The 57671-nt window shown below is 42.6% G+C and carries 48 protein-coding genes (1 of these 48 only partly in view); 20 read left to right on the top strand and 28 right to left on the bottom strand.

Annotated elements, in window-relative coordinates; genetic code table 11:
• The 3 genes in view from K429_RS0125505 to K429_RS0125495 are tightly spaced (at most 11 nt apart) and all read right to left on the bottom strand, a layout consistent with a single transcriptional unit that may run on beyond the window.
• On the bottom strand, positions 1–1434 hold the 5' portion of the coding sequence (locus K429_RS0125505) for an AbgT family transporter (RefSeq protein WP_029328582.1). It extends 21 nt beyond the left edge of the window; the window shows 1434 of its 1455 coding nt (coding positions 1–1434); it begins with the start codon at positions 1432–1434; the stop codon falls past the left edge of the window.
• The gene (locus tag K429_RS0125500) at positions 1427–2155 is read right to left on the bottom strand and encodes a DUF5932 domain-containing protein (protein WP_007214038.1); all 729 of its coding nucleotides are present in this window, start codon (positions 2153–2155) and stop codon (positions 1427–1429) included. Before K429_RS0125500 ends, K429_RS0125505 begins: the two co-directional genes overlap by 8 nt.
• Before the next feature lie 11 nt (positions 2156–2166).
• Positions 2167–6513: a DUF5113 domain-containing protein gene (locus tag K429_RS0125495; RefSeq protein WP_081679843.1), complete on the bottom strand. Its 4347-nt coding sequence runs from the start codon at positions 6511–6513 to the stop codon at positions 2167–2169.
• 178 nt (positions 6514–6691) lie between these two features.
• On the opposite strand from K429_RS0125495, the gene K429_RS0125490 reads away from it, so the two are divergent.
• Positions 6692–7630, top strand: coding sequence for a ribose-phosphate pyrophosphokinase (locus K429_RS0125490; RefSeq protein WP_007214035.1), 939 nt, complete (start codon positions 6692–6694; stop codon positions 7628–7630).
• Positions 7631–7731: 101 nt separating this feature from the next.
• On the opposite strand, the gene K429_RS0125485 is transcribed toward K429_RS0125490, so the two are convergent.
• The 5 genes from K429_RS0125485 to K429_RS0125465 form a co-directional block, all read right to left on the bottom strand.
• On the bottom strand, positions 7732–8895 hold the full coding sequence (locus K429_RS0125485; RefSeq protein WP_007218382.1) for a phosphatidylinositol-4-phosphate 5-kinase: 1164 nt from the start codon (positions 8893–8895) through the stop codon (positions 7732–7734).
• A gap of 125 nt (positions 8896–9020) precedes the next feature.
• The gene (locus tag K429_RS0125480) at positions 9021–10310 is read right to left on the bottom strand and encodes a pitrilysin family protein (protein ID WP_029328580.1); all 1290 of its coding nucleotides are present in this window, start codon (positions 10308–10310) and stop codon (positions 9021–9023) included.
• Positions 10304–11053 carry a 3-deoxy-manno-octulosonate cytidylyltransferase gene (gene kdsB, locus K429_RS0125475; RefSeq protein ID WP_029328578.1) on the bottom strand — a complete coding sequence of 250 codons (750 nt, stop codon included), beginning with the start codon at positions 11051–11053 and terminating at the stop codon, positions 10304–10306. Before kdsB ends, K429_RS0125480 begins: the two co-directional genes overlap by 7 nt.
• 73 nt (positions 11054–11126) lie before the next feature.
• A complete protein-coding gene (locus K429_RS0125470; protein WP_007214029.1) occupies positions 11127–11492 on the bottom strand; it encodes a 2-amino-4-hydroxy-6-hydroxymethyldihydropteridine diphosphokinase in 366 nt (121 codons plus the stop codon).
• Positions 11493–11527: 35 nt separating this feature from the next.
• Entirely contained in the window at positions 11528–13849 is a 2322-nt protein-coding gene (locus tag K429_RS0125465) for a transglycosylase domain-containing protein (protein WP_029328577.1), read from the bottom strand.
• Between the two features lie 714 nt (positions 13850–14563).
• On the opposite strand from K429_RS0125465, the gene pyrB reads away from it, so the two are divergent.
• From pyrB to K429_RS0125430, 7 genes are all read left to right on the top strand, one after another.
• Positions 14564–15493, top strand: a complete 930-nt coding sequence (pyrB, locus tag K429_RS0125460; protein ID WP_007214026.1) for an aspartate carbamoyltransferase — start codon at positions 14564–14566, stop codon at positions 15491–15493.
• Between the two features lie 37 nt (positions 15494–15530).
• The gene (gene pyrI / locus K429_RS0125455; protein ID WP_007214025.1) at positions 15531–15992 is read left to right on the top strand and encodes an aspartate carbamoyltransferase regulatory subunit; all 462 of its coding nucleotides are present in this window, start codon (positions 15531–15533) and stop codon (positions 15990–15992) included.
• 20 nt (positions 15993–16012) lie between these two features.
• Positions 16013–16579, top strand: coding sequence for a flavin reductase family protein (locus tag K429_RS0125450; RefSeq protein WP_007214024.1), 567 nt, complete (start codon positions 16013–16015; stop codon positions 16577–16579).
• A 23-nt stretch (positions 16580–16602) separates the two neighbouring features.
• Complete coding sequence (locus K429_RS0125445; protein ID WP_029328576.1) at positions 16603–17355, top strand: porin family protein; 753 nt, start codon at positions 16603–16605, stop codon at positions 17353–17355.
• 104 nt (positions 17356–17459) lie between these two features.
• Positions 17460–18740 (top strand): serine hydroxymethyltransferase, encoded by a 1281-nt coding sequence (glyA, locus tag K429_RS0125440; RefSeq protein ID WP_007218378.1) that lies wholly within the window; start codon positions 17460–17462, stop codon positions 18738–18740.
• A gap of 258 nt (positions 18741–18998) precedes the next feature.
• Positions 18999–19187 (top strand): hypothetical protein, encoded by a 189-nt coding sequence (locus tag K429_RS0125435; protein ID WP_029328575.1) that lies wholly within the window; start codon positions 18999–19001, stop codon positions 19185–19187.
• 12 nt (positions 19188–19199) lie between these two features.
• Positions 19200–20228, top strand: a complete 1029-nt coding sequence (locus tag K429_RS0125430) for a hypothetical protein (RefSeq protein WP_155923479.1) — start codon at positions 19200–19202, stop codon at positions 20226–20228.
• Between the two features lie 59 nt (positions 20229–20287).
• Here the strand turns inward: K429_RS0125430 and K429_RS0125425 are convergent, their stop codons facing one another.
• The 5 genes from K429_RS0125425 to K429_RS0125405 form a co-directional block, all read right to left on the bottom strand.
• Positions 20288–21958 (bottom strand): formate--tetrahydrofolate ligase, encoded by a 1671-nt coding sequence (locus K429_RS0125425; protein WP_029328573.1) that lies wholly within the window; start codon positions 21956–21958, stop codon positions 20288–20290.
• Between the two features lie 100 nt (positions 21959–22058).
• Positions 22059–23618, bottom strand: coding sequence for a TlpA disulfide reductase family protein (locus tag K429_RS0125420; protein ID WP_029328572.1), 1560 nt, complete (start codon positions 23616–23618; stop codon positions 22059–22061).
• Positions 23619–23740: 122 nt separating this feature from the next.
• On the bottom strand, positions 23741–24421 hold the full coding sequence (locus K429_RS0125415) for an ABC transporter ATP-binding protein (protein WP_007218374.1): 681 nt from the start codon (positions 24419–24421) through the stop codon (positions 23741–23743).
• Positions 24422–24458: 37 nt separating this feature from the next.
• The gene (locus K429_RS0125410; protein WP_029328571.1) at positions 24459–26867 is read right to left on the bottom strand and encodes an FtsX-like permease family protein; all 2409 of its coding nucleotides are present in this window, start codon (positions 26865–26867) and stop codon (positions 24459–24461) included.
• Between the two features lie 20 nt (positions 26868–26887).
• Positions 26888–28183, bottom strand: coding sequence for a DUF4933 domain-containing protein (locus K429_RS0125405; protein WP_229125722.1), 1296 nt, complete (start codon positions 28181–28183; stop codon positions 26888–26890).
• A gap of 294 nt (positions 28184–28477) precedes the next feature.
• Between K429_RS0125405 and K429_RS0125400 the strand changes: the two genes are divergently transcribed.
• On the top strand, positions 28478–29869 hold the full coding sequence (locus tag K429_RS0125400) for a sigma-54 dependent transcriptional regulator (RefSeq protein ID WP_029328569.1): 1392 nt from the start codon (positions 28478–28480) through the stop codon (positions 29867–29869).
• A complete protein-coding gene (locus K429_RS0125395) occupies positions 29866–31185 on the top strand; it encodes a PAS domain-containing sensor histidine kinase (RefSeq protein ID WP_029328568.1) in 1320 nt (439 codons plus the stop codon). Before K429_RS0125400 ends, K429_RS0125395 begins: the two co-directional genes overlap by 4 nt.
• A 166-nt stretch (positions 31186–31351) precedes the next feature.
• On the opposite strand, the gene fucO is transcribed toward K429_RS0125395, so the two are convergent.
• A complete protein-coding gene (gene fucO / locus K429_RS0125390; protein WP_029328567.1) occupies positions 31352–32506 on the bottom strand; it encodes a lactaldehyde reductase in 1155 nt (384 codons plus the stop codon).
• Between the two features lie 488 nt (positions 32507–32994).
• Between fucO and K429_RS0125385 the strand changes: the two genes are divergently transcribed.
• Positions 32995–33435 (top strand): VOC family protein, encoded by a 441-nt coding sequence (locus K429_RS0125385; RefSeq protein WP_022210114.1) that lies wholly within the window; start codon positions 32995–32997, stop codon positions 33433–33435.
• 216 nt (positions 33436–33651) lie between these two features.
• On the opposite strand, the gene K429_RS0125380 is transcribed toward K429_RS0125385, so the two are convergent.
• Positions 33652–35805 carry an outer membrane beta-barrel family protein gene (locus K429_RS0125380; protein ID WP_029328566.1) on the bottom strand — a complete coding sequence of 718 codons (2154 nt, stop codon included), beginning with the start codon at positions 35803–35805 and terminating at the stop codon, positions 33652–33654.
• A gap of 377 nt (positions 35806–36182) precedes the next feature.
• Here K429_RS0125380 and K429_RS0125375 point away from each other — a divergent pair, with 377 nt between their 5' ends.
• The 5 genes from K429_RS0125375 (at position 36183) to K429_RS0125355 (ending at position 41067) form a co-directional block, all read left to right on the top strand.
• On the top strand, positions 36183–37820 hold the full coding sequence (locus K429_RS0125375; protein WP_029328565.1) for a cell wall metabolism sensor histidine kinase WalK: 1638 nt from the start codon (positions 36183–36185) through the stop codon (positions 37818–37820).
• Between the two features lie 33 nt (positions 37821–37853).
• Positions 37854–38549, top strand: a complete 696-nt coding sequence (locus K429_RS0125370) for a response regulator transcription factor (RefSeq protein ID WP_029328564.1) — start codon at positions 37854–37856, stop codon at positions 38547–38549.
• 25 nt (positions 38550–38574) lie between these two features.
• Positions 38575–39354, top strand: coding sequence for a hypothetical protein (locus K429_RS0125365; protein WP_029328563.1), 780 nt, complete (start codon positions 38575–38577; stop codon positions 39352–39354).
• Positions 39355–39578: 224 nt separating this feature from the next.
• Complete coding sequence (locus tag K429_RS0125360) at positions 39579–40124, top strand: hypothetical protein (protein ID WP_007213994.1); 546 nt, start codon at positions 39579–39581, stop codon at positions 40122–40124.
• Between the two features lie 43 nt (positions 40125–40167).
• A complete protein-coding gene (locus K429_RS0125355; protein ID WP_022209280.1) occupies positions 40168–41067 on the top strand; it encodes an SDR family oxidoreductase in 900 nt (299 codons plus the stop codon).
• Positions 41068–41091: 24 nt separating this feature from the next.
• Here K429_RS0125355 and K429_RS0125350 read toward each other — a convergent pair whose 3' ends face one another.
• The 10 genes from K429_RS0125350 to atpD form a co-directional block, all read right to left on the bottom strand.
• The gene (locus tag K429_RS0125350) at positions 41092–43311 is read right to left on the bottom strand and encodes an HRDC domain-containing protein (protein ID WP_029328562.1); all 2220 of its coding nucleotides are present in this window, start codon (positions 43309–43311) and stop codon (positions 41092–41094) included.
• 189 nt (positions 43312–43500) lie between these two features.
• Positions 43501–44388, bottom strand: a complete 888-nt coding sequence (locus K429_RS0125345; protein ID WP_029328561.1) for a F0F1 ATP synthase subunit gamma — start codon at positions 44386–44388, stop codon at positions 43501–43503.
• Between the two features lie 90 nt (positions 44389–44478).
• Positions 44479–46065 carry a F0F1 ATP synthase subunit alpha gene (gene atpA, locus K429_RS0125340; RefSeq protein ID WP_029328560.1) on the bottom strand — a complete coding sequence of 529 codons (1587 nt, stop codon included), beginning with the start codon at positions 46063–46065 and terminating at the stop codon, positions 44479–44481.
• Positions 46066–46185: 120 nt separating this feature from the next.
• On the bottom strand, positions 46186–46746 hold the full coding sequence (locus K429_RS0125335) for a F0F1 ATP synthase subunit delta (protein WP_022209282.1): 561 nt from the start codon (positions 46744–46746) through the stop codon (positions 46186–46188).
• Between the two features lie 76 nt (positions 46747–46822).
• Positions 46823–47329, bottom strand: coding sequence for a F0F1 ATP synthase subunit B (atpF, locus tag K429_RS0125330; RefSeq protein ID WP_007213987.1), 507 nt, complete (start codon positions 47327–47329; stop codon positions 46823–46825).
• 50 nt (positions 47330–47379) lie between these two features.
• Entirely contained in the window at positions 47380–47637 is a 258-nt protein-coding gene (gene atpE, locus K429_RS0125325; RefSeq protein WP_007213986.1) for an ATP synthase F0 subunit C, read from the bottom strand.
• A gap of 27 nt (positions 47638–47664) precedes the next feature.
• The gene (gene atpB, locus K429_RS0125320; RefSeq protein ID WP_007218359.1) at positions 47665–48816 is read right to left on the bottom strand and encodes a F0F1 ATP synthase subunit A; all 1152 of its coding nucleotides are present in this window, start codon (positions 48814–48816) and stop codon (positions 47665–47667) included.
• A complete protein-coding gene (locus K429_RS0125315) occupies positions 48800–49225 on the bottom strand; it encodes a hypothetical protein (RefSeq protein ID WP_007218358.1) in 426 nt (141 codons plus the stop codon). Before K429_RS0125315 ends, atpB begins: the two co-directional genes overlap by 17 nt.
• A 50-nt stretch (positions 49226–49275) precedes the next feature.
• A complete protein-coding gene (gene atpC, locus K429_RS0125310) occupies positions 49276–49521 on the bottom strand; it encodes an ATP synthase F1 subunit epsilon (RefSeq protein ID WP_007213983.1) in 246 nt (81 codons plus the stop codon).
• A gap of 23 nt (positions 49522–49544) precedes the next feature.
• Positions 49545–51065 carry a F0F1 ATP synthase subunit beta gene (gene atpD / locus K429_RS0125305; protein WP_007213982.1) on the bottom strand — a complete coding sequence of 507 codons (1521 nt, stop codon included), beginning with the start codon at positions 51063–51065 and terminating at the stop codon, positions 49545–49547.
• Between the two features lie 379 nt (positions 51066–51444).
• Between atpD and K429_RS0125300 the strand changes: the two genes are divergently transcribed.
• The gene (locus K429_RS0125300; RefSeq protein ID WP_022209284.1) at positions 51445–52389 is read left to right on the top strand and encodes a Dyp-type peroxidase; all 945 of its coding nucleotides are present in this window, start codon (positions 51445–51447) and stop codon (positions 52387–52389) included.
• Positions 52390–52659: 270 nt separating this feature from the next.
• Here K429_RS0125300 and rimI read toward each other — a convergent pair whose 3' ends face one another.
• Both rimI and K429_RS0125290 read right to left on the bottom strand, forming a co-directional pair.
• Positions 52660–53121: a ribosomal protein S18-alanine N-acetyltransferase gene (gene rimI, locus K429_RS0125295; RefSeq protein WP_029328559.1), complete on the bottom strand. Its 462-nt coding sequence runs from the start codon at positions 53119–53121 to the stop codon at positions 52660–52662.
• Positions 53122–53126: 5 nt separating this feature from the next.
• Positions 53127–54593 (bottom strand): RimK family alpha-L-glutamate ligase, encoded by a 1467-nt coding sequence (locus tag K429_RS0125290; RefSeq protein ID WP_007213979.1) that lies wholly within the window; start codon positions 54591–54593, stop codon positions 53127–53129.
• A gap of 169 nt (positions 54594–54762) precedes the next feature.
• Between K429_RS0125290 and K429_RS0125285 the strand changes: the two genes are divergently transcribed.
• The 3 genes from K429_RS0125285 to rpiA all read left to right on the top strand — a co-directional run bounded on the left by K429_RS0125285 (position 54763) and on the right by rpiA (position 56213).
• Complete coding sequence (locus K429_RS0125285) at positions 54763–55248, top strand: PepSY-like domain-containing protein (protein WP_029328558.1); 486 nt, start codon at positions 54763–54765, stop codon at positions 55246–55248.
• 80 nt (positions 55249–55328) lie between these two features.
• Positions 55329–55499 (top strand): hypothetical protein, encoded by a 171-nt coding sequence (locus K429_RS30740; protein WP_167555821.1) that lies wholly within the window; start codon positions 55329–55331, stop codon positions 55497–55499.
• 12 nt (positions 55500–55511) lie between these two features.
• Complete coding sequence (rpiA, locus tag K429_RS0125275; RefSeq protein ID WP_007213976.1) at positions 55512–56213, top strand: ribose 5-phosphate isomerase A; 702 nt, start codon at positions 55512–55514, stop codon at positions 56211–56213.
• Positions 56214–56271: 58 nt separating this feature from the next.
• On the opposite strand, the gene purT is transcribed toward rpiA, so the two are convergent.
• Positions 56272–57438: a formate-dependent phosphoribosylglycinamide formyltransferase gene (gene purT / locus K429_RS0125270; protein ID WP_007218351.1), complete on the bottom strand. Its 1167-nt coding sequence runs from the start codon at positions 57436–57438 to the stop codon at positions 56272–56274.
• Between the last annotated feature and the right edge of the window lie 233 nt (positions 57439–57671).

Here is a 57671-nt window from a genome sequence, read left to right as displayed (position 1 = left end):
AGTTACATACCATAAAATAAATAACAAGGTCCAGGCTAATAATATATATAGAGAGTATCTCCATGTATATTTCAGTAATGAACCATAGGTCGCTTGCTTATCATATTGCTGCATGTAAGTAAGGATAAGAGGCATGTAGAACATGAAAGGAGTGATGGCATTGGTGGCACTGTCGCCAATACGAAAAGCGCATTGCACCATATCCGGAGAAATCCCCATATTGGCAAAGAACGGAACAAAGATGAAGGACATGAAAGTCCACTTGGCAGTGGCAGAAACCATAATAAGGTTCACAAGTGCTGTAAAGAGAATTAATAGAATGAGTATCCATAAACTCCCAAGATGGATGGACGAAAGCATGTCCGCTCCCATAATGGCTATACATTTATCCAAATGAGAATACTCGAAACACGCAAACATCTGAGCAGCAAAGAAAGCGATAACAAAGTAAACACCCAACAATTTCATAGGTTGAGTAAGCCCTTCAATCACATCTCCATCTGTACGATAACGACCGGAAGCAAAGCCATAAACCATCCCCATAAGCCCGATACCAAAAGAAAGCAGAAACAGAATGCCCTCTATAAAAGGAGAACGGATCAGCCCACCATTCACGCTACGCAAAATACCCCATGAAGAGAAAGTAGCCCAAAGAATCACGGTTGTATAAATCACCCCAATAGATACTGCACCTATCATAGCACGACGCTCTTTGCGGGATAATTGCTTATAACCATTGAAACGAATATGACCGGCATATTCTCCCAAAGCCGGAAGAAGATTACGGCGGGTTACCTGATAAATAATAAAAGCCAGCAAAAAAGTAGATGCAAACAAGAAATAGTAATTGCATAAAGGCCCTGTATTTCCAGGTGATACATTTGCCATATCCGCAGCTTCCTGGGTAGTGGCAGCAAGCATAGGATCCAAAGTACTCAGCATCAAGTTAGCGCTATACCCACACGAAACAGAAACGTATGCCGTAATAATACCTGCAACCGGATGCAACCCGACCGAATGGAATAAAGTTGCTGCAATCGGTAAAAGAATTATGTATCCAGCATCACCTACTACATTGGAAAGCAATCCCAAGAAAATAACCAGTATCACCATGCGCCATGGATTATGCTTACGACGTGCCCCACCGCGGATACAAGCATCTATAAAACCTGAATGTTGTGCTACCCCAATACCAAACATAGCCACAATTACTAAGCCCAGCGGAGCAAACCCCGTGAAATTAGTAACCACATGCCGCAACAGCCAACGAACACCTTCCGGACTAAGCAAACTTTGTACCCGTATCTCCTCCCCTGTTTGCGGTTGAAACACGCTCAGGCCGTAAATGTCAAATATCCATGATAGGACAATGACAGCCAGCGTCAACAAAAGAAACATTGTTGCCGGATGCGGTAAACGCCATTTGTTATTCATCATCTGCTTCCAGATTATCTATATCAAGAATACGGAGTTCCAAAGCACGCACAACCAGACGGGTTGCATTCACTCCTACCCGCTCTCCTTGTGGAAACAGACGGTTTACCAAATCATTCTGACGCTTTTCCAGAGATTTAACTCCAAAAGGCATGCCTTTCAGGTTAGCAATCATATCTTTGGTATACCCCAATGCCAGATGGCGTAGGAAACGTTCGTCATACTCATCAATATCATAACTAATAACCGCTTCCTGACGTTTGGCATCATTCGCAACAGATTGCTTGAAACGGTCTACAATTTTTTCCAGAATAGGATAATTAAAAACCAGCTTCTTTCCATCCATTACTGCCTGTACATCTGTTTTCGTAAGCAGCTCACCTGTTTTCAAAATAATACCGTCAGCACCCGCATTCAGAACATCCACCCAAAGCTTTTCATTCAGAATTTCTCCGGTAAATATGAGTACGTGTACTCCCGGATAGCGCTTAAATATATTCCGGCAGATATCCACACCAATAGTAGTAGAACCACCCAAACCTAAATCCAGCAATACCAAGTCAGGAACTCCGGCTTCTATCAATGTCCAGAATTCACTTTCGGTCATGGCCGTACCGATAACTTCTGCGTTGGGTATTTCATGGCGGAAGATTTCTTCCGTTCCTTTCAGTTCAAGTTTGACGTCTTCTACAATAATTACTTTGAATTTCTTGTCTTCCATATTCTTTAATTTTATTTTCTTCTCGGTATCGTGAAATAAACTGTAAATCCACTATTCTCAGCCGGTTCAGCATTGATGCGACAGCCACGTTTTCCGGCAAACTCGTCATGGTCGCGAATAATCTGCTTGCAGACGAGATACTCCGTACCTCGCAACTCTCCTTTTTCTCCTGTTGCCGTCATACGTTCCAGGTTTGGATAGAAAAGTTGATTTAATTCCTCACGGGTTTTCGTCCTTCGCATATCAGTGAAAAGGAAACGAATATATTCTCCGTCTACTGCTGCTGCCAAATGTATTTCTCCACCCAGAGGAACAGACAAAGCTTCATCTATCAGATTCTCCAATAAGAAGCGGAGTTGGATAAAATCTCCGACCACTCTTTCATCAATAGCTCTTGTAGAGAAAGATACAGCAACCCCTTTTCCCTTATTTGCTTTACGGAAATACTTTTCTGCCAGAGCAAACAACTCCGGTACAGAAATTATCCCGCGACGGAACGTAACTTCTTCCAACTGTCGCGATGCGCACGAACTCAATATGGTAAATATACCTTTATAATATTCTATCAATTCGCTGATAGCTGAAACCGTCTCTTTTTCTTCCGTTTCTGAGAGAATACCTGAACGGAGTTTACCAATGAGTTGCTTGATCTTATTCGGATAATAAATTGTCTCGTGCTTGATGGTGGAAAGACAATTATCAAGTACCATATTCTGCACATGCAACATACCGTCCTCCCATGACGCCCGGTGTGCTTCTTCATGTGCAGCTTCGATGTCGCGGTATTTTGTTGCCAGTTTCACAACTGCATTGAAGACCACAATCGCTATATACCGCGCAATCAATTCCAGCAATAGATGAGCCGTCTCCTGATCGACATTCTCTTGCCGTTCAAGATATAACACACCCACACAGCGCGAATCACCCGCAGCATCCACTACTAAAGGCAAAGCTTCAAATCCCGGTGCGGACAGTTGAGTATGCTGTTCAAAACAGCGTTGAACTACTTCCTTCCAAAGTTCATCTTCTGCCGTAGATGTTCCATTATCTCCCGCAGAGGACAACTCATTTTCTATAGAATTTGACGCATATTCCAGTTGATGTGTCGTTTCATTATAAACGGCGATTCCCAACCGATCAATACTTAGCAACTCATTTACGGCATCGAAGCCTTCGTCAACGATACGTTGAGGAATAGCTTTCAGGGTATCTTCTTCCCGTTGCAATGCCTCTTCTGTTTCGGGAACTTGTATCAGGGAGGCAGCAAATATCTGTCTATTGATTTCCAAAACCTGTTCCAGATTCCAACGGTTTACAAGACGTTTGCGAATATACAGGATGTAATATCCCAAAAGCAACATAGCTATAAGTCCGATAAACAGGATAACACCCACCATCTTATTATTGGTGGAACGTTCCAGTTGACGACAATATTCCTCCAAAGACTGATCTTCACCCAGCAATTTGTACAAAGTCGTATAAGCGGCATTATTATAACTGTATGCATCCCATTGTTTCAACGCAAGAAAAGCGACAGCCGCCTCATTCCGGATATCCAGAATGACATGAAAGTCCGAATTGAAAAGATCATTCCACCAGGATAACTCCCCCGGCTCCCCTTCTCCTCTCAATGACATATAGCGCTGCGGCTCCTGGGCATACCTTTTATAATGCGCATTCAGGCAAGACATGGCAGAGTCTACATATTCCAAAGCCTGTTCAAAATTTCCTTCCACATTACTATAATAGGCATCATTAGCATAGTCTGACGCCTCATTCAACAGAGCTTCAAACTCATTTTCCGCAGCTAATGACAAAGAATCCTGAGCCGTTTGCGCATAGATTTCATCCGGTTGCATCACCGCTTCCTCCACTGCTTTATTGCACGAACTCATGCCTATAGAAAAGAATATGCACAAAAATACCATCAAAGTTTTACGCACTCCTGTAGGCAAACGGAAATAAAAACGACTGCCCTTCCCTAAAGTACTTTCTACATTGAACAAACAGACTCTGAATACTTCGTTCGTCTTCCGGTATTTCTCAATGATACCTTTACAATTCATCAGACCGAAGCCGCTCCCTTTATTTTTCAGCAGTTCTTCCCGGTCGGCAGCATCTAGTATGCCTATTTCCTGCGAATTATACAATTTCTCACCGACAATACGCGTCACATCTTCTTCAGAAAGACCATAACCGGTATCTTCTACTGAGATTTCCACATATTCTTCTGTCGGATTTGCATAGACCTTTACCTTACCTCCCTTTGGAGTATATTTACGGGCATTTTCGGCAAGCGTATTTATCATAAACAGCGTCAACGCCTTGTCAGCTTTCACATAGGTATCCGTTGGCGTCACTTCCAGCTGTTGCTGTTTCATTTCGAAGGCACGGCTTCCTTTCCGTATCAGATCGAAAAGCTCGTTCAACCCGAATGTTTCTATATTCAAGCTCAGGCTACCCTGCTTCATTTTAATCCATAAAGCAAGGATATCATTGTATTCATTGATGGTTGTCACCAATTCGTCCATATATTGATACTTCTCGGCTTTGATGTGTTCGTCATGGATAAAACCCTTTTCCGTCAGTTTATGCACTTCATTAATAATACGGTCTATGTACGGATGAATACCGTTCACAATGGCCATACACGCTTTCTTTATAAGATTCTGACGTTTATTCCCGGCTATATGCTGTTCGTACACATACCGTTCTTTCTCCAACCGGCGTCGTTCGTCACCCAGCGAAATGGAAGTCATGCCATTATCAAGCGCCCATGTAATATAAGGAGCAATCACATGTAGTATTGCTTTCTCATCCTTCGTAAGACGTTTGGGTAATACCAACTGCCCATCTTCTATCCGGATGTCTTTTACATTGAAAAGTTCCTCTATATCTGTCTGCACAGCAGACAGAATGGCATCTACAATCTCTTCTTCCGTCTGCGCGTCCGTGGGAATAGAAGCGGTTATTTTCTGACAAATGTCCAACATCTGCCTTAAACGGTGCAAATGGACATGATTACGTTCTTTAGACCGCTTATTGAATATCCAAAAGAATAAAACCACCAGTATAAAACCGACAATCACGAAGAAGAGTAAAATATTGAGTTGCCGGGCTTCACTTTCCAAAGCCTGATAACGGCTTTCCAACTCCTTATCCTGCCGGGTATCTTCCAGAATATCCAGATAAATATTGCGATTATAATCAGAGTGTTGCTTCATTTCCAGTCCGGCATACGTAACACTCAGTTGTTCGCGAATACGTGAAATCCATTCCGGAACGGTTCGTAACTTACGCTCTATCCATGCTTTTTCTGAAGAAATGGTATCCCGTATATCATAGGTTTTCAACCAGTCCAGGCTATCGTGGCAATCATAAAAACGGCGATGATGACTGTTCACGCACTCCAAGGCAAGCGTCAATGTATCCAATGCTTCGGCGTAGTTATCATGCGCATTCAAATATTTACCAATAGAAACATAGGCACCGGCAATCTGATACACATCATTATATTGCTTGAATTTCTTCAAAGCCAATTGTCCTAAACGCATGGGCAACAAAGAATCCACGGGAACATCAAACTGTTTCAATGCATGAGAACGCCTGACCTGGAAAAAGTCATAATTATCGGGAGATGCCATCAGGTTAGCAAGCCCCTGTACTCCATTACCTTCAAAATACAAGTATCCTCCGCGGGATGCCATTTTCCAAGTTGTATACAGTTCGTCGAATTCACGCAAACGACGTTCATCCGCCGTTTCACCATCACAAAGTGCTGCCGATCCTTTTATATAATGATAATACAGTAACTGGTTCGTATCCGCTACAAGTTCTTCCTGCGGATATATTTCGTTGATGGAAGCCACCGCTTCCGGACGTTGTTGCAGATAGTAGTAATAAACTGCGGAAACGATATAAAATTCGGAGCGTGCATAGTTCAGTCTCAACCGTTCGTGCTTATCTACGAAAAGCTTGTTATCTTCATCTATTCGTTTCATGCGGCGGAGGGCACTGTTCCGATAGTCATAAAATTCTTTGTTCATGGCCGTCCGCTGATAGATTTTCATCAATCCGATATCGGCAACCAGCAATTCCAGTTCATTTTTCGTGAGACTATACACATCTTTATGAAACTTCTCCGCTTTCTCAAAATCCATGCGCATAAAAGCACAAAAACCCAGATTATTGGATGCTTCCGCTTTCCCCTGACTATACAGATTTACTTTTCCATAAGCTTGTGTGGCAGCATGACAAGAAGAGTCCAGGTCTTTATACCGATAAGAATAAGCCACTTGGTTGAGCGAATCGATAAGATGTACTTCCTTGGTGGGAGCAGTACCCACACAAGAAATCATTACTATGCAAAAACACAGTAAGCCCACCAATCGTATATGAGGAAACCGTTTCACTTAGCAAAGCTACAAATAAATCCGGGAAAGAAAAAAGATTTTTCTACAATAAGTCTTGTAGAATGTAGCGGGAAATTCATAACTTTGCAGCCGTATTAAACAAATAGGTAACATCTATTACAAAATGAGCGAAAAAGCACCCGTAATGGTATTCTCCGGAACTAACTCGAGATACCTTGCAGAGAAAATCTGCGCAAGCCTTGATTGCCCTCTGGGAAAGATGAACATCACCCACTTTGCTGATGGTGAGTTTGCTGTTTCCTATGAAGAGTCAATTCGTGGCGCACATGTATTCCTGGTTCAATCCACCTTCCCTAATTCCGACAATTTAATGGAACTTCTGCTGATGATCGACGCTGCTAAAAGAGCGTCTGCTAAAAGCGTTGTTGCAGTCATTCCATATTTCGGTTGGGCACGACAGGACAGAAAAGACAAACCTCGCGTTTCTATCGGCGCAAAGTTAGTAGCCGATTTACTTTCAGTAGCAGGTATCGATCGTTTGATTACGATGGATCTCCATGCTGATCAAATCCAAGGTTTCTTCAACATTCCGGTAGATCACTTGTATGCTTCGGCAGTGTTCCTCCCCTATATTGAGTCCTTGAAATTGAAAGATCTTGTAATCGCTACGCCGGATGTGGGTGGTTCCAAACGTGCCAGCACATTCTCAAAGTATTTGGGAGTTCCCCTGGTATTGTGCAACAAATCACGTGAGAAAGCAAACGAAGTTGCATCCATGCAGATTATCGGTGATGTAACCGATAAGAATGTAGTATTGGTAGATGACATCGTAGATACAGCCGGTACTATCACCAAAGCAGCTAACATTATGTTGGATGCTGGTGCTAAATCAGTACGCGCTATTGCAAGCCACTGTGTAATGTCCGACCCGGCGTCTTTCCGTGTACAGGAATCCAGTCTGACCGAAATCGTATTTACCGATAGTATCCCCTACTCTAAGAAATGCGCGAAAGTAAAACAACTCAGTATTGCTGATATGTTTGCAGAAACCATCAAGAGAGTGGTGAATAATGAGTCTATCAGTTCACAATACATTATCTAAATTGCCTTTGGCAATTTAGAAATTAAAAATTAATAATTAAAAATTAAAGGCTGCGCAGTTAATGTAACATCGCGCAGCCTTTAATTTTTAATTATTAATTTTTAATTTAATTCCAGTCTTCCCATTTTATACGTGCCCTTTTTTATTACTTTTCCGTTTTTATCCGTTTCAACAAAAGGACCGTGTTTTTTGCCTTGCTTGAAGAAGCCTTCGTAACGATTACCGTTTTTATCCTCCTGTATACCGTTACCTTCTTCCATACCATTCACAAAACCACCTTTATACTTAGTTCCGTCTGTCATAATCAGGGTTCCCTGACCATTGAACTGGTTGTTTTTCCATTCGCCTTCGTAGGAATCACCTACATTCCATTTATACGTTCCGCGGCCGTCACGTTGGTTGTCTTTCCAGTCGCCGTCATAGACTGCACCATTTGCCCAGGTGAATACACCTTTTCCATGTTGCATGCCGTCTTTGAAGTTTCCTACATATTTATTGCCGTTGGCGTGATAATAAATACCGGCACCGGTACGTTCACCCTGCACATACGCACCTTCATAGCGGTCGCCGGTGTGGAAGAAGTAAATACCTTTGCCATGTTGCATATCATCTTTCCAGTCGCCTACATATTTATCTCCATTGGCATATTCGAAAGTTCCTTTTCCATCACGCACATCGTTCTTCCAGTCACCTTCGTATTTACAGCCGTCATTCCAGACAAAAGTACCTTTACCCTCTTTCTTATCATTCTTCCAGGAACCTTCATATTTGGAACCGTTTTTCCAGGTGTATGTACCTTGACCTTCACGTTTATCATTTACCCAGTCTCCTTCGTAAATGTCACCGGTATAGTAGTACATTGTACCTTTGCCTTGCTGATAATCCTGAAACCACATGCCGTCATAACGGTTGTTGTTCATGAAATAGTAGATACCCTTACCGTGTTGCTGATCCTGAAACCATTGTCCTTCGTACTTTTCGCCGTCAGGAAATGTATAAGTACCATATCCTTCACGCTTTCCTTTCACATATTCACCTTCGTAGACATTGCCATTCTTGAACACCGTCTTACCCTTTCCGTTGGGTTTACGTCCTTTCATTTCACCCGTATATACGGAACCGTCTTTAAAGGTATGAGTTCCTATCTTTATTTCAGAAGAGAAAGTTGTTTTTACTTTGTCGAAGAAACCAGATTTCTTTTCCTGGGCCGTCGCCCCGCCTTGGGACATGAATACCAGAATGAGTGCAGTATATAGATATTTCATTGAAAATTATAAATTAGCGATTTTAATAAAAAGACGTGTAAACGCAGCAACTTGTTACACGCCTTATATAGTATTTGCACAAAGATACAATTAATCTGCTAAAAGGAAGGGGTATCACACCTTTTTTATGACATTTTTTTGCCGGATACAATTTCTTTTAATGTCTCTTTGCACAAATAGCGTGAGGCAAGTTCGCGTATCTCGACAGGAGTAATTGTCTTCACTGCTTCTACGGCATCCCTCACATACGAATCGGGAAGGCCGGAAGTATGAATAAAGATCCAAGCGTCCGCCAGTGAGAAGGCAGACTCATAGCTGCGACACATATCGCCCAGCATATAGTTTTTCACCATAGCAAGTTCTTCGACAGGTACGAGGTCATTTTGCAGGCGGTCTATTTCATGGTAAACTTCTTTGATAAGCGGCTCTACAAATTCATTAGCAGTCTCTGCATTGACAACCAACAATCCACTATCGGGATAAGGCATGATACCGGCAGATATACCATACGTATATCCTTTATCTTCACGAATATTAGACATCAAACGGCTACCGAAATACCCTCCGAACAAGGTAACCAGAACGCGAACTTTTAAATAATCAGGATGGCGTCGATCCAAAGAAAGCATTCCCATGCGAACAGCACTTTGCATTGCATCGGCACGCTCGGTAAAAATACGTTTCTCAGAAGAAGTTACCGGAACATAAGACAGTTTTTCCGGTTTGCGGAAATCTTTACCGAAAGGTTCACTTCCAAAAAGAGTTTCAATACGACGGATAGCGTCTTCGCTGACCTTCCCCGCAAGATAGATACTGCAATTTCCGGAATGATAATATCGGTCGTAAAACGATTGCAAGACAGAAGGGTTGATCAAATGATAATCTTCCTTCTGCACTAATTGCCCGCACGGATGCGTATCGCCATATACGGCATTTATCAAAGTGCGATGGGCCAGAAAGTCCACCTTGGAGCCGTTCACAAGAAATTGCTGGATATTGCTGTCGATAATCACTCCCAACTCTTTTTCAGGGAAGAGAGGTTCTTTTACGATAGATTCAAAAATATCTAAAGTTTCCGGCAGATATTTATTCAAAGAATAAAGGGTGATATAAGCATACTCGGACGAGCTGGAAAGCTCCAACCAAGCACCATAGTAATCCAATTTTTCGGCAATGGCCGCGGCCGAATAACGCCGGGTACCTTCGCGCAGCATCCGGTTGGTAAACAAAGCCTGCAAGCGTTGGCTCTGTTGCCAGCGTCCACCCTCTATCAACAGATCAATTCGGACTACTTCATTATCCCCGGCATTGAGTATATATAAAGGTATGCCATTTTTCATCACCCGACATTCAGGAGATGGCACTGCCAGTTGTTCCGGCTCACAAATACGGGGCTGGATAGTTCTGTCTAACATATTTTCAAGAATTCTTCAGCCTTTTCCAAATCCTGGGGAGTATCAATGCCGATGGTCTCTACTTCGGTTATACCGGCTTTAATGGTATAGCCATTCTCCAGCCAACGAAGTTGTTCCAGCGATTCTGCCAGTTCCAGCGAAGATTGCGGCAACGAAGTAATCTCTTTTAAAACTTCAGCACGATAGGCGTATAATCCTATATGCTTATAATAAGTGTGATTTTTCAGCCAATCTTGTTTTTCCGCATTTCGCTGATAAGGAATAATGGAGCGGCTGAAATAGAATGCATTCATATTCTTATTCAGCACTACTTTCGGAGAATTGATATTCTCCAAAGCTTCAAATCCATTCTCAGGAGTGAAAGGTTTCACCAGTGTAGCAATCTGGGTCGTAATATCGTCGAAGCAAGCTTTTACAGTTTCCAGTTGGGAGGGTTGAATAAAAGGTTCGTCACCCTGAATATTGACTACGACATCAAAGCCTCCCCCTATTTTAGTATATGCTTCATAGCAACGATCCGTACCGCTTTTATGATTAACGGAAGTCATCACTACTTTACCTCCGAAAGCTTTTACAGCTTCTTCGATCCGTTCATCATCTGTGGCCACATAAGCATCGTCCAGAATACCTGCCACTTGTTCATATACTCGCTGTATTACAGTTTTACCTCCCAGCATGGCCAACGGTTTTGCAGGAAAACGCGTGGATGCGTAACGGGCGGGAATGATTCCTAAAAACTTCAACATATTTATATTTACTATTTTATAGATCCGCGTTCGTCCGCTTTATCCGCGTCGTCCGCGTACCCATTTTAAATTACTCTATTTCTTTCAATCCCCGGCAAATATAGTCCCTTTTTAAATCGTCGGGTTTATAGACTGTATCATCACATGATAATAAGTCCAGATCCAACCGGACTATTTCTTGCTTTTTCTCTTCAGGCATCCGCCCCGCTTCCCGTTCAATAGCTTTCAAACAAGAAGTTATTTCCGCCGCATCGCTACTGGAAATAAAACGTGCCACCTGATTGGAAAATAAGGATGAACGCCGGAAATAAAGCGGTTTAGTCTCTTCTTCCGTAGAAAAACGAATACCAGGAAACAGTTCTTTCAACCGCTTCCGCGCCAACGAAAGATTCTCTTTCTGTTGCTCGTTACTACCGATGCTGATTGTATAAACCACTTTCGAAATCAAGAATTTAGACCGACACTTGAACTTTAATCAAAGAAGTCATCCAAACCAGTTTCTGATGCCGATTCAAAATTAACGTCCCCATTATCCTTACAAGGATCGAAACCTTCCGGAAGTTGGAATGTCTCATTTTCATCATATCCCAGTGTCTTGTCTCCAAGCACTTTTACCATATATTTAGACCAGATAGGCAATGCCATAGAAGCACCTTGCCCATGCAGCATAGTATCGAAATGAATATCGCGTTCTTCTCCACCAACCCAGCATCCGGATACCAGTGAAGGAGTAAAGCCCATAAACCAACCATCTGCATTATAGTTAGTTGTTCCGGTCTTACCACCCATATCAGCTTTCACACCTAAGCGACGAACACGTCCACCTGTTCCCTCATTAATAACGGCACGAAGCATAACCAACATCTTATAAGCGCTGGAAACACTGATAACCTCTTCCATTTCCGGAGAGAACGTAGCTAATACATTTCCGTCATTATCTTCAATGCGAGTTACAAACAGTGGAGCTACACGGATACCTTTATTGGGGAATGCAGTATAAGCACTGACCATTTCTCCTACCGAAATTTCGCAAGGACCAAGACATAAAGAAACTGACGGCACAATTTCACGATTACGTACACCAAAACTTTCAATCAAGCGTTTCAGAGAATATGGGTTGAGCTTACTCATCAGATACGCTGTGATCCAGTTGTCAGAGTTAGCCAATCCCCACTTCACAGTTACCATTTCTCCATAACGTTTAGTATTGGCATTACGGGGCGTCCACGGTTTGCCGTTTTCATCAATTAAAGTATATTCCACATGACGCGCTTCATCACAAGGAGAATAACCACTCTCCATAGCTAATGTGTAGACATAAGGCTTAATGGTGGACCCCACCTGACGGCGACCTACCATTGCCATATCATATTTAAAATAATGATGATTAGGCCCTCCGACATATGCTTTCACATGCCCATTATGCGGGTTCATAGACATAAAACCTGCACGGAGGAAGTGTTTGTAATAGCGGATAGAATCCATAGGTGTCATGATTGTATCCTTTTCACCATTCCAGGTAAATACCGACATTTCTTCAGGTGTATTGAAAGCTTTTTCAATTTGGGCATCCGATGCCCCGGCTTTCTTCATGATACGATAACGGTCGGACTGTTTCATAGTGCGGGTAAGAATTTCATCTACCTGCTCCTGCGTAATTCTGTTACTGTAAGGCGCTTTTTTACGTCCTTTCTTTTCTTTGAAGAAATAGCCTTGCAATTCTTTCAGGTGCTCTTCTACCGCCTCTTCTGCATATTGCTGCATACGAGAGTCAATAGTGGTATAAATTTTCAGACCGTCTGTATAAAGATTATATTTAGAGCCATCTTTCTTAGTATTCTTTTCACACCAACCAAATAAAGGATTATTTTCCCAGTCAAGAGAATCTTCATAGAATTTTTGCATCTGCCAACCACGATAATCTCCCTTTACAGGTTTCTTTGCATTCAATACACCACGCAGATATTCGCGGAAGTAAGTTGCCATTCCTTCATTATGATCAACGCGAGTATATTTCAGAACAAGCGGAAGGGCCTGCAAAGAATCACATTCTTCCGCTGTGATATATCCGGCTTTACGCATCTGATCAAGCACCACGTTACGACGCCCGCGTGAACGTTCATTATATCGTACAGGATTAAAATAAGATGGATTCTTGCACATTCCTACAAGCATAGCGGCTTCTTCTATCTTTAAATCATTTGGATCGCAACCGAAATAAGTATTGGCAGCAGTTTTAATACCTACTGCATTGTTCAAGAAATCAAATTTATTAAGATACATGGTAAGTATCTCTTCTTTAGTGTAATAACGTTCCAATTTCACGGCAATCACCCACTCGATGGGTTTCTGAAACAAACGTTCCATTACATTATCCGCACTGGGCGAATAAAGCTGCTTGGATAATTGTTGTGTAATCGTACTACCTCCACCTGCATTCGTCTGAAATAACAAACCACGCTTCACGATAGCGCGGAACAATGCGATGGCATCAATTCCGGAGTGTTTGGCAAAACGCACATCTTCCGTTGCAATCAAAGCATTGATAATATTAGGAGACAGATCATTATAGCCTACATACACACGATTCTCTTTACTAAAAGAATAAGTTCCGAGCACCTTCCCGTCTTCTGAGAAAATTTGTGTAGCAAACTTATAATTTGGGTTTTCCAGATCTTCGACAGGAGGCATATAGCCTATCCAACCTTTTGCAATGGAGAAGAAAACAGTGACGCAAGCCAATACTATGACGGCTAAGAATATCCAAAGGATTTTTATGATGTTCTTTATCATGTTTATTACTGTAAATTCACTAAATCAATAAAATAGATTACCTGTAAAAATAACAAGGCAAAGGTACGGAATTATATTGGAACACCCTTATAAATTCTATAGAAAACTCTTAAAACGCCACACTTTATCATCGGAAATGCCACATCTTAATGGGTAAAATGCCACACTTCAGCAAGCACAAAGTGTGGCATTTCGGAGAATGAAATGTAGCATTTCCGATGATAAAGTGTGGCGTTTGGGGTGATGAAACCTGGCATTTTGGAGGCGTTTTTTGCTTAGGAAACGGCCGATTCCAAGCTGTTTTTTGCAAAAAAACGCATTTTTTTGCTTAGGAACAAAGTGTGATCAAGAAGGGCAAAATGCTATTATTCAACACTTTCACTAAAACAGACAATGCATTTTTCTTTCTTATATATTCTTTAATATAACAACAACAGCAGAAAAGAAAAAGAAAAGCTACTGCTGATGCTGGTAATGATCCAAACAAATTCCGGCATTCATCTCACCGCATAAGAAACCTCATCCCGTAAGATTGTTTTTTCGCCCCACGAGATATTTTTTTCAGCTCATAGGGCAAAACTCTTTGTCCCATAAACTGAAGATCACCGGCTATGGAGACGAAAAAAACTTCTAAATTTTCTCCCGTCTTTCTTCCGTACTCCGCATCTTTTCCGTACCTTTGAACTCTCGAAAAGAAATAAAATAACGAACGATATGGAAAACAGAAGTTTAGTCACCATTGCCGAGCATAGCAAGGAAAAAATCCTCTACATGATCGAGATGGCGAAGCAGTTTGAAGCCCGTCCCAACCGTAGGCTGCTGGAAGGGAAAGTGGTTGCCACCCTCTTTTTCGAGCCGTCTACCCGCACAAGACTCAGTTTTGAAACAGCAGCCAACCGCTTGGGAGCCCGTGTAATCGGGTTTAGTGACCCCAAAGCAACGAGTTCTTCGAAAGGCGAAACCCTGAAAGATACCATCAAAATGGTGAGCAACTACGCCGATATCATCGTGATGCGGCATCATCTGGAAGGAGCCGCCCGCTATGCCAGCGAAGTAACCACAGTGCCTATCGTCAATGCCGGAGACGGAGCCAACCAGCATCCTTCACAAACGATGCTCGACCTCTACTCCATCTACAAAACCCAGGGTACACTGGAGAACCTGAATATTTTCCTCGTTGGCGACCTCAAATATGGCCGCACCGTACACTCACTGCTGATGGCAATGCGCCACTTCAACCCGACTTTCCACTTCATAGCTCCTGATGAATTGAGAATGCCCGAAGAATACAAAATTTACTGCCGTGATCATGGCATCAAATACGTGGAACATACGGACTTTACGGAAGAAACCATAGCAGATGCCGACATCCTCTACATGACTCGTGTGCAGCGTGAACGCTTCACTGACCTCATGGAGTACGAACGGGTGAAGAACGTTTACATCCTGCGCAACAAGATGCTGGAACATACTCGTCCCAATTTATGCATTCTGCATCCCCTGCCCCGCGTCAATGAAATCGCTTATGACGTAGACGATAATCCGAAAGCTTACTACTTCCAGCAAGCTCAAAACGGTCTGTATGCTCGTGAGGCTATCCTCTGCGATGTATTAGGCATTACACTGGATGAGGTAAAAGCCTAAATTGTACTTTGTAAATTGCTAAATTGTAAATTGAAAGATGAGCGAAAAAAAACAAGAATTACAGGTTGCCGCATTAGAAAACGGTACAGTTATCGACCATATCCCCTCTGAAAATCTGTTCACAGTAGTCTCTTTGCTGGGACTTGAACACATGAATAACAATATCACCATTGGCTTTAATCTCAAAAGCGGAAAGCTGGGTACTAAAGGCATTATTAAAATTGCGGATAAATTTTTCTGCGATGACGAAATTAATCGTATCGCCGTGGTAGCACCTAATGTGAAGCTGAATATTATTCGGGATTATGAAGTGGTGGAAAAACGTGAAGTTAGCCTTCCTGAAGAACTTCGCGGCATTGTAAAGTGTGCTAATCCCAAATGTATTACGAACAACGAGCCCATGGCGACGTTATTCCATGTAGTGGATAAGGAGAATTGTGTGATCCGATGCCATTATTGCGAGAAAGAACAAAACAGGAACGAAATTGAAATAATATAAGAGCTCGTAACTCTTTAGTCATGAAACAAGACTGGAAGCCCGGAACAATGATTTACCCGCTTCCTGCCGTATTGGTAAGCTGCGGAAGCATTCCGGAAGAATATAACATATTAACAATTGCATGGACGGGAACGATTTGTACGAACCCGCCCATGTGCTATATTTCAGTACGTCCCGAACGCCACTCCTACGAAATCCTGAAACGGAATATGGAGTTTGTCATCAATCTCACTACCAAAGATATGGCGCGTGCAACGGATTGGTGTGGCGTACGTTCCGGGAAAGACTACAATAAGTTTGAAGAAATGCATCTGACACCGGGAAAAAGCACTGTGGTCAATGCCCCTCTTATTGAAGAATCCCCTTTGTGTATAGAATGTCGTGTAAAGGAAATCATGTCACTCGGCTCGCATGATATGTTTATTGCCGATGTGGTAAACGTGCGTGCCGACGACCGGAACCTGAACCCGGAAACCGGGAAACTGGAGCTGGCGGAAGCTAATCCACTGGTTTATGTACATGGAGGATACTATGAATTGGGTGAAAAGATCGGTAAATTTGGCTGGTCTGTTGAGAAGAAAAGATAGTGATTAACGGTTAGTGGTAAGTGATGAACAAAGTTTTGAAAATATTTATCCTGTGCCTTTTGTTTTTCCCCGCTACAACGTGGGGGCAATCTCATCTTGTGCCCGGTACAGCGGTTGAAGAACCACTGAAGAAACATCACCATGATCGTCCGGTGAACTTCGGTATTAAAGGTGGTTTCACCTCTTCCCTCTTCCTTGTATCTAATCTTACATTAAACGGAATCACCATAGACGAGATGCAGAATAACTACAAGATAGGCTATTTCGGCTCTGTCTTTATGCGTATCAACTTTGAACGTCATTTCCTGCAACCGGAAATATCCTACAATATCAACCGCTGCAATATTACTTTCGAAAAACCTGCCGCAGAAGATGCTCCTTTGGAAATGGCATCTATAACTTCTGAAATCCACAGTGTAGACATTCCTGTGATCTACGGATATAATGTTATTAAGGAGGGGCCCTATAGTCTGGCTGTATTCGGCGGTCCTAAATTTCGTTATATCTGGAATAAAAAGAGCGAAGTTACTTTTGAGAATTTCGACCAGCAGGGAATCAAAGAAAGGCTGCGTCCGCTGAACCTTAGCTTCACCCTTGGAGTAGCCGTCACTATCTCCCGCATTTTCTTCGATTTCCGCTATGACATAGGAGTACATAATATATCCCGCAAAGTGACTTATGATGACGGCGTCGTCGAAGGTGATCCACCCGCTGACGAAATACGTTTCCACCGACGAGACAATGTTCTCAGCTTTTCCTTTGGAGTATTCTTTTAGAAAGTAAATTTCTGTCTTTTCTGACAGTTTATTCATTTTTTTACCGTAAATTTGTGCGCTTAATAAGAGAACACAGATTTATCAAACTTATCTAAGTAAGCAAAATGAAAAGAGACGATTTAATTTTCGATATCATCGAAAAAGAACATCAACGTCAGCTCAAAGGTATTGAACTGATTGCATCAGAGAATTTTGTAAGTGACCAAGTAATGGAGGCAATGGGCTCCTGTCTCACTAACAAGTATGCAGAAGGTTATCCCGGCAAACGTTACTACGGAGGTTGCGAAGTAGTAGACCAGAGCGAACAAATTGCTATCGACCGCATAAAGGAAATCTTTGGTGCAGAATGGGCTAACGTGCAACCCCACTCAGGCGCACAAGCTAATGCAGCTGTATTCCTCGCTGTATTGAATCCGGGTGACAAATTCATGGGACTGAATCTGGCTCACGGCGGTCACCTCTCACACGGTTCTTTAGTAAATACTTCCGGTATCATCTATACTCCCTGTGAATATAATCTGAATAAGGAAACCGGTCGCGTAGACTATGACCAGATGGAAGAAGTTGCTTTGCGCGAAAAACCCAAAATGATCATCGGTGGTGGTTCAGCATATTCCCGCGAATGGGACTACAAGCGTATGCGCGAAATCGCAGACAAAGTAGGTGCTATCCTGATGATCGATATGGCTCACCCTGCCGGACTGATTGCAGCCGGATTGCTGGAAAACCCTGTGAAGTATGCTCATATCGTTACTTCTACCACACATAAGACTTTGCGTGGTCCTCGCGGAGGTATCATCCTGATTGGCAAAGACTTCCCTAATCCTTGGGGCAAAACGACACCGAAGGGTGAAATCAAGATGATGTCTCAGTTGATCGACTCAGCTGTATTCCCGGGTATCCAAGGTGGTCCGTTGGAACACGTCATTGCATCAAAAGCTGTTGCATTCGGTGAAATCCTGCAACCCGAATTCAAAGAATATGCTGCCCAAGTGAAGAAAAATGCGGCCGTACTGGCACAAGCATTAATCGACCGTGGCTTTACAATCGTTTCCGGTGGTACGGATAATCACTCTATGCTGGTTGACCTGCGTAGCAAATATCCTGATCTCACAGGTAAAGTTGCTGAAAAAGCATTGGTATCTGCCGATATCACTGTAAACAAGAATATGGTTCCGTTCGATAGCCGTTCTGCATTCCAGACTTCCGGTATCCGTTTGGGTACTCCTGCCATCACTACTCGTGGCGCCAAAGAAGATCTGATGCTGGAAATTGCAGAAATGATTGAAACGGTTTTGTCCAATGTAGAAAACGAAGCGGTTATTGCCGAAGTTCGCGCACGCGTAAATAAGACAATGGAGAAATATCCGCTGTTCGCATATTAAGAAATTTGTTTTTACGAGTCAGCCGGTTTTGTTTTTTCCGGCCGACAGGTATATACATTTTTGAGAAAAAATGTATGTATATAAATGATTAAATATATAGTTAAATTGTAAAATGGTCCGTAGCCTTTGTGATAAAGGCTACGGACCTCTTTTTTTTACGCATTGACACTATTTTTGTTGTATTGAAAGGATACTCCTGCTTGCATTTCCCTATTTTTGGAAACTACATTTATTATTCACTTTAAAACTTTAATTACTATGTCAGAAAACATTGGAGTAGCTACAGGTAAGATTATGCTGAAAATTGTTATCGCTCTTTTTAAAGGTGTATGGAATGTACTGACCTTCGGGTTTAAAGCTTACAAAGGTCACCGGGACAAAAAAGACGCCGAAATGCGTGAACAGTTAAGACAGGTACAAGCAAACAACAATTCCCAAACTATTTAATTCTGCAATACTATGAGCTCAGCAAACAAGAAACACATGCAGGGTGGTATGAACACCACATACAGCAATGTAAATACTGAAGACGAAAGAAACAAAAAAGCGGAAGAACTATTGTTCCAGGCATGGGAAACAGCCGGATATCATGGACAGCCGGATGAAGATTATTATCCTCGAACAGCCCAGGAAACAAGGGATATGGAAGATCTGCTGACACAAGCGGAAGCAGCCATTGATGACCCGTCGGATACCGAACTAATGGAGGTAATGGCTGACACACGCGAAGTGCTGGAATGGTCCAAACAGCGGCATTGGACATTCGCATGGTGGATCATCATCTGTGTAGCCATTATGGGATGTTATTATTTCTATCAGGCCGGAAGCGAACAGGATTATGTAGCAAAGAGACAGGCGCTGACTGATGAGCAAGTGCAGACTGAACTTAGCGAAGCCATCACCCGGCAACAAAGTTACATTGATACTTATAGCCAAAAGTTGGCAGTAGATACCATTTCTGAAGAAACACGCAGTCTTTATGAAAAATATATGGAAAATGCCACTGAAGAAATAAAAGAACTGAAAGCATATAATGTGGAAACTTATAAAAAGCACCTAGTAGATCGTGCCGATGCCGGAGTATGGCGTGAAAGATGGGAAGCGATCTGGTGTTTTATCTGGATCGTGCTTTATATTTTCGCCTGCCGTCCACGTGGATATATGATTACTAAACGTCGCCATGAAGACAAAATGGCTACCGGTCTCAAAAAGATATTATTCGGCATTGCAGGAGCTTTAGTGGGTGCTGCCGGCGCTTTATATGTGACCACCACCATAACTAAATGGAGCGATGGAAGTAAAACCCGTGATGATGATAGCATGATTATCTATGCCATGAAGTTCGGTCTTATTACACTGGCTGTTATCATCGTTCTTTGGGCAGCACGTATTGTTATCGTGATTGCTACACTTCTAGGACTATTGAGAAACTACGACTGGAAACAGTTAGCCAAAGACCCGAAAGCCATGTTGAATGATTTGAAATAAATGGAAAGGGGATGCAAGTATATACCGGCATCCCCTATTTCTATATTTATTTCCGATAGTTAGCTCAATCCTTCTATATTTCCATCTACAATGTCGATGTGCATAGCTTGTGGCTCTTTGGGAAGCCCCGGCATGCGCAGAATTTCTCCGGCGATAGCAACAATCATTTCCGCACCGTTATTGATTACAATATCCTTGATATGAAATTCAAAGTTGTTCACCGCACCGTATATTTTCGGATCGGCAGAGAAAGAATATTGTGTTTTGGCAATGCAAACGGGATAATGACCAATGCCCATCTTCTCTATCAATTTGATGATTTTACGTGAATGGATACTGTAAGTCACCACACTGGCACCGTAAAGATTGCAAGCTATCTTCTCTATCTTTTGTTCTACACTGTCATTTTCACTATAACTGAAGTTCAAGGGTTCAGAAGGTTTCTTCTCAATAGTATCCACTACCAGATTAGCGAGCTCCACAGCCCCCTCTCCTCCTTCTGCAAAGGCATTATTGACAGCGAACCCTACACCTAACTTCTCTTCGCAATGCCGGCGGATTGCTTCTACCTCCTCGTCCGTATCACTGGCAAAACGATTGAAGGCAACCAGCACCGTCTGACCGAATGAATGTAGATTGCGTATATGTTTATCGAGATTGCCGAAGCCTTGTTGCAATCCTTCCATATTGGGTTCTTTAATACGATCCAGACTGACACCTCCATGCATCTTCAAGCCTTGTGCAGTAGCCACAATCACTGTCAGTTTAGGTTGCAACCCGCTTTTGCGACATTTGATATTATAAAATTTCTCCGCACCAAGATCGGCACCGAAACCAGCTTCCGTTACAACATAATCTCCAAAAGTCATTGCCATTTTCGTTGCAAGAATAGAGTTACAACCATGCGCAATATTTGCGAAGGGACCGCCATGAACAAAAGCTGCCGATCCTTCGGTTGTCTGAACCAAGTTCGGATTGATAGCATCTTTCAGCAAGACAGTGATGGCTCCTGCTACTCCTAACTCCTTCACTGTGAACGGGCAACCATCAAAACGGAAACCAAGGATGATATTCTCGATCCGTCGTTTCAGGTCGTCTATGTCCTTTGCCAGACAGAGAATAGCCATAATTTCGGATGCAGGGGTAATATCGAAGCCGGATTCTTCGGTAATACCGTTCGTACTGGGACCTAAACCGGTGACAATGCTACGTAAAGAGCGGTCGTTCACATCGAGCACGCGCTGCCAGATGATTTCTTTCAGCCCGAATCCGTCCGCCTGATGCTGATAAAGATAATTATCGAGCAATGCGGATATCATATTGTGCGCCGAAGTGATGGCATGAAAATCTCCTGTAAAGTGCAGATTTATCTTTTCCATAGGAAGCACCTGGGCATAACCGCCACCTGCCGCTCCACCCTTCATGCCGAAACAAGGTCCTAACGAAGGTTCACGCAAAGCAACGATGGCTTTCTTGCCGATCTTATTCAACCCCAATGCCAGACCGATGGAAACCGTAGTCTTACCAATACCTGCTTTGGTAGCAGTAATGGCAGTTATCAAAATCAGGTTACTTTTCTTCACTTTTTCTTCATCAATCAGATGTGTAGGGATCTTAGCAATATACCGTCCGTAGTTTTCTACTTCTTCGCGTGGAATACCTACATTCTCGGCTACCTGCTTAATCTTCTTCAGCTCTATGCTGCGGGCTATTTCAATGTCTGATTTCATACAGAGAACTTCTTTAAATAAAACTTTCTTTTTGAAAGCTACAAAAGTACGAAAAAGAGTGCAGATAGCAAGATTTTAGGGAAAGAAAGCCTCTGTTATCTTATTCAAGTGTCAAAGCGATACCTTCTACACGATCCGAGTTTGAACCTTCCGGCTCAACCATATCGAAAGAACGTGTTCCGGCAGGCAGTGGAGCGAAATAAAGAGTATAATCGGCCTCTCCACTTTCCGGCATATAGAATTTCTCCCCTAAAGGAATACCTTCCGAACGAAGAACCGGACATACAGTTCCATTGTCTGCTACTAACTGGATATTCTTCATAACTTGTATCCAATATTTGGGTATATAATAGGCACGAATCCGCAAGACCGTAGCAGTATCCGTCAATACTACCTGGCGGATTTCAGGAATATCGTTATTGCTTTTCTTCACCGTCGGGAAATTCACCACTTTATGTCCATTCTCTTCCCCTAAGCTCATCACATATTCGTCTGCATTCAGTAGGCGGCGAAGTTTTCGTTTCAAGCTGTGTGCACTATATCCGAACCATTTTTCTACAATGCGTCCTTCAGGTGAAATAAGGACATAATTTGGAATTCCACGTACTCCATACTTGGCAAATAATCCATTACTTCCTTTCAATTCATTCAGATTCTGCCAAGTCATTTCATGCGTTTTAGAGGCAGTTTCCCAACCTTTCTTGGTATCGATGCTCAGACTTACTATTGTCAGGCGATCTTTGTACATCTCAGCCACTTCCTTCATTTCGGGTAGAGCCATAAGACACGGACCGCAACCACGACTCCAGAAATCCAACATGATATATTTACCTTTAAAATCAGCCAAGCGGTGTACATTTCCCTCCAAGTCGTACAAATCAGCATCTGCCATTTCATCACCCACTTCCACTACTTGGGGAGGAAAGAGATATGTATATGTATTCATTGCCAAATCGGTCTGTTTTTCTTCATCGGTCAGTCCTTCATAAAGAGCAATCACTTCTTCTTTATAAGGATAATTTTCAGTATACTTTGCTGACATTGCCAACTTCTCCAATTGCTCCAGCCAAATATCGTCAACAGGAATCTGCTTCATACGTTTTATAGTGTTGGCATCAATACGGATCGTAATTTCATCTTCCAGCTTCCGTAAACTATCAGCTTGTGCACGTATCGCCTGTCTTTCTTCGTCCACCGCACTTCCTGCATACTTCCGGCGATATGCACGCTGCAACAAAGAATTGCGCTGATATTCATTCCACAATTCGCGTGAGTCGTTTATAAAAGCCTGATTAGCCACTTGTTCCGGAACAGTGCTTTTCACGTCCCAAGTTCGTATCAGTGTATTTTCACCGCTTATCCGTATATTATCTCCCGGACGCACCCAAAGCCTTAAACTCATGGAAGGAAACTTGTCACTTCTTCCCATCATATCCACTATTTCTGTTTCGTTCCCCAATGTTTCTGCCTGAAAACGAAAATGTCCGTTACGAATCGTATCAACACCGATACTGCTACCCACATTTCCATCTAAACGAAACAAAGTGATTAAAGCTCCGTCTTCTACATTCTTTACTTGCCCTTCTATTGTAAAAGTCCCTTGAGCTTGTGCCGCCCAAACACTTGTCATTAAGAACAGCGTTACAATCTCTTTTTTCATATACGTGCTGTTTAGTTATAAAATTATATATCTACGCACAAAACTATATGATTTCTCCGAGATCAGCAAATAAAATTACGATTATTTCGTAATTACCTGTTTCCTTTAATATTAAGCATCTATCACCGAGTATTTTTACTTTCAGTCAATATATATCCGTCCATCATCCGTATGATTCTTTCTGCTTCACGGGCGTTCTCTTCGGAGTGCGTTACCATAACAACAGTAGCTCCATCATGATTCAGCTCTTTCAGGAGATTCATCACTTCATTACCATTCGTAGAATCCAGATTTCCCGTAGGTTCATCGGCAAGGATAATGCGGGGGTTGGTAACAATGGCACGCGCTATAGCCACACGTTGCTGCTGTCCACCGGAAAGTTGTTGCGGGTAATGCTCGGTGCGGTGAGCTATCTGCATGCGCTCCAAAGCCTCATTGACACGCTTCACACGTTCACGGGTAGAAACTCCGGCATAGAGCAAAGGAAGTTCCACGTTTTCAAAGACTGTAAGTTCGTCTATCAGGTTGAAACTCTGAAATACAAAACCAAGATTTCCGTTACGCAGGTCTGTACGGTCGTTTTCAGAATAGCGGGAAACTTCCTGATCCATAAACCAAAGCTCGCCGGAAGTGGGGTTATCAAGCAAACCTATCATATTCAGCAAAGTAGATTTACCGCAACCGGAAGGTCCCATAATGGCAACAAACTCTCCCTGACTGATTTCTAAACTTACTTCATTCAATGCAGTGGTCTGTACGCTTTCCGTACGGAATATTTTGGTGAGGTTAATTATCTTAATCATAATCGTATATTGTATTGTTATTATCTTAAACATTTATTTATTCATATCTCAAGGACACTACCGGATTTTGCGAAGCCTTCCGCCAGGTTTGCCCAATGACCGTAAGCAAAGTAACCCCTGTAATGACTGCTCCTGCCAATATGAACAACCACCAACTTATGGCAGTCTGATAAGCAAATTCGCTCAGCCAACGGTACATAAGGTAATATCCAATGGGAGATGCCACAACAAAAGCAATTCCCACCCATTTCAGATATTCCATACAGAACATCTTTACAATCCGGTTGGAATGGGCACCGTTCACTTTACGCACACCGATTTCTTTTGTCCGCTGTTCCGTGGAGAGGGCAACCAGTCCAAATACACCCAGCATAGCTATAACGATGGCCAATACAGTGAAGAATAGCAACATCCGGCTTTGTTGATGTTCCTTGGTATAGTTCTTATTCAATGCATCGGAAAAGAACTGATAACTGAAATCCTTTACGAACAAATCATCCTGTACAGCCATCTCTTCGTATTTTCTCTGAATGAATTTCAGAGTCTCCTGCCGATGTTCGGGAGCTATCTTTATATGCATATACGATAATGCTTCCGGAGAATAATAAAGAATAGCAGGCTTTATCTTTTCGCGCAGAGACTGGAAATTGAAATCTTTCACCACTCCTACAATATGCATCTTGCCCCAAGTATTCATTTGTAACTCCATACCGATAGGATCAGCTACCTTCATACCCTTCCAGGCAGCCTCATTAATTACAATACCGGGATTCCTGTCTCCCCAGTATTTTCCAAAATCAGATTCCAGCAATTTCCCTTTTATCAACTCCAAACCAAATGTCTTACTAAAATCCCCATCGGCAAATACTATTACCATTTTTAGTGAATCTTCCTGCCCGTCTATATTTGTCCAACGGAATAGGCTACCGTCTCCATGGGCTTCACCTTCTCCAAGGCTCTCGATAGGTGCTCCCATAGATATACTTTTCACATTTGGATTTCTCAGTAATTCTTGCTTGAATCCAGCCACATTATACCACAAACTGGTATAGACGGATACCACATTTTCCTTGTCAAGTCCCAAATCTTTGTTTTGCATATAGTGGAGCTGTTTAAAGACGATAGCAGTCAGCAACATCAGCGTAAGAGCTATAAAAAACTGTATGCACACCAATCCTTTGATAAGTCCTCCTTTCTTTCCTGTTTTCTGTCCACCTTTAAAAGCAAGTAATGGATTGATGGAAGAAAGATAAAAAGCCGGATAACTTCCTGCCAGACAGCCTATTCCCACTATGCCGAACAATATATAAAAGAAGACAGCCCAACTCAGCCGCAGTGAGATTTCCGTATCCATGAACTTATTGAATAACGGCAACATCAATTCTGTCAAAGCTAAAGCCAATATCAGAGATATAAATGCCTGTACCAGACTTTCCGAAAGAAACTGTGAGATCAGAGTCTTTCGCTTGGCGCCTGTTATTTTGCGTACCCCTATTTCTTTATAACGCATGGAAGCCCGTGCCGTAGAAAGTGTTGTAAAGTTGAAGGCTCCCATAAAGATAACTAATATAGCCAGAGCTGTAAACAGATAAATAGTGGCCATGTTACCATGATTCTTTACGCAAGGATCGGGAAAAGTAGTATTCAGATGAATATCTTTGACTGATTGAAAACGCAACAAAGTTCGCTTTTCCCCAAACTTACTAAGCGCCCGACTCATGCTTTTCAATTCCTGCTGATACATTTTTCCTTCGTCACCAGCCTTCATCTTTACATATACATGGATACTCTCACGAAAATGATCCCAATTATGGCCCATCATCCCCATGCCATAAGCCTCCATCGGATAAACAATATCAAACTGGATATGGCTCTTTGAAGGTATCTTCACCACTGCAACTACATTATAGATTCTTTCTCTTCCATATCCGCTATAAGTTAATTTCTGTCCTACTGCCGGTTTCTTACCAAACATTTTCTGTGCCGTCAATTCCGACAAAACGACATTATCAGGATTATTACTTATATACTCCGGATTTCCTTCCAACACCGGAAAAGGAAATATTCGAAAGAATGCAGAATCAACATATAGCCCATGTCCGCTGATTTTTTTATGACTTTCCGTCTCAAATGTATGCAACTCTCCATACTTAATAGCTGTAGCTTCCTCTACTTGTGGAAAGTCTTCACGAAAGACTTTAGTAAGCGAACGTACCGTCGAAGGAGACTCCTTTATTTCCCCACTCGGCTCCCGTTTCACCTCGATAGTCCGGTAAACGCGATTCACCTCGGGAAAGCAGTCATCATACGTCAGTTCGTCTACTACCCAAAGGTAGATGAGGAACGCCGCCGCCATGCCGAATACAAAACCCAGCATATTGATGGAAGAAAACAAGAAACTCCGCTTTATAAGCCGAAGCGCAACTTTCACATAATGCTTTATCATCTGTTATTCTCCTATTTTAATTATTCTATGGTTAACACTATTAATTCATCATCCGGCACGTCCTGCCCTTTCAGAGCATCCGGATATTTGTCTTTCATATTCATTGCATCGAGACAGGTGAAAAGTATATTTCCTACTGCTCCTTTGGGATAGAACGACACATTCTGCTCGCCATCGGCTGGGAAACACGGAAAATCGAGTTCTACCTTATCAGCTTCATGAGGCAGGGAAAAGAAGTTTCCGGATGTTTTATCATATATCAACGAATAAAGAGAAACCGATTTCGCTTTTCGTGCGTTAGGCGAATCGTATCCTTTCGTAAGCCTGATAAACAGGTAGCGATCCGTCTCCAACCACTGATCTACAAAATAAAAATCATCCACATTACTGCCACCTATAACCTTCTGTCCAACGGCACGCTGCAAAGAGCCAAAATCCAATCGATAAATAGCCTTCAGCGTGGAAGCGTTTTCCAATTGGTAAAGCGTATTATCATAAGCCAGGCGTATCCGCGTTTTGCCTTGATAATCATAAATATTCCATGGTTCTCCGCTCCGTACCGAACCGGATCTTCCCGAAGGGGCATAGTCAGGCAAATGGGTAGGATCAAAATAGCACAAGGTATCTCCTTTTAGTTCATTGGTGTAAAAACGACTGGAGTAAGGTATGCCACGCATGAAACCCTCCGTCGTAAACTTAAACAAAACCCTATGGCCCAGATTCCCCTGTAGAGGGACACTGTTTGTTATATCTTTCTCTATCAAAGGCTCTGTGGCAGCTGTTAAAACATCCCAGGGAAGAAAGGCCAGAAAAGTCCGGGAACTATTCCTCTCATGCTTATATGCTGTATACGCCCCCTGAACTTGCTTGTGAGTTGCATTATAATAGACACTCTGCAACAGGGCGTTCAATTGAAAAAAGAATCTTTTCCCATTGCGTTGAAATTCAACATCATTTTTGAACAACTGCTTGATAAGCTTAAAGTCCTTATCCAACAAGTAAATTCCTTGATAACTATTCAATAAGTAACCCTCGTCCACTGATATCAAACTACCGCCCATTGGTACCAATGCTCCTGTACGGTGGATACGAAGTGTACCGAGCTCACTAACTTTCATAGAACGTACATTCTTCAACGCAGCCTGTACATCAAGGGTTTTCACTCCGGCAGTTTCTATTTTAGCCCGATATTTTATTCCGGCAGGAGGTGTATAATCTTCCGTAACTTCCGGCATTGCAGCAGAAGCCGCCTTCACGGCGGTTTCATGTTGCATGGCTTGCTCGTCCAAAGTCCGGATAATTTCATCCTTATTCATACCCGGATTCTTAGAGCTACAAGCTATAAAAGAAACAATTAATACAATATAAATCAGTTTTTTGTGTAGCATATGTTTTTCGTATTCGTTTACTTTAAATATAGATGGCAACAACCATACCAAATGGTTAGATAGTTAATATACAAAGATTTATCTAAATACTTTCTACGCAAAATTGCACGATATCGTACACCGAATGCACGCTTTCGTACACTACTATCTCGAAAACTTTCTATATCTTTGCAATGGGTACGCGTACCAATCTTCACCAACAAGTCAAACCAATCCTTTCGAATTATGATGAAACGAGGTAAAATCTTAATCGTAGATGATAATGAAGACATCCTCTTCACCCTGAAAATGCTGCTGCGCCCTATTGCAGAAAGCATAACCACTCTAAATGACCCAAGAGAACTGTTACCTATCATTTCACGAACCCGTTTCGATGTTATCTTGCTCGACATGAATTTCCGTCAGGATGCTGTCAGTGGCAAAGAAGGATTTCATTGGTTGGAAGAGATACTGAAGCTGGATGCAAAAGCAGTCGTTATCTTTATCACAGCCTATGCAGATACAGAGAAGGCTGTACAAGCTATAAAACAAGGTGCCACAGATTTTATTCCCAAGCCCTGGCAAAACGAGAAACTGATAGCCACCGTCTCCTCCGCACTGCAACTCAGTTTCAGCCGGACGGAAGTAGAAACCCTGAAACAACAGAAGGAGACTTTGAAAAAACAAACAGAAGCTTTGACTCTTCCCCCTGAGCCAACGCGCGTCATCGGTGAATCTGCCGCCATGCAAACTATTTTTCAAACGATAAGAAAGTTCTCCGAAACAGATGCGAACCTTTTGCTCCTGGGAGAAAACGGAACGGGAAAAGACTTGATTGCCCGCTACGTGTACGAACAGTCCCCCCGCAAGAATGAGATATACGTACCTATCGATTTAGGAAGTATTCCGGACACATTGTTCGAAAGCGAATTGTTCGGATATGAAAAGGGTGCATTTACCGACGCCCGCAAGAATAAGCCGGGACGTGTGGAAGTGGCTTCAGGCGGAACGTTGTTCTTGAATGAAATCGGTAACCTGAGTCTTCCACTCCAAGCGAAGTTGCTTTCAGTCATTGAACAGAGAAAGAGTTCACGGCTCGGCTCTACAACTTCATATCCTGTAGATGTAAGGTTGATTTGCGCCACGAATACGGATTTATATACCGCTATCGACAACGGACAATTCCGTCAGGATTTATTGTATCGCATCAATACGATTGAAATCCGTATTCCGTCTCTGCGGGAACGTGGAAATGACTTGTTCCTCTTGGCTGATTTCTTCCTGCAACGCTATCGGAAGAAGTATAAGAAAGAACTTCGGGGAATTTCCAGAGAAGCACGAAAGATGCTGCAACTTTACCGCTGGCCGGGCAATGTGCGCGAACTGGAACATGCCATCGAACGTGCCGTCATCCTCTCCACCGGAACCATGCTGACTCCGGATGATTTCATGTTACGCAGCCCCCGATCTTCCAATACTGTTTCTGAGAAAGATAAGTATAATCTGGAACGAATGGAAAAGGATGCAATCAATGAGGTAATGAGAATGTGTGGTGGTAATATTACATTGGCGGCAGAAATGCTGGGAATCACAAGAACTTCACTTTATAGAAGGATTGAAAAGTTCAGATTATGAAAAGACAAACTTGGGTAAGAACGCCACTTTGGCTCACTGTCGCATTACTGATATGCTGCCTCATTACGGCCTGGCTGGCTGTGCATGGGTTTTATTATAGCCTGTTCGTGGCGCTCTGCCTCACAGCATTCGTTGCTTATGCCATATATAGGTATATCTTACGCTCAGCCCGCGCCATGGCTCAGTTTATCTGGTCTGTGCGCTATTCTGAGTTCCTGTCTTCTCCTACTTCCAATCCGAATGCCACACCACCCCTTCCCGAAGAATTGCTGACCGAGATGCAGGATGCTCTTGAATATTATCGGAGCAATCTACAAAAGAAGGAAAGCGAATTGCAGTATTTCCAGGCTCTTGCCAATCATATAGATATGGCCATCCTTGTTTATACGCCCGACGGTCAAATAGAGTGGATCAATGATGCGACCAAACGCCTGATACATATCAATCGTCCGCATACGGTAAATGATCTTATAGATTTTCATCCGGAGCTCCCGGCAAAGTTGCGTACACTGAAAGCTGGCGATTTGTCTGTATGGCAAATCAAACAGGAAGAAGAGACCGTACAATTCGCCCTTTCCAGTATGGAATTTATCATCCAGGGCAGGAAGCTTTTGATTGCGGGAATGAAAAATATCCATTCCGCCTTGGATAACCGTGAAACGGAAGCCTGGCAAAAGCTAATCCGTGTGCTGACACATGAAATTATGAATTCCATCACTCCCATTATTTCGCTGACAGAGCTTCTTACCAAATATGCCGACAACCTGGAAGGTGACGAAGATACCAAAACGGAAATCAGGCAGATGCTGCAAACCATTGGTCGCAGAGGGAACGGGCTGGTACGCTTTATGAATAGCTACCGGGAAGTATCGCATCTGCCCCACCCTTTATTGAAACTTTATAATGCCGGAGAATTACTGAAAGAAGTTGTTCAGTTAATGCAAAATGATACAAATGATCTACACCTCTCTCTTCCCAACATTCCGTTGCGCTTGATTGCAGATAAAGAGCAAGTAGAACAAGTACTTATCAACCTGATACGGAATGCCCGCGAAAACGAAGCGACACAAATCACTCTTTCCGCGGGCATCACCCCAGGAGATCACCTTTTCCTGCGTGTTATTGATAATGGAACCGGTATTGATCCGGAAGTTCAGGAACGTATTTTCATTCCATTCTTCACCACAAAACCTACCGGTTCAGGTATCGGGTTAACCATCTCCCGCCAAATCATGCACCAGCATCATGGCAGCATTACGGTGCAATCAAAAGTGGGAGAAGGAAGTATGTTCACACTTCTGTTCCCGATAGTTTAATAAATGATGCGAATCAGGAGTTACCCTTTATAAGGAAAAGTAATAAATAAAATGATGAAATACTATCTCAATTTACTTAATATTGGAATTAGCATTTAATTCATAACCCGTCCTAAAGACGTTAATTCAACTACTGATTCGCATAAATAATTAATTCCTAATCACTCTACAACGCTTTTTTATATAAATCCAGAATAATCTCCTTCGTCACCTCGCGAGGATTACCCGGTGTACAAACATCGGCAATAGCAGCCGTAGCCAATTTATCGAGATCGCTTTCCTTGATACCCAATTCAGAAAGGTGTTGCGGAATACCTACTCTTACTGACAGTGCTCTCACCGCATCCACGGCAGCACGTGCAGCCTCTTCCTGGCTCATTCCTTCTTTATATACTGTCATCGCCTTAGCAATTTCCACATACTTATCAAGCGCAGCAGGAGCATTGAATTCCATAATGATAGGCAGCAACAACGCATTAGCCACACCATGAGGTATATCAAAAATAGCACCCAACGGATGTGCCATGCCGTGAACAACGCCCAAACCTACATTAGAGAATGCCATACCTGCAATATATTGCGCTACCGCCATACCATTACGCGCCTCTGCATTCGTCGGCTCAAACACAGCCGTTTCCAGATAACGGGTAATCATTTCGATAGCTTTAATTTCAAACATATCGCTCATTTCCCAAGCTCCCTTAGTAATCAGACCTTCAATAGCATGTGTCAATGCATCCAGTCCCGTAGAAGCAGTCAGCCCTTTAGGCAAAGTGTACATCAATTCGGCATCTACAATAGCGATGGCAGGAATATCATTCGGATCTACACATACCATCTTCTTTTCATTCACTTCGTCGGTAATCACGTAGTTGATAGTCACTTCGGCAGCCGTTCCTGCTGTAGTAGGCAGAGCAATGATAGGCACGGATTTCTTCTGAGTCGGCGCCACTCCTTCCAGAGAAACCACATCACTGAATTCCGGGTTATTAGTGATAATACCGATAGCTTTTGATGTATCGATGGAAGAACCACCACCAATAGCCAGAATAAAATCGGCACCGGATTCTGCAAACGCTTTCACACCTGCATTTACATTACTGACCGTAGGATTTGGTTTAATATCGCTGAATACAACATAGGGTATGCCTGCCTTATTCAGTACGGAAAGCACCTTGTCAGCTACACCAAATTTAATCAGATCTTTGTCGGTAGATACAAAGGCTTTTTTCAAGCCGAGACGTTTAATTTCCTGTGGGAGCACTTCGCGGGCACCCGGTCCGAAGTAGGATACTTCGTTCAAGACGAATCTGTTAATCATAATACGATAATTTAGGTTCCGCAGTGTCATTTTGAGATTGAGTGTGCGGAAGGTTGATACTTCATTTTGTTCCGACAAAATTAAGAAATATAGAGGAGGAAGGGACAAAAGATTCTGATTTTTTTAATGTGTATTATGCTGGTGGGGGTACTTTTCTTTTGTCTTGAGACAAAAGAAAAGATACCAAAAGAAAAACTCAAGGCTGCACTTCCGGGGCTACTCCGGTAGCATTTCCAGCTAAAGGGCAGGAACTCGCTTCGCTCAAACAGCCTGCCCTTCTTTACGCTGAAAATACTACCTACGCTTGACGCCCCTACAGTGAGGCCGGGGGACCGTGCGGCATATGGCGAGAGAGAATTGATTGTTTTTTCTGATGGGGTTGAGGTTAATACGGATTTTTGAAACGCTATCCAATAAAATGATAATAGAATGGTTATATTTGCATCTTGATTATAAGAAACAGATTACAAACCATTAATCAGTAAACAATGAGATTCAGCAACGTAAGATTATTAGTAAAAGACTTCGCCAAATGCTTCAAGTTCTACACCGAACAACTCGGTTTAGAACCAGCTTGGGGAGATGAAAATAGCGGATACGCCAGTTTTAAAGTAGCCGACGGAATAGAAGGCTTCGCCCTCTTTGTATCCGACTGGATGGCACCTTCAGTAGGCAATGCAGATAAGCAGCAGCCCGTTGCAATGCGTGAAAAATTAATGGTTTCATTCAGTGTAGATAATGTAGACGAAACCTTTACCGCCCTAAAAGCAAAAGGCGTAACGTTTATCAGCGAACCTACAGATATGCCCGATTGGGGAATGCGTACCCTGTACCTGCGTGATCCCGAAGAAAATCTTATAGAACTCTTTACCCCTCTTGCTGTAGAGCAATTTAGCCAAGAACTCCTCGAAGAAGATAAGAAATTTTAGCGCAGCGCCCCTACCGCGCAGCTCTCCGGCATAGGTGTAGGTGCGTAAGCGTAGGCACTGTCAGGCGCAGGTAAGGGGCGATCTGTCTGAGCGAAGCGAGTTCGAGCCCCGTCTGCGAATGGCAGTACCGGAGTAGCACCGGAGACGTAGCCGGGGTCCCTTTCTTTTTGGTATCTTTTTCTTTCGGGACAAGCCGAAAGAAAAAGTACACACGCGTTACTTAAACCTCGACGTATCCACTTCCTCCCTCTTCTTCTCCCTGTATCCTCCGAATTTATACGTAAACGACACCCCGATTTCCCTGAAACAAGCATAATCATTCGTCACGTTCTGTGTACCAAAGCGGATACGTGGTTTTATCTGTCCCGTCTCAAAAATGTCATTGCAATAAAGATTCAGAATAGCCTTTCCTTTGGCAAAGCCATACCGCAAAGCAGCATTTACATACCCTGAAGACGGTAAATCATAAATCCCCTGAGTCGCTTTACTACGAGCCATTCCCGTCAGTGTCAGTTTCAGATCAGGCTTCTTAGAGAGAGTGAAAGTATTTGTCAGTACGGCAATACCATAACAAATATTCCGGTTAAAAGGAATATCCCAGAAATCATCATCCTTCTCATGATGCCACACACCAATCAAAGTTAAACGAGAGTTTAACCATTGCTTTATATCAAATGGTATAGAAGCCTGTACTCCTGCTTGTTGCTGGTAATTAAAATTCAAATGCTTATAGATTTCCACCAGACGTTCGGAAGATTGATAAAGAGTCTGGGTAGAATAATCTTTCGTATGGGCAAACCATGCGCTAAAGATGTATTTACTCTTCAAAATATGTGTCAACTGAAGTTGATATTCCTGAGCCGGTTTCAGGAACGGGTTCCCATGTATTTCAGAATATCCACCGCCCAGATAAGAGATAGCGTCCTGCACCGCCCAATAATCAGGATAGTCCTTATCGCTGCTCAAAGCCAATTGCCAGACATAGCCGGGGGCAGGCATATAACTCAGGTTAATGGTAGGATACCAATCCCACTGATTCCATACCGGTGTCTTATAATGTTCTACGGCAAGCGAAGCGTCCAGGGAAAGTTTATCACCGAAACTTTTATTGAAACCCGCATAGAAGTTCAGAGTTTGTTCGCGACGGCGGGATTGCATATTATCGGGAATACCTGTACTCACACCTGCCTTTGTTCCCGCATCCTTCTCCGTATCATAATAATATTGATAACTGTGGTCGATACTGGTCGTATAAACGGCACCATAATTCAATCCCCATCCACGACCCAGATTATGCTCTTGGGCAAGGAAGAATTTCCAGCGATTGATGCGCTGACAGTCTTCGGTATAAAAGGCAAGCTCTTCATCTTGCATGCTGCTATGCAATAACTGATCGGACGGAGAACGGTAATAAGTCAGTTCAGCACCGGCTTTCAATCCGAAAGGTGTACGGTAATCCAGACGCCCGTTGTGCAGCCAATCGGTACTGTTGCTACGGGTATTGGACTGCTGCGTACCATAAATATCCATCAGACTATGATGAGTCGAATAACTTCCATTATAAACAAAGCTCAACTGATGGTCCTTGGCAATATTATAATCCGTTCCTACCCGGAAACTATGAGTATGTGAACGGCTTCGGCCCATCTCATCGGTTGTGATGTGATGAACCGAACCGTCCGCCAGAGAGTGCATAGCTTCTTTATCGGTTAAAGAATATCCCCGTCCGTGGTTGTGTGAGTAAAGAAAATCTGCTGAGAATTTATTTCCGTTATAGATCAGGCTGGCACGTTCGTTGAAGCCCTCGTAATGTTTCTGATTATATTTACCATAAAGCTCTCCCTGCCAGGAAGACGGGCCTCCGGTGCTTTGTTTCAGTGTGATATTGATGAGTGCACCCCGCACCTGATAGCGTGCCGGAGCATTGTACATCACTTCCGCCTTCTCAATGCGACTGGACGGGATGCTTTTCAATAAAGAATAAAGCTGTTCGGTACTCATGGTGGTAACTTTGCCATCCAATATTACAGTTACCCCCTGCCCTGCCAACATCAACCCGCCATTCATCTCGGTTACGCCCGGCAATTCCTTCACAGCGTCATAAGCATTATCTACGGGTAGATTACCGATAAGACGCGGAAGATCGTACACCAGTTTACCTTGCTCCGCTTTCACGATGGGACGTTGTCCGGTAATCATTACTTCAGGAAGAGATTGATAAAGACTGTCCAGCTGCTTGTCTTGTGTTATAATACTGTCCGCGCTGAGCGTCCGTTCGCTCTCTACATCCGTACTCTTCGTTATTTCCTGAGCGGAAACTCCTGCACTCAATGCACATAGCATCAGGGAAAGATAGTAATAAGACTTCATGTTCATTTGTTTTAGATACGACATAAATGTGTTCAGACTTAGAGATGATTGGGTGTCAACCTTGGTTGACAGGTCGATTAAGCTTGGTTGACAGATCCGTTAACCTTAGTTGACAGGCCAGTTGACCAAGGTTGACACCCAATTATGCAAGGGACTGCACAAGATTCTCTCTATACCTTTTGCAAAAGATGCCTTGTGCAAAACCGAATCATCCCTTAAGCTCTTGCACTGCAAAGTACGGTGAAATCTTCCGGACTTTGTGTTATCCGGAACTTACGTAGTCTTATCTAGTGTTATCTGAAGTGTTATTTAGTCTTACCGTCCATACATGTACCGGTTATCTTTCCTATCTTTGTCCATATAAATACAAGAGCTACATGAAACTGCCATTCAAACCTATTGCCATATTAGTCATAATCTCTCTGCTGGGTATCTTTATTTACCAGGCATATTGGATCACGGGGCTATACAAAACGATGAAACACGAGCTGGAACAAAGCATCGTAGAAGCCATGCGCATGAGCGATTATAATGAGATGATGCTTCGTGTAAAGGAGATGCAAAAAGAAAATAAAGCCCACGGTTCCGTAGAAGTTTCAGCAGGGTACAATTCCGATTCCGGAAAATCATTTGTCCGCAGCAGTACAACTGTTAACCAAACAGACAGTGCCGGAAGTCTTTCACTTTTAAAAGACGGTATCCCTATGAAGTATGATAGCGTCTCAGTGAGTTACCCGAATGACTCGACAAGAGATATCCTTTTCACACGGGGACAGGAAGGCACAAACATTTCAGTCTGGGCAGAAAAAGATTCAGTAAAAGAGGTCCTGGAAGATACAGTGATTAATGAGGATGAACCTCAAGCTTCTTTAAGAGCCGAAGGTGGAATAGACATGATGTTGCGCGATCAAAGCAGTATGGTGGAACTTGCCACTTTCATCCAGCGTGGAATGCACTCGGGACTGGATATTTTTATAGAACCTGATATAGCCGTTTATGACAGTCTGCTGAATGCCTATCTGCAAGAACGGGGGCTTAAACTTCCCTACCGATTGGAGCGTCTTCATTCCGGTGCCGATCCGGACTCAACGCTGATTTACACTGATACGCTCGCCATTGTCGGGACTCCCGGATACATACCCAGTGAAAAAGCAAAACAATATAATTATGCTTTCGACATTCACTCCAATCAAAGTTACCGCCTCACAATAGAACCTATTTATAAGATTGTATTGCGGCAGATGAGCGGTATTCTTACCACATCATTCGTTATTCTTATTATATTAGGTTTCTCCTTCTGGTTTCTTATCCGCACCATTTTGCGGCAGAAAACACTGGAAGAGATGAAGAGCGACTTTACCAACAATATCACCCACGAGCTGAAAACACCTATTGCCGTGGCGTATGCCGCCAACGATGCTTTGCTTAATTTCAATCTGGCAGAAGACAAGCAACAACGGGATAAGTATCTGGGTATCTGCCAAGAACAGTTACAGCGATTAAGCGGACTGGTGGAACAAATTCTCTCTATGAGTATGGAACGCCGTAAAACCTTCCGTCTGCATCCGGAGACACTTAGCTTGCACGATTTGTTCCCGACACTCATCGAACAGCATAAACTGAAAGCGGGCAAGCCTGTAGAAATCAATCTCGACATTGCACCGGAAGACCTGACAATCATTGCCGACCGTACACACTTCAGTAACATTCTGAGTAACCTGATAGATAATGCCATCAAATACTCTCCGGATAAAGCCGACATAATGATCTGTTGCCGGAAAAAGGAAACGGAACAAGTGGAAATCTCAGTTACAGACCACGGTATTGGTATCCCTACGGATAAACAGCCTCACATTTTCGATAAATTCTACCGGGTTCCGACAGGAAATATCCACAATACCAAAGGCTACGGACTGGGGCTTTTCTATGTAAAGACAATGGTAGAAAAACACGGTGGCATGGTAACCGTACGAAGTGAAGCGGGAAAAGGAAGTACTTTTACAATAAGAATCTGAATAACATTGCTTATTATGAAAATGAATCAAGATATGGACAAAATCAAGGTACTGCTGGTTGAGGATGAACAAACCCTCGCCATGATTATCAAAGATACACTGGAAGGCCAGAACTTCATCATCCATACTGCTGCCGATGGCGAAGAAGGTCTGCGTATGTTCTTCGACTTACGCCCTGATGTACTGGTAGCCGATGTTATGATGCCTCGTATGGATGGTTTTGAAATGGTACGCCACATCCGTCAAACCGACAAACGAACTCCGGTACTTTTTCTCACTGCTCGTTCTTCCATCAATGATGTGGTAGAAGGCTTTGAACTCGGGGCCAACGACTATCTGAAAAAGCCTTTCGGCATGCAGGAACTTATCGTACGCATTAAAGCGCTAGTGGGCAAAGCATTTACATTCAGAGAGGAACCAAAGAAGGAAGAGACCTGTTTCGAGATAGGCGATTACCATTTCAACTCTGTCACACAGATATTGTCCCATACCGGAATAGAGCAGGAACTCTCCCACCGCGAGGCCGAAATTCTGAAACGCCTGTGCGAAAACCGTAATCAGGTAGTGAATACCCAGAATATCCTGCTTGATCTTTGGGGGGACGACAGCTTCTTCAATTCGCGCAGCCTGCACGTGTTCATCACTAAATTACGACATAAACTTTCCAAGGACGAACGTATCCGCATTGTCAATGTCCGAGGTATCGGATACAAACTTATCATCAACTGAAACTTCCGTTAACACATAACAACTTATGAAAAAACTATTCATCATTCTGTTCTTTCTCACTGTTTCCTTTCGCGTTGCTGCACAAAACGAGCAAACAAAGGACAGCACATTATTGAATCGTTTTCCCACGGAAATGGGAAAAGAGCCGTTGTCTCCTCCACCCGGAACAGCTGCCGCTCCTAATCGGGATATGTCGGTAAAGACTTCTCTCAGCACGGATAGCACGGACTTACACATCACTCTTCCGACTTATTATCCCAACTTTCCGTGGATGGATATCAGAATGGGAAAGATGGTCAGCAGTTACGATCCTTTCGTGATGGATTACGAGCATTACGGTGCTTTTCAGCTTTCCCCCAATAGTATATTGAGCACATTCAGCACCTACAATACCTACCCTACTATGGGAACAATTATCCAGTCAGGCGCCGATTTTATATATCGCCCTAATGAACGCTGGGAATTGACAGGGGGCATGTATACCGCCAAGTACACCATCCCTTCGCGCATGCATGGTTCTCAATTCGACATTGGCTTGGATGCTTCTGCCGCCTATCGCATCAACAATTTCCTTCGTATCCGCTTTTTCGGGCAATATTCAGGCTTTGGCAAACAAAACTCTCTGAACGGATATATGAATCCGATGTATCCACAAAGCCACTACGGTGTAGTCATGGAAGTAAAAATCAATGATTATCTGGAAATACAGGGAGGCGTGGAACGAGCGTACAATGCTTCGAAAATGAAGTGGGAAACAGTACCGATACTTGCTCCGGTGATCCATCTCAATAGAAAAAAGAAATAGAAAAACGGGCTGCATTTCCACACGAGATACAGCCCGTTCATTTACCGGTTAGAGAGGAACAAATAGATTGCTTATAAAACCAATTCAATTATTTACGCTCCAAAGATAACAATAATACTCAAATATCAGCATATAATATACAAGTTTTATTTTAATAAATGCTATATATTTCCATAATTCATACTTATTTCTTATATTCGCCATTAAATAAAGACCATTAAGTGATGAAATATATAGGACTAATCATACTTTTCTGTCTTCTTTCTTTCAGGGTAAATGCCCAGAATGAAGTACCCGCTGACAGTGTTCGCAGTATGAATATGCCGGCAACAAAGAATTTTGATGGATTCCTTTTGGATATGAACCTGATGAAAATGGCAGCTCCCCAAATGCCCAAAATGACTTTAGACATTCCCGATGCCAGCAAAGATTATAGTTTTCTGTTTCGCTTGGACCCGAATGTGACCTACTCACAAGGCTACTCACACTTATTCAGTTTAGGTAGCTCCACCATATACAGTATGAACCCTTTCGGACTGACAGGTTTCGGATCATCTCCCCAAAACCTGCAAATGGGAAGTTTCCGGTTGAAGAATGGAATGCGCATCAATACTTATGGAGAGTATGACAAGGACGGACGGAAAGTCCCTAATCCTTCTGCCCTGCCGTGGGAACGGAATAACTTCAAAGGCGCTTTCGAACTGAAGTCGGCAAACGGATCATTCGGAATTAGAATCGAAGTACAACAAGGAAGGAATGGACCTTACTAAAAAAGACTACAGTCAAGGGATTATATACTGAAATAATATGAATATGAAGAAAAAAGTATTGGTAATAGGTGCCAATGGCTTCACAGGACGCCGGATCTTGAATGATTTGTCACGCAATGACGAGTACATAGTAACAGGTTGTTCTCTGCATGACGACATTGCTCCCGATTCCGGGAATTATCGTTTCATCAGTGCAGACATCTGCCAGATGGGGGAACAAAGCGCATTGTTCCGGGAAGTACGCCCGAATATAGTGATCAACACGTCCGCATTATCCGTTCCTGATTATTGCGAAGCACACCGTGAGGAGGCAGACAGTATCAATGTCAATGCTGTGGGACAATTGGCATTCCGATGCGAAGCATCCGCTGCACGCTTTATACATCTATCTACTGACTTTGTATTTAATGGAGATACAGGGCAGCTTTATACAGAAGAAGATACTCCTGACCCCGTCAACTATTATGGGGCAACCAAACTGAAAGGTGAAAAACGGGTAGCTGAGCTCTGTAGCAATTATGCCATCGCACGTGTGGTAGTGGTCTATGGTGCCGCCTTGCCGGGGCAACACGGGAATATTCTGCAATTGGTAGCCAATCGTTTAAGAAATAATGAAGAAATACGGGTGGTTTCCGACCAGTGGCGCACGCCAACCTATGTAGGCGATGTTTCTCAAGGAATAGAGAAACTGATAAATCATCCCAATAATGGTATTTATCACATCTGTGGCTCGGAATGTCTGACTATAGCCGATATTGCTTATCGCGTAGCAGATACTTTGAATCTGGATTATTCATTAATTCTGCCAGTCACTACCAAGCAAATGGGAGAAACAACTCCCCGTCCCCGTTTCAGCGGATTAAGCATTGAAAAAGCACGCAGAGAACTGGGATACCAACCACATACTCTGGAAGAAGGAATAAAACTAATGTTCAATCTTTAAATAAGTGATTAGTGGTGAGTGCCACTAATCACTAAACAACGTTTCTGCAATTCCACTCTCCTTTTTATACACCCGCACCATCTCCAGCAATTCATCCCCATACTTTTCCACTCCTTTTTTACCAAAATAAGGGATTCGGAGAAGAGCGGATTTATCTTCCGGTAATAAATTGGTGATACCTAAAATAGCTTTCTGTTGGATTACGGTATATACCGGTAATCCTAATTGAGACGCTTCCGCATTACGCCATGCTACCAGACGCCTGTATAATTCGGGATGCAGAATATCCGAAGGAACTTCCACTGCTGCCGTTTTTTTCCGTGCAGGGGTATTTCCACTTTCTTCGGTTCCGCCTTTCCGTTTTCTTCTTTCGGTAGAATTACCGGAACGCTTTTCCCCTTTGCCTTTAGTCGATGCCGTATCGTCAATGGAAAGTACCGCCTTTTGTTTCAGATATTCTCCTACATGAAAGCCTTTACTGATAACAAATTCCAACAAGTCAACTTTTAACAGAAGTAGATCATCCAATTCCTCACTGGCAGTCTTCAACTGTTTCTTTAGTTCTTTATTATCTGTTTCCACAATGGTACTACTCCTGATAGCATCCAAAGGTTCTAACTGTTCTTTAAAATATTCCGCCCCCAAATGAATACGTTCCTGCAAGCTTTTATCCGTTGCATAATTTTCGGCACCATCAACCAGGCGTGTGTATTGAAGGCTGAACTTCTGGGCAACTTTCGTTACCTTCTCATGAAAACGTTCCGTTTCTGATTTATATTCAGTCAGTAGTTTGGGGTAGAGCTTATACAAGTGTTCATCCACCAATCTCACAAAACGCTTCAATGCCAACTCTAACGGTAAGAAATCAAACAATCCCGATAGCAATTCCAGAAAGTATGCTTGTTGCAATCTCCTATAACGCGTTTCATCAGGTTCGTTTCTACGCGCATCTTCCGTAAAAGTATCTACAGCACTGTCACTGATGACCGCTCTTGCCGACAGTGGAGCGCTCAATACCAACCCTTCCAATGTTTTACAACGACTTAATGCTACATAAGTCTGTCCGTGTGCAAAAGAAGCACTGGCATCGATTATTGCACGTTCAAATGTCAGTCCCTGACTTTTATGGATAGTAATAGCCCATGCCAGCTTCAGAGGGAATTGTTTGAAGACTCCTTCTATATCTTCGGTGATTTCCTTAGTCTCTTCATCCAACACGTATTTTGCATTCGTCCATTCTTCTTCTTGCAGCATAAAAGCATCCTCACTTCCTTTACTGCGTACTTCTATACCCAAAGCTGAGACATTGACCACTTCACCGATCATACCATTGTAATAACGGTGCTCACCGGATGAATCATTCTTCACAAACATGACTTGGGCACCACGTTTCAGTTCAAGCACTTCATCTGTGGGATAAGAATATTCAGGAAACTTTCCATCTATCTGGGCACGAAAGGTGAAGGAACGACCGGGTAATTGTGCTAGTTCATGTTCATTGATGCGTTGCGCCTGATAGTTATGGGTAGTCAACTGGATATATCCTTCCTCCTTCGAAGGGTTGAAATTCGGAATGTACCTACGGTTCAATTCATCCAGCAAAGTTTTATCACAACGGTTCTCCCGAATACGGTTCAGCATATCCAGAAAGTGAGTATCACTCTGACGATACACTGTTTTCAATTCAAGCGTACAATATTCAGACTGTCTCAGTGCACGACTGGAAAAGAAATAAGGAGTATCATAGTAGCTGTTCAGCATCTGCCACTCTTCATCTTTTATCACTGGGGCAAGCTGCTGCAAATCGCCAATCATCAGCAATTGCACACCACCGAAGGGTTTACTGCGATCACGAAAACGTCTCAGCACATCGTCTATCGCATCCAGAAGATCAGCACGCACCATACTGATTTCATCAATCACCAGCAGGTCTATACTACGCATAATGTTGAGTTTATCTTTTCCGAAACGGAAACGATATTGTGCTTTGCCATCCGCACTGAATGAAGTATCAGGTACGTAAGGGGCAAAAGGTAACTGAAAGAAAGAGTGAATGGTTACGCCGCCTGCATTGATAGCTGCAATACCTGTTGGGGCAAGAACAACCATACGCTTTGGACTTTCGGACTTCAACCGCCGCAGGAATGTAGTTTTTCCGGTCCCTGCTTTACCGGTCAGAAAGAGATGTGTGCCTGTATTTTCTATAAATTGCCACGCTAATGCCAATTCAGGATTCTGTTCCATTATTTCATCAATGTTGGTTGGAGGTGTAAAGGTAGCACAAATAAAAGAGCTAAAGCCTCCATTGGCACATCTTTTTGCAAAAAAAAAGAAAAAGCTATAAGAGTGACAAGCTACGAGCTACAAGTTACGAGCGGCTTTCGGAACATAGCGCAGCCGCTCGTAACTTGTAGCTCGTAGCTTTTAGCTTTATCACTTCAGACTTCCTGCTATAATATCCAGCAATTCATTTGTAATTGCCTGTTGTCTGCTTTTGTTATATTGCTTCGTCAAATCCTGTATCAGTTCATTCGCATTATCTGTTGCAGTCTGCATGGCAAGTGTACGCGCAGCATGTTCAGAAGCATTAGAATCCTGAAGCACAGTAAATAGTTTCTGACTCAACACCTTCGGCAATAAATCAGCAATTAGCTGTCCGACAGATGGTTCTACAATATAATCATTCTGGAAACCACGTTTTCCCGATCCTTCTGTTGCAGCTGTTGCCGCCACCTTACTCAAATCAATAGGAAGATATTCTTCACGCATCAATATCTGCGAACCCATTGATTTAAAGTGATGATAAATCAGTTCCACACGGTCGATTTGCTTTTCCATAAACTCTTGCATCAACAATGCAGCAAGTTCATACGCTTGCATATATGATGGTTTATCCGCCATCCCTTGATAACTTCCCTGCGATGTATAGCCCAACTTTTTCACTGCCTGCTCTACTTTCTTTCCTACAGGATATATCAGAATATTCTCTTTACCAAGTGATTTATATTCTTCCAGCGTTTCTCCAAGCTTTTTTACCACATTCGCGTTGAAAGCTCCGCACAGCGAACTGTTGGATGAGAAAACCACAATCGCCACCCGTGTTACGGAACGTACCTCGGTATAAGGTGACTCAAACGTGGCATCTGTAGACAAGAAGTTAGTCAGAATTTCATTCAGTTTCTGTTGGTAAGGCAGCATATTCTCAATCCGTGTCTGTGCCTTGTGCAACTTAGCGGATGCCACCATCTTCATCGCCGATGTTATCTGACGCGTACTCTTGACGGAGTTTATTCTGTTTTTTACTTCTTTTAAAGAACCCATAGCATTTTTTTTAGTGGTAAGTGATTAATGATTAGTGATAAGTGGCAAATGAACGCATGCCACTTATCACTTGTCACTCAACGTTAATCACTACTCCAAGTATTGTTTCGACATCAGATCTGCTGTTTCCTCTATCTTCTTGCAGACATCATCGTCAATGACACCACTCTTCAGTACATCGAGCACATCAGTACGGTGGTTCATTTCAAGCGCTTCAAGGAAACTCTTTTCGAAATCTGTTACTTTATCCAACGGAACATTACGCAGTAAGCCATGTGTACCACAATACAGAATGGCAATCTGCTTTTCTACCGGCATCGGACTGTATTGCGGCTGAACCAATAAACGGGTATTCTTTTGTCCCTTATCAATGGTCAGTGCAGTAACGGGGTCCATATCACCACTGAACTTCGTAAATGCTTCCAGCTCGCGATACTGTGCCTGGTCTATCTTCAATGTACCGGCCACTTTCTTCATCGCCTTAATCTGAGCATTACCACCTACACGACTCACAGAGATACCTACATTGATGGCCGGACGGTTACCTTGGTTAAACAAGTCTGTATCAAGGAAAATCTGTCCGTCAGTGATAGAAATCACATTCGTTGGGATGTATGCAGATACGTCTCCTGCCTGTGTCTCGATAATAGGCAGTGCAGTCAGCGAACCACCACCTTTTACTTTGCCTTTCAGACTTTCCGGCAAATCATTCATTTCACGTGCCACTTCTTCCTGATTGATAATACGTGCTGCACGTTCCAGCAAACGGGAATGCAGATAGAAGATATCACCCGGATAGGCTTCACGCCCTGAAGGACGACGCAAAATCAGTGATACCTCACGATAAGCTACCGCCTGCTTGGAAAGGTCATCATAAACCACCAGTGCATGACGACCGGTATCACGGAAATATTCACCAATGGCAGCACCTGCAAACGGAGCATAATACTGCAATGCCGCAGGATCACCTGCCGTAGCGGCAACCACAATTGTATAATCCATCGCACCATTCTCACGCAAGGTATTCACAATAGTAGCTACAGTAGAACCTTTCTGCCCAATGGCCACATAAATACAATATACAGGATCACCTGCCTCATAATTGGCACGCTGGTTGATGATCGTATCGACGGCAATAGCTGTCTTTCCCGTCTGACGGTCACCGATAATTAACTCACGCTGTCCACGACCGATAGGTATCATGGCATCCACAGCTTTTAGTCCAGTCTGTAACGGCTGGTTCACAGGCTGACGAAAGATAACGCCCGGCGCTTTACGTTCCAAAGGCATTTCGCACAGCTCTCCACCAATGAGTCCCTTACCATCCAGTGGTGATCCCAAGGGATCGATAACACGTCCCAGCATACCCTCTCCCACCATAATGGAAGCAATTCGCTTGGTACGCTTTACGACGTAGCCTTCTTTGATTTTATCTGTAGGACCCAGCAAAACAGCTCCTACGTTGTCCTCTTCCAGATTCATCACAATCGCCTTGATACCGTTGTCAAACTCCAACAGTTCGTTTGCTTCAGCATTACGCAGTCCGTAGATACGTGCCACACCGTCACTGACTTGCAGCACCGTACCGATCTCATCCAACTGCACGCGGGTATCAATTCCCTCTAACTGGTGACGGAGAATATCGGAGACTTCGCTTACTTTTATATTTTCAGACATGTTTCTATTTACGATTTAGTTATTTACAATTTACGATTGAGATTACCATCATTAAGTCCGATTCACTACTTACAATGTAGAGTAACTCTAATCGTAAATCGTAAATCGTCCAATCGTAAATCACACTATTCTTCTGTTCTTATCAATGAACTGTTGTTTCACTCTCTTTAGTTGCGTGGCGATGCTGGCATCCAGCCGGAAATCGTTGATATCAAATATAAAGCCCCCTTCAATCGAAGGATCGACTTCAGTTTGTAACTCCATCTGTGCATGTAGCAAAGTAGAAGCACTATTTCGAATGCGCTCCCAAACTTCCCGGCTCACAGGTACAGACGTAATCAGCTTTCCTACGCCGATATGCTTCAATTTCCTGTATAGATCAAGATAAGTCAGGCAGATGTACTGCAAATAATACTCCCGGCGGTTTCTCAACACAAGTGTTATGAAGCGGGAAAATTCCCGGCTCACCTCTCCATTGCCTGCGGCAGCAGTACAAATCAGGGCAAATTTCTCCTTGATCTTCAAAATAGGGTTATCCAACGCCTCCCGTAAATCAGGATGCTTACGGAAGCTTCGTTCCAGCATACGCAATTCATGGTATACGCGGTCTTCAGCCCCCGTACCTTTTGCGTATTCTATCAACGCTTTGGCATATCGCATCGAAACAATTCCTATATCCATTTCCTTTAATTATTAGTGATTAGCGACTCATGACCAACATTTCGCCAATCATTCATCACTAATCGCTTATCGCTACTTAATTGCTTCTTGAGGCTGCCAGCACTTCGTCCAGCATCCGGTCTATCATCTCCATTTGTTCGTGCTCTTCATCCAGATTCTTACGGATTACTTTCTCCGCAATATCCACAGAAAGCACGGCAACCTGGCGACGGATATCGCGTATCGCCTCTTCCTTTTCTTGCTGTATCTGCTTCTTCACATCGTCCAGCTCTTTCTGCGCGGCGACTTCCGCCTGCTTGCGTGCTTCGACGATAATCTTGTCACGCTCGTGCATCGCCTCCCGCAGGATGCGTCCTTGCTCCTTGTTGGCAGCAGCAACCAATGCTTCGCTCTCAGCTTTTAGTCTTTGAAGTTGCGCATTAGCTTCTTTTGCCACTTCCAGCGATTGGTCTATGTAGGTTCTACGGCCTTCTACCATCTTAGTAATGACAGGAAAGCCATACTTCGCCAACACCACAAACACCACACCGAACGACAAAAGCATCCAGAACAGCAGACCACTATCGGGTAATAACAATGACATAATCTTAATTATAAATTAATAATTATAAATTAAAAGCAAGTATAGGCCTATTATAAGAAGAACACTAACAGACACACAACTACTGCCAACAGAGCAACACCTTCAATCAATGCAGCAGCGATAATCATGTTCATACGAATGTCTCCCGATGCTTCCGGCTGACGGGCAATAGCCTCCATAGCTGAACCACCAATTTTACCAATACCCAAACCTGCGCCAATAACGGCAAGTCCGGCGCCGATTGCTGCACCTAATTTACTAATTCCAGCTGCAGCCGCAGTAGCTTGCAATAATACAGATAGTAACATAATCTTTTGTTTTTAAATGGTTTATTATTAATTGTTGTTTTCTTTCACTTTTACTTCTTTATGCTCCTCCTGAGCCAGTCCGATAAATACGGCAGACAACATAGTGAATACGTACGCCTGGATAAATGCCACCAATAGTTCCAATGCATTCATAAAGATATTGAACAGCACAGATGCCACGGTAAGCGTACCGTTAAGCGCAGGTCCCATACTGGCGGAAATAAAGATCAGACATGTTAACACCAACATTGCCATGTGTCCGGCCAGCATATTGGCAAAAAGACGAATCATTAAGGCAAATGGTTTGGTGAAGATACCGAAGAATTCAATAAAAGGCATCATCGGTACAGGAACCTTCAACCACCAAGGCACATCCGGCCAAAAAATATCTTTCCAATAGGTTTTCGTTCCGAACAGATTGACGGCAACAAATGTAAAAAGTGCCAGAACCATCGTAATAGCAATATTACCCGTCACATTAGCTCCACCCGGGAAAATGGGAATCAACCCCATGATATTATTTATAAAGATGAAGAAGAACGCTGTCAGCAGGTAAGGAGCAAACTTCCGATACTTCGGCCCTACACAACTCTTAATGATATCGTCGTTCACCATCATGATAAACATCTCCATAAATCCGATGAAGCCGCCCGGAGCCGCACTACCTTGCGGATGTTTACGATACCACTGGGCAACGGCCAGAATAATGACAAGTAGCAATACACTGTTAATCAACAGTGACAGTGTCACTTTTGTGATAGAAATATCCCAGGGACGTATTTCGTTTCCGGTTGCATCATGCTCAACCAACTTACCTTCGTACCTGCTACCTGCCGGAGCTATGAAGAATCCTTCATAAGATCCTTCATTTTCTTCCAACCGTGAAGAGAGGAAAGCGTGCCAACCAGTCTGCGAGCTATATACAATAATAGGTAATGGGATAGTGACGTGCGTTTTTCCCCATGTGGTAATATGCCACTCGTAAGCATCGCCAATGTGACCGAAGACGATCTCTTTCACATCCACCGTGTTTTCTTTCTGTTCGGTAGAGGTGACATCATCCCGTTTGGCTACGCTGTCAAGTTCCGCTTCAATCCCCTGTGCCACAACAGGCAGGGTAGTAAGCAGCATTCCCAGCATCAGGAATATTCCGGTCAATAGATTACGCATTTGTTTCATTTTTCTTTTCTTTTTTCTGTTTCTTTCCTACTTCATAAGTAAAAAAGAACCAAGTCTCATATATCAGATAGACTATATAGTAAAGGATGAATGTCAGCAGGAATAACTTAGCTTCTTCCCGCACTGCAAAGCAGTACACTACCAAGAGTATCACAGAGAGCAACATCTTCATCACCTTCATCGCCATGTAAAGCAGCAACATCTTTTGCGGGGCATGCTTACGGCAAGCATCAAACATAGATATTTCAAAAAGCCCGAACAAGAAGAAATATACCGGAATGAAAGGATATCCTCCAAAATAATGTCCAGGCAATAAATAATGTAAAATCCCTGCGCCTACCCATCCTGCTATTAATGTCAACAGGGTGATCTGGTATAAAAAATTGCGCTTTGTCAAGCTGATACTCATAGTATTATTCAAAATTAAGAATAAAAGAATTAAGGATGAAAAGACTATTGTCAGTCTACGCAGGCAGAAACCACTCCACCACTTAACTCAATGAAACCACCCTCTATGTCAAGAGTCTGTTCTTCTCCTTCTGTCGGTACATACATCACCTTACCTTCACGAAGCGAAGACACAATGGGTGCATGTTGCGGAAGGATGGTAAACGTTCCTATTGTGCCAGGTAGCGTTACACTTTCCACTTCTCCATTATAAATTTCCTTTTCAGGAGACACTATGTTCAAATACAACTTCTTCATAGCCTCTTTCCTTCTTTTATTTTTTAATTATTTACCTGATCCAGCAATTTCTTACCTTTCTCTATCGCTTCTTCAATCGTACCGACATTCAAGAAAGCAGGTTCGGGTAGATAGTCCACCTCACCATCCAGAATCATCTTAAAGCCTTTGATAGTGTCTTCTATGGGCACCATCGTTCCCGGTACACCTGTAAATTGTTCGGCAACGGCAAAAGGCTGAGATAAGAAACGTTGCACGCGACGTGCACGATTCACCAATGTACGGTCTGCATCCGAAAGTTCTTCCATACCAAGGATAGAAATAATATCCTGTAATTCCTTGTTACGTTGCAGAATTTGTTTCACCCGTTGCGCCACTTCATAATGCTCTTCTCCCACAACATGCGGGTCGAGGATACGTGAAGTAGATTCCAGCGGATCAACGGCAGGATAAATACCTAACTCAGTAATTTTACGACTCAATACCGTCGTGGCATCCAGGTGTGTAAATGTAGTAGCAGGTGCCGGGTCAGTCAAGTCATCGGCAGGCACATATACAGCCTGTACAGAGGTGATAGATCCATTTCGGGTAGAAGTAATACGTTCCTGCATAGCACCCATTTCAGTAGCCAGCGTCGGTTGGTAACCTACAGCCGAAGGCATACGTCCCAACAAAGCGGATACTTCGGAACCTGCTTGTGTGAAACGGAAAATATTATCGATAAAGAACAGGATATCACGTGAACCACCAGTTTCAGCACCTTGGTCACGGAAAGATTCTGCTACCGTCAGCCCGGACAATGCTACTGATTGACGCGCACCGGGAGGTTCGTTCATCTGGCCGAATATCAAGGATACCTGTGATTTTTCCACTTCACTGTAATCTACCTTAGATAAATCCCAGTTTCCTTCTTCCATACTTTTCTTGAACTCTTCACCATAACGGATAACACCGGATTCAATCATTTCACGCAGCAAGTCGTTACCTTCACGGGTACGCTCTCCTACTCCTGCAAACACAGAAAAACCATGTTGTTTCTTAGCAATGTTATTAATGAGTTCCTGGATAAGCACTGTTTTACCTACACCAGCACCACCGAACAAGCCGATCTTACCACCCTTACTGTAAGGTTCCAGCAAGTCGATAACCTTGATACCTGTATAGAGCACCTCTTGTACGGTAGTCAAATCTTCAAACTTAGGAGGATCACGGTGGATGGGATAAGCACCGGCACGGTCTAACTCTTTCATACCATCGATGGAATCACCTACTACATTCATCAACCGACCTTTAATCTGGTCGCCCACCGGCATGGTAATAGGACCACCTGTGGGATACACTTTCATACCTCTTTGTAAACCGTCCGTACTATCCATTGCTACAGTTCTCACTGTATTTTCACCAATGTGTTGCTGCACTTCTACGATTAATGTTTTTCCGTTTGATCTTTTTATCTCCAGTGCGTCGTGGATACTTGGAAGCATCAGTTCGGCATCCGTACCTTCAAAATAGACGTCTACTACCGGTCCGATGACCTGAGAGATATGTCCGATAATTTGTGACATAAGCAATCTTTTTATATAATTTCTCTTTTTCTAAACTCTACAAGTCGCGTTCTTGTCATTCCGCTGCTATGAGCTTAACACCTATTGAATAGTTTTTGTTCAAAGCTTCAAATCTTAATTTTTACGGAATAGTTACATAAGCAACCTTGCAAATGTAAACACAAAAACTTTCAGGTTGTACTCTATGAAAACGTTTTTTCTATAAATTATACCCTTTTGAACTATTATTACTACAATCAGAACAAAAAAGCGACATCCATTTAACGTTGCTTAAACATTCATCAACAGATACTAAGAAGGAATTCCACTATTTTTGTGTGAACAAAACATCATTTGGTAAGTTATATTTTGAAGTATAAATTTAATGAAAGGAAAAAGTATGAATCCACATCAAAATCCATTCGCAGGAAACACCCCACAGGATGTAACCGAAAGACAAGGTGAAAATGCCATTTTCATCGTTTACGGATTAAATCAATCTCCTGATGCCGTCGACAAAGTAAAAGATGTATGTGCCAATTTCTCAGCGTTGATACGTAGTATGCGTAATCGCTTTCCCGATGCACAGTTCAGTAGCACGATAAGTTTCAGTGCTAATGTATGGGATCGTATTTTCCCTGGCAAGGGGAAACCCAAAGAATTGGAAACTTTCAAAGAAATAAGGGGAAGTAAATATACAGCTGTATCCACTCCCGGTGATATACTGTTTCATATCCGGGCACGGCAAATGGGGCTATGTTACGAATTTGCTTCTATCATCGATGAAAAACTAAAGGGGGCTGTCGAAGCTATTGATGAAACTCACGGTTTCAGATATATGGATGGTAAAGCAATCATTGGCTTCGTAGATGGAACAGAATCTCCAGCTGTGGACGAGAATCCTTATCACTTTGCCGTAGTTGGTGAAGAAGATCCGGATTTTGCGGGTGGAAGTTATGTATTTGTACAGAAGTATATTCACGATATGAATGCTTGGAATGCGCTTCCGGTAGAAGAGCAGGAAAAGGTGATAGGACGAAGAAAGTTCAATGATGTGGAATTGTCGGATGAAGAAAAGCCTGCAAATGCACATAATGCTGTAACAAATATTGGAGATGATTTAAAAATAGTACGTGCCAATATGCCATTTGCCAATACTTCAAAAGGAGAATACGGTACTTATTTCATTGGATATGCAAGTACATTCAGTACTACGCGCCAGATGTTGGAAAGTATGTTTATCGGGAATCCTGTAGGCAACACCGACCGCTTGCTTGATTTTAGTACTGCAGTTACCGGGACCCTGTTCTTTGCACCGTCTTACGATCTACTTGGAGAAGATTAGCAGTTCGCCCCATGCGGGGCAAACATAAAAAAAGGCTATCTATCCCAGACAGCCAATCTTTTGTTAACCTTAAATCTAATACTATGAAAAACACATTGCAAAGGTACGGCTTTTCTTGATTTCTCCAAATTTCAGAGCCTTTACAGGGCATTTTACAACAAGGTTTAATAATTCTATCGACCTTGTTAACAATTTGACAAAGAAAAGAGAGTATTACACTATATTTTTAAACAGGAATTAAGAAGATACCGGATTTCCAGAGAAGAATATCTATTCAACTATAGTGGGCCTCTGCATATAATATGCAGAAGTCCCGTTATGATAATAGTTCTCTTTTATGGAAGTACATTTAAAACCATTTTTTTCATATAAATGAATAGCCGGGGAATTAGAAACATTCACCTCCAAAGTAATTCTCTTTAAGCCTTGTTTTTGGGCAATAGCAACTATCTGATCTATTAGTAATTGCCCCACTTTTTTGCCACGAAAATCAGGATGAACAGCTATCGAATAGATACGTAGACTACAAGCACGTTGATTTATCAACACACTAAAATAGCCCCCCACCCTTTGCTGATATTCTGCTACACAAAAGTATCCTTTTGCTTGAGAAATAAGATAAACAAACTGACGTTTTGAAAAACTATCTTTATCAAAACAAATTTGTTCTATCTCCATAATTGACGGAATATCATCAATTTCAGCCAAACGAAGTATAAATCGCTGTTCCATACGAATTAGAAACGTTTTACATCCAACATACGCCAAAAGTTATTCAGCAACCGATAGTAGAGTTCGTCTCCCAGAATGGCATCTTCTAACCCATGGTCAATGCTGGGATTATCATTTATCTCAATAACAATAGCACGGTCATTTACCATTTTCAAATCTACTCCATACAGGCCTTTCCCAATAAAAGAAGCCGCACGCAGCGCTGTATCCAATACCTTACGCGGCACTTGATAAATAGGAATAGTCTCCACCAGCCCGCAGCGGCTCCGTCCGGAAGCATAATGGCAATAGATTTGCCAATGTCCTTTAGCCATATAATACTTACACGCATAGAGAGGTTCTCCATTCAGAATGCCGATACGCCAGTCAAAATCTGTTGGAGTGAATTCCTGAGCCAGCAGTATAGACGACTTATCAAACAATACTTTCAACGCTTCATCCAACTCGATCTCATTATTGACTTTCTTCATACCGATAGAGAAAGAACCATCTGGGATTTTCAGGATAAAAGGACTACCAAGTTGTTCCGTAATCTCCTCATAAGAGTTGACATTCGATTTGAATAGTAACATGGAAAGCGGTGCCGGAATCTTTTCCTTCTCAAACAATTCTTTCAGATAAACCTTATTGGTACAGCGGATAATAGATTGAGGATCATCTATAACAGCCAACCCATTTTGTGTGGCCAATTGTGAAAGCCGGAACGTGTAATGGTTTAACGAAGTAGTGGTACGAATAAATAAGGCATCAAACTCCATCAGTCGTGTGGCATCTTCTTCAGTTAGCAATTCGGCATGAATATCCATCTTCTTAGCCAGTTCAAGTAGCTTGTGAAGTGCCTTTTTATCGCTTGGCGGAAATTTCTCATCCGGATCATACAGTATAGCCAGGTTGTATCTTGCCGATTTCGAAGCCTGAGGATTGCGCCACACTTTTCTGTTAAACAAATCCAGAGCATTAGCGAAATAATCCTCTTCCTCATTATTCAATGAGCTCAAAGGTAAAAACTGAATATTTTCTATCTGATTCTTATGTCGTGTATTTAATGTAACCCGCAATAAAGGAGCCGGATAATTCTCAAAAATAAAACGGGCTATACGCTCCAATCCTTTCTCTTTGCAAGTGCCAAAGTATACATTCAGAGACCAAAGATCATCGGTTATTTCATTTTTCTGAATCCATTGATAACAAAGCTTTTGAAGACTGCTATCCATACGGATACCTGCACCAGCTTCCACCTTATTAATTATATCTACTCCGGGAATAACTTTATGCCCCCTCGTCTGGGCTAATAACGAGCAATAATAGCCTTCGGAGTTATAGCTATAATCATTACTCAGGTTGATTACTAATTTACGATCCTTTCCCGGTGATTTATACTTCAGGTAGTCAGATACTGTTAAAATGCTGTTTGTTTTGGAATATGGTTTCCAATCATCCAAGCTGTCTACAAGGATCAATACATTGTTCATTTCGTCTTTTTAAAAAAGTGCCCGAAAGTAGTGAATTAAATAATACAAAATATCGCAGACTCAATAATTATTTTCAAGAGATGAAAACAACTCTGTTTTTGCTCAAAAATGCAATAAACAAAAGTCTCTCAGGGTTGTTTCTAATAGCAACTAAAAACAGACCTTGATTATGAAAAAGTTTAATTTCAGTTTATTGGCAGGCTTGTTGTTGCTGATATCTGCTTCCGTATGCGCAGAAAATACTCCGGAAAAAGTACAGGAAACTTTCAAAAAGATGTATCCTAAAGTGACGACCGTGGAATGGATGCATAAAAGTGATTACCACATTGCCGAATTCGTTTCAGATAGCCACGAAATGAACGCCTGGTTCGGAAACAATGCCCAATGGATAATGACGGAGACAAACGTCGAAAGTCTGGAAGATGTCCCTGCTCCCGTAGCTAAAGCATTTATGCAGACAGAGACCCCTCCTATACAAATCAGATATATAAAGATAATTACCTTCCCAAAAATGCCTGCTGTAGTAATCATCGATATAGAAGAGTATAACTCTGACAGAGAAATTCAGCTTTTCTATGCTCCTGACGGTAAACTACTACAGAGCCTCGATGTATCCGGTGGTGATGGAGAAATCTATCCCGAGTTATTCGGGTAATACAAAATTCTTACCAAATATAAGAACAATTGAGCAAAACAGAATGTTATCTATAAAAACAACTATAAATAGCAAGACTTATGAGTAGACGTTCACAGCTGGAGCATGAAGTATCATTAGCTCAAAAACGTATTAAGGAAGCTCCCCAAAATACGCCGGCAAACATCAGAGAAATTTGGGAACAAGAGTTGGTTGAACTTGAAGTAGAACTGAACAACCTGACTGACGACGAAGAAGATAATAACGATTAGCAACCTCTGACAATGAAATGGGATAATCAACTGATAAATCATTTGCAATGGTCGAATGCGATCATTAATCGTGAGGGCAAAGAAATCGTAGCACAGGAAATTGCTGCAATGGCGAAGGATGGTGATGTGATCGGAGCCGGCTCCGGTTCTACCGTTTACCTGACGCTATTCGCATTAGCGGAACGTATTCGCAAAGAATCTCTACACATAGAAGTCATCCCTGCCTCTGCAGAAATTTCTATGACCTGCATACAATTGGGTATACCACAAACGACCCTTTGGAATAAGCGTCCAGACTGGGTTTTTGATGGTGCTGATGAAGTAGATCCGGAGAAAAGTCTGATTAAGGGACGTGGTGGAGCCATGTTCAAAGAAAAACTTCTGATAAAAAGCAGTAGTAAGAGCTTCATTATCATTGATGATACAAAACTGGTAGATCATTTGGGAAGTCATTTTCCAATACCTGTAGAAGTGTTTCCAGGTGCATTAACTTTTGTAGAAAGCGAAATGCAACGGTTAGGAGCTTCTGACGTGAAATTGCGTCTTGCCGGTGGAAAAGACGGACCTGTTCTCACCGAAAACGGCAACTTTATTTTTGATACCCGCTTCAGTTATGTTGACCCTTCTTTGGAACAAAACCTGAAAGCAATTACCGGGGTAATTGAAAGCGGGCTTTTTATCGGATATGATGTTGAAATAGTAGTTGCGAAATAAAAAAGCAGCTGCCACTCAATCTGTGACAACTGCTTTTCTTTTATCTAATAAGTAAGCCTTAATGCACTTCAACCTTTTCTGCAATTCGCTTAGCCTTATCTCTCAATGCATCCAGATCTGACTTTAATGGTGCATAGCATAACACCACGCCCATACGCCGATTGACGCGCGTCGTCGGCTTACCGAAAATGCGGAGATAAGTGTCTTCTTCTTTCGTCACCTCTTCAATACCGCGATAATCAGGACGCTCCTGGCTGGCAATAGTTGAAAGAATCACAGCACTGGCACCAATACGCTCTTGCTTAATGTTTGGAATAGGCAAACCTAGTACAGCACGTAAATGAAGTTCAAATTCATTCAAATTTTGTGTTCCTGCCAATGTCACCATACCCGTATCATGCGGACGCGGAGAAAGTTCCGAGAAATAAACTCCATTTTCATGACTCAAGAAAAATTCAACTCCCCACAGGCCGGCACCGGTCAGAGCCCGTGTCACTTTCTCAGCCATTTCCTGCGCTTCCTTCAAATGAGCCGGATCAATGTGCGCCGGCTGAAAACTTTCACGATAATCTCCCCCTTTCTGCACATGTCCGATGGGCGGACAAAACAAGGTAGGCCCATTCTTTTGTGTCACCGTAAGCAATGTTATCTCACTATCAAACTTGATAAATTCTTCAATAATCAATTCTTTTATATCACCACGGCTACCATTGCAGCCATATTCCCAGGCATGTTCCAATTCATCCGCACTCTTCACAAGAGACTGCCCCTTGCCCGAAGAAGACATCAGCGGCTTCACTACGCAAGGAAAACCGATCTTTTCAGAAGCAGCTTTCAACTCATCCAGAGTTTTTGCATAAAAATATTTAGCAGTTTTCAGTCCCAACTCCTGTGCGGCCAAATCACGAATAGCCTTGCGGTTCATGGTAAAGTTTACGGCACGGGCACTGGGTACCACCTGAATACCTTCCTTCTCAAAATCATAAAGACGTTCTGTACGGATGGCCTCGATTTCCGGAACAATGATATCCGGCTGGTGTTTGCGTACTACACGTTCCAATGCATCACCGTCAAGCATGCTAAATACCTCATATTCATCAGCCACCTGCATGGCAGGTGCTCCGGCATATGAATCACAGGCAATAATATATTGACCTTTTCGTTGGGCAGAAATCACAAACTCTTTGCCCAGTTCACCGGAACCTAACAATAAAATCTTCTTCATTTTTGCTATGTGTTTATATTAAGAAGCACAAATGTACATAAAAAAATAAGTAGCTACCGCTTTAAATAATTTAAAAAACGAATGGATAGCTCATTTTTATCTGTATCTTTGTAGCATAAACAATAGGGTTTATTCTGAAATCTTCTTTGTGCATGTTTGCTTTTGCGGTATTCCGCAAATTATTCCATCCCAAAATGACCTCATAATCAGCTCCTTTGTTCATCACAAGATTA

This window comes from Bacteroides sp. 14(A) (assembly GCF_000526555.1).
GTDB lineage: Bacteria > Bacteroidota > Bacteroidia > Bacteroidales > Bacteroidaceae > Bacteroides > Bacteroides cellulosilyticus.
The sequence above is the reverse complement of the archived record's forward strand: the minus strand, read 5'-3'. Positions and strand labels throughout refer to the sequence as shown.

Bases quoted from the DNA above. Each gene is read 5' to 3' on its own strand.
- atpD (WP_007213982.1), bottom strand. From the start codon at position 51,065: ATGTCACAAATTATCGGACATATCTCTCAGGTCATCGGACCGGTAGTA.
- pyrI (WP_007214025.1), top strand. From the start codon at position 15,531: ATGAGCGAAAAAAAACAAGAATTACAGGTTGCCGCATTAGAAAACGGT.
- K429_RS0125420 (WP_029328572.1), bottom strand. From the start codon at position 23,618: ATGAAAAAAGAGATTGTAACGCTGTTCTTAATGACAAGTGTTTGGGCG.
- atpF (WP_007213987.1), bottom strand. From the start codon at position 47,329: ATGTCATTGTTATTACCCGATAGTGGTCTGCTGTTCTGGATGCTTTTG.
- rpiA (WP_007213976.1), top strand. From the start codon at position 55,512: ATGAAATGGGATAATCAACTGATAAATCATTTGCAATGGTCGAATGCG.
- pyrB (WP_007214026.1), top strand. From the start codon at position 14,564: ATGGAAAACAGAAGTTTAGTCACCATTGCCGAGCATAGCAAGGAAAAA.
- K429_RS0125335 (WP_022209282.1), bottom strand. From the start codon at position 46,746: ATGGATATAGGAATTGTTTCGATGCGATATGCCAAAGCGTTGATAGAA.
- K429_RS0125465 (WP_029328577.1), bottom strand. From the start codon at position 13,849: ATGATAAAGAACATCATAAAAATCCTTTGGATATTCTTAGCCGTCATA.
- atpB (WP_007218359.1), bottom strand. From the start codon at position 48,816: ATGAAACAAATGCGTAATCTATTGACCGGAATATTCCTGATGCTGGGA.
- K429_RS0125375 (WP_029328565.1), top strand. From the start codon at position 36,183: ATGAAACTGCCATTCAAACCTATTGCCATATTAGTCATAATCTCTCTG.
- glyA (WP_007218378.1), top strand. From the start codon at position 17,460: ATGAAAAGAGACGATTTAATTTTCGATATCATCGAAAAAGAACATCAA.
- K429_RS0125450 (WP_007214024.1), top strand. From the start codon at position 16,013: ATGAAACAAGACTGGAAGCCCGGAACAATGATTTACCCGCTTCCTGCC.
- K429_RS0125370 (WP_029328564.1), top strand. From the start codon at position 37,854: ATGGACAAAATCAAGGTACTGCTGGTTGAGGATGAACAAACCCTCGCC.
- atpA (WP_029328560.1), bottom strand. From the start codon at position 46,065: ATGTCTGAAAATATAAAAGTAAGCGAAGTCTCCGATATTCTCCGTCAC.
- purT (WP_007218351.1), bottom strand. From the start codon at position 57,438: ATGAAGAAGATTTTATTGTTAGGTTCCGGTGAACTGGGCAAAGAGTTT.
- K429_RS0125430 (WP_155923479.1), top strand. From the start codon at position 19,200: ATGAGCTCAGCAAACAAGAAACACATGCAGGGTGGTATGAACACCACA.
- K429_RS0125380 (WP_029328566.1), bottom strand. From the start codon at position 35,805: ATGAAGTCTTATTACTATCTTTCCCTGATGCTATGTGCATTGAGTGCA.
- K429_RS0125500 (WP_007214038.1), bottom strand. From the start codon at position 2,155: ATGGAAGACAAGAAATTCAAAGTAATTATTGTAGAAGACGTCAAACTT.
- K429_RS0125355 (WP_022209280.1), top strand. From the start codon at position 40,168: ATGAAGAAAAAAGTATTGGTAATAGGTGCCAATGGCTTCACAGGACGC.
- K429_RS0125415 (WP_007218374.1), bottom strand. From the start codon at position 24,421: ATGATTAAGATAATTAACCTCACCAAAATATTCCGTACGGAAAGCGTA.
- K429_RS0125425 (WP_029328573.1), bottom strand. From the start codon at position 21,958: ATGAAATCAGACATTGAAATAGCCCGCAGCATAGAGCTGAAGAAGATT.
- K429_RS0125290 (WP_007213979.1), bottom strand. From the start codon at position 54,593: ATGAACAATGTATTGATCCTTGTAGACAGCTTGGATGATTGGAAACCA.
- K429_RS0125395 (WP_029328568.1), top strand. From the start codon at position 29,866: ATGAAAAGACAAACTTGGGTAAGAACGCCACTTTGGCTCACTGTCGCA.
- rimI (WP_029328559.1), bottom strand. From the start codon at position 53,121: ATGGAACAGCGATTTATACTTCGTTTGGCTGAAATTGATGATATTCCG.
- K429_RS0125480 (WP_029328580.1), bottom strand. From the start codon at position 10,310: ATGTTAGACAGAACTATCCAGCCCCGTATTTGTGAGCCGGAACAACTG.
- K429_RS0125300 (WP_022209284.1), top strand. From the start codon at position 51,445: ATGAATCCACATCAAAATCCATTCGCAGGAAACACCCCACAGGATGTA.
- K429_RS0125365 (WP_029328563.1), top strand. From the start codon at position 38,575: ATGAAAAAACTATTCATCATTCTGTTCTTTCTCACTGTTTCCTTTCGC.
- fucO (WP_029328567.1), bottom strand. From the start codon at position 32,506: ATGATTAACAGATTCGTCTTGAACGAAGTATCCTACTTCGGACCGGGT.
- atpE (WP_007213986.1), bottom strand. From the start codon at position 47,637: ATGTTACTATCTGTATTATTGCAAGCTACTGCGGCTGCAGCTGGAATT.
- K429_RS0125445 (WP_029328576.1), top strand. From the start codon at position 16,603: ATGAACAAAGTTTTGAAAATATTTATCCTGTGCCTTTTGTTTTTCCCC.
- K429_RS0125345 (WP_029328561.1), bottom strand. From the start codon at position 44,388: ATGGGTTCTTTAAAAGAAGTAAAAAACAGAATAAACTCCGTCAAGAGT.
- K429_RS0125405 (WP_229125722.1), bottom strand. From the start codon at position 28,183: ATGAATAAGGATGAAATTATCCGGACTTTGGACGAGCAAGCCATGCAA.
- K429_RS0125485 (WP_007218382.1), bottom strand. From the start codon at position 8,895: ATGAAATATCTATATACTGCACTCATTCTGGTATTCATGTCCCAAGGC.
- K429_RS30740 (WP_167555821.1), top strand. From the start codon at position 55,329: ATGAGTAGACGTTCACAGCTGGAGCATGAAGTATCATTAGCTCAAAAA.
- K429_RS0125385 (WP_022210114.1), top strand. From the start codon at position 32,995: ATGAGATTCAGCAACGTAAGATTATTAGTAAAAGACTTCGCCAAATGC.
- K429_RS0125495 (WP_081679843.1), bottom strand. From the start codon at position 6,513: ATGATTTCTTGTGTGGGTACTGCTCCCACCAAGGAAGTACATCTTATC.
- K429_RS0125410 (WP_029328571.1), bottom strand. From the start codon at position 26,867: ATGATAAAGCATTATGTGAAAGTTGCGCTTCGGCTTATAAAGCGGAGT.
- K429_RS0125315 (WP_007218358.1), bottom strand. From the start codon at position 49,225: ATGAGTATCAGCTTGACAAAGCGCAATTTTTTATACCAGATCACCCTG.
- K429_RS0125490 (WP_007214035.1), top strand. From the start codon at position 6,692: ATGAGCGAAAAAGCACCCGTAATGGTATTCTCCGGAACTAACTCGAGA.
- atpC (WP_007213983.1), bottom strand. From the start codon at position 49,521: ATGAAGAAGTTGTATTTGAACATAGTGTCTCCTGAAAAGGAAATTTAT.
- K429_RS0125285 (WP_029328558.1), top strand. From the start codon at position 54,763: ATGAAAAAGTTTAATTTCAGTTTATTGGCAGGCTTGTTGTTGCTGATA.
- K429_RS0125360 (WP_007213994.1), top strand. From the start codon at position 39,579: ATGAAATATATAGGACTAATCATACTTTTCTGTCTTCTTTCTTTCAGG.
- K429_RS0125435 (WP_029328575.1), top strand. From the start codon at position 18,999: ATGTCAGAAAACATTGGAGTAGCTACAGGTAAGATTATGCTGAAAATT.
- K429_RS0125350 (WP_029328562.1), bottom strand. From the start codon at position 43,311: ATGGAACAGAATCCTGAATTGGCATTAGCGTGGCAATTTATAGAAAAT.